Below are 57,671 nucleotides of genomic sequence, written 5' to 3' on the forward strand. Positions count from 1 at the left end.
CTTTATCGAACAGATTGGCTATTTTACCACGAACTGTCAGGTGTGAGGTGACGGGATACGATAAACCGACATCCCAGAGGCTCAGACCGCCCATTTTGACATCGCGCCCATTGTCGTAGTCATCATCGTAACGCTTGCCGAGGTACTGATACATCACGTTCCAGTCAAGATCGTAGATCTGTCCGGTCAGTTCATACTTCACTTGTTGCTTCGCGCGGCGATAGAGTACCTTGCCAGTATCATCATCACGCGGATCGACATACTGCAACGTCAGATGATGCTCCACCGGGCCAGTCGTCACGTTCCCCGTCCACTCCAGACCTTTAATCGTGGCTGACTTCACGTTGATATATTGATTGTTTTTATAGTCGATCAGGTTTTGAATCTCATAATGATATGCTGAGATTCGCCAATCCAGCGGCCCCGTTAGCCCGTCAATTCCGGCTTCCCACTGTTTAGATTCTTCCGGCTTCAGGTTTGGGTTGGAAGCAATGCCAGGCCCATAAAACGAAGCAAAACGCGTCGCGCCATATTGCTGACCCAGTGACGGCGCCAGGAATCCGGTACCGTAAGAGAGCGTAGCCCGGTAGCCATCAATAAACTCCCAGCCTGCCGCAGTCTGCCAAGTACCGTGCCATCCGAACTGCTCGTCATGATCCTCACGTCCGGATGCTTCCAGGGTCACACTGTCAATCTGCTGCTGCCCGGTCAGGTAAAGACCGGTGGTATCGCGTTTGTAGGCATCAGACAATGTTGTGCTACTGGAGGTGAGCTTTTCTTGCTTCCAGTCGACGCCGCCACTAATCGCCCCGTGCCCAACCTCAATGTTATTACCCCACTGGATATAGCGCTGTTCCATATCATCCAGGGTGGTGCCCGCGGCATAGCGGCCAGCGTCGCTGCTGTAGTTGTAATCTTTGATGCGCTGATAGTTAGCAATCAGCTGGGAGGAATAGATACCGGAGCTGTAACGCAGACCCGTGTCCCAGGACTGCGTGTAATTCTGTCGTTCATCATTGCCGCCAACATAGCCATACGAGCCCTGATCGTAGTCAGTATTGGCTGTGTAACCATAGCCCCGGAAGAAACCAGAGAAGTTATCGTCAAACTTATGTTGCACACCGCCCAGGAAAAGCTTGTTACGATAGCCATCACGATCGCTGTCGCCGCTGTACGGCGAATTCGGCTGGACGTTAAAACCTTTTGTGGTCTGATAAGCACCAGCTGCAGTCACTACGGTATCGCCAAAACGTTTATTAATGGCGCCGTCATAAGTCTGATAACCGTTACTCCCCATTCCGACGTTAACCTGTGAACGGTCTGAATCGGTCATAGTGATAATGTTCACCACCCCACCGATCGCTCCGGAGCCGTAGACTGCGGAGCGCGGGCCACGGATGTATTCCACCCGCTGGACCAGCGAGATAGGGATCTGACTGATATCTACGCCATTGGAGATCCCCGGACGCGCCATCGGCACACCGTCGATCAGCACCAGCACGTGACGAGCCTCCGTCCCCCGAACATACAGCGAAGCGCTCTGCCCCATGCCGCCGTTGCGGGCAATATCGACCCCAGGAAGACGACGCATGACATCGTTTAAATCTTTGGACTGCCAGCGGTCGATATCATCGCGCGTCACAATGTCGGTCGGCGCCAGCACGGTATTGACCGGCTGTTGAAAACGGTTTGCTGTCACCACTAACGTATCTGAATTGCTATCCTGCGCCCAGCCGGAAAATGCCGTGACGGATAAAGCCGTCATCAGCGAAGCTTTTTTAATCATTGTAAAAGCATCCGAAACAGAAAAAGGATGCCGCAGGTTTTATCAGTTGCTCGCGACGATAAAACCCAGTGCGACGTATTCCGGCAGGTCTTCGGGCTTGGAGGCTGTTTCAAGAAATAATGACTTCCCACGGCTAGCCGCAGTGTCTGCACCGAGTGCGCTCATTTCTCACCTTCCTTACCGCTGCGCGTCAGCCCCAGATTTCCACTGGGTTCCCTTTTAACTCACAGGACCGGTAGGCGAATGCTACAATTAGAATCATATAGATGTCCAGACTGCTAATTATATTTCCCGCCACATTCGAGGCTGGACATCCCCGGCGCTTTCCCTACAATCCCCGCGTACTTATTTTATTCAGGATGCATCATGACCCCCGAACACCTTCCTACCGAACAATACGAAGCGCAGCTGGCAGAAAAAGTCGTCCGTTTGCAAACCATGATGGCGCCTTTTGCCGCGCCGGTTCCGGAAGTGTTTCGTTCGCCGGTCAGCCACTACCGGATGCGCGCCGAGTTCCGTCTGTGGCACGATGGCGACGATCTGTACCATATTATTTTCGATCAGCAGACCCGGTCGCGGATTCGCGTTGACAGCTTTCCGGCCGCCAGCGCGCTTATCAATCAGCTGATGACCGCCATGCTGGAGGGCGTGCGCAACAATCCCGTGCTGCGCCATAAGCTGTTCCAGATTGACTATCTGACCACCCTCAGCAACCAGGCGGTCGTTTCGCTGCTGTATCATAAAAAACTCGATGATGCCTGGCGTGAGCAAGCGGAGGCGCTGCGTGACGCCCTGCGAGCCCAGGGACTCAATGTGCATCTGATTGGACGGGCGACCAAAACCAAAATCGAGCTCGATCAGGACTATATAGATGAACGTCTGCCAGTTGGCGGGCGAGAGATGATCTACCGTCAGGTGGAAAACAGCTTTACCCAGCCGAACGCGGCCATGAACATTCAGATGCTGGAGTGGGCGCTGGATGTCACCAAAGGGGCGACCGGCGACCTGCTGGAATTGTACTGCGGCAACGGTAACTTCTCGCTGGCGCTGGCGCGTAATTTTGATCGCGTGCTGGCCACCGAAATCGCCAAACCGTCAGTGGCTGCGGCGCAGTACAACATCGCCGCTAACCATATCGACAACGTGCAGATTATCCGCATGGCGGCGGAAGAGTTTACTCAGGCGATGAATGGCGTGCGGGAGTTCAACCGGCTGCAGGGTATCGATCTGCAGAGCTATCAGTGCGAGACCATTTTCGTCGATCCGCCGCGCAGCGGACTGGACAGCGAAACGGAAAAAATGGTGCAGGCCTATCCGCGCATTCTGTACATTTCATGCAACCCGGAAACTCTGTGCCGCAATCTGGAGACGTTAAGCCAGACGCACAACGTCACCCGGCTGGCGCTGTTCGACCAGTTCCCGTACACCCATCATATGGAATGCGGCGTTCTGCTGACCCGGAAATAGGCCCAAAAAAACCGGCAATGTCATATTGCCGGTTTTTTTACACCACTGGCGGCTTACTCGGCTGCCGTATTTTTGCGGTTACGCATCTTGTAGCCGATCCAGAAGACCATCGCGACGGACAGAACGGCCGGGAAGAAGTTAGAGCCGATATCCGGGTACTCCGCACGCACGACGGTGCTGTACAACAGCACCCCGAGAATAAAAAAGGCGGCGGCCAGGCCCGGAAGCCCAACGGGCATACTGCGATTCTGATAGCGCTGATGCAGACAGTAGACCGTCAGCAGCAGGGATAAAATCGGGAAGACGGAAAACGGAACTATCGAACTGAACAGCGCCGCAAAGGCGCCATTAATGGATAACCCGGCAATCAGCGCCAGCAGCAGCGTACCTTTATCTTGAACTGAGTGTTTCATTGCTCGTCCTTCACGTTATTCGGAATGATGTGACATTTTTTCTTGTTCACGGCGATACCAGTAATACGCGCCTTTCGAGATCATTCTGAGCTGCAGCACCAACCGTTCTTCCAGCTGCCGGCGCTGTTCAGGGCCGACATCCAGCGCTTCCGCGCCAGCGCTAAAGACGATGGTGACCATAGCTTCAGCCTGCGCTTCGGTGAAGGCGCGCGGCATATGGTTTTCGAGTTCTAAATAGTCGGCGAGTTCCGCGATAAAGTGCTGGATCTCGCGCGCGACGGCGGCGCGAAACGCCGCAGAGGTTCCCGAGCGCTCTCGCAACAGCAAGCGGAAGGCGTTCGGGTTGTTACCGATAAACTCCATAAAGGTGGAGACCGAGGTACGGATCACGCTGCCGCCTTTAGCAATTCTCTGGCGCGCCTGACGCATCAGCTGGCGCAGCATCAGTCCGCTCTCATCGACCATCGTCAGGCCTAACTCATCGACATCGCGAAAATGACGATAAAAGGACGTCGGCGCGATCCCAGCTTCCCGCGCCACTTCGCGCAAGCTCAGGCTGGCGAAACTCCGCTCAGCGCTAAGTTGGCTGAATGCTGCTTCCACCAGCGAACGGCGGGTTTTTTCTTTTTGTTGTGCTCTTACGCCCATCACGATGTATGAATCCTTCCAATAGCCCTGCTGGCACTATACCAGAGATTAAAACTAATCGGTTTGCACTGGATTGTGAATGATTGTTTACGAGCCGTTTCTGCTTTTATGCCGCAAAAAAGCACAACGATAATTGGGTTAAAGCGCAGCGAATGTTATCATCGTGTTTATTTTATGTATAAAACAGGTGAGTAATGCCATGTCACACTCTTGGGATTATGATGCAATAGTGATTGGTTCCGGTCCTGGCGGCGAAGGCGCCGCAATGGGACTGGTGAAACAGGGAGTACGCGTTGCCGTCATTGAGCGCTACCATAATGTCGGCGGCGGTTGCACCCACTGGGGCACCATCCCGTCGAAAGCCCTCCGCCATGCCGTCAGCCGTATTATCGAGTTTAACCAAAACCCCCTCTACAGCGACCACTCCCGCCTTCTTCGCTCTTCTTTCGCCGACATCCTCAACCATGCCGACAGCGTCATCAACCAGCAGACTCATATGCGCCAGGGATTCTATGAGCGCAACCACTGTGAAATTCTGCAGGGCAATGCGCACTTCGTTGATGAACATACTCTGGCGCTGGAATGCCATGACGGCACGGTCGAGACGGTGACTGCGGAGAAATTCGTTATCGCCTGCGGGTCACGCCCCTATCATCCGGCCGATGTCGATTTCCACCACCCGCGCATCTATGACAGCGATTCGATTCTCAGCCTGCAGCATGAGCCGCGCCACGTGATCATTTACGGCGCCGGGGTGATCGGTTGCGAATACGCCTCGATCTTCCGCGGCATGGAGGTGAAGGTCGATCTGATCAACACCCGCGATCGTCTGCTGGCCTTCCTCGATCAGGAGATGTCAGACTCGCTCTCTTATCACTTCTGGAACAGCGGCGTGGTCATTCGCCACAATGAGGAGTATGAGAAAATTGAGGGGGTGGATGACGGCGTGATCATGCACCTGAAGTCCGGTAAAAAACTGAAGGCCGATTGCCTGCTGTACGCCAATGGCCGCACCGGCAATACCGACACCCTGGCGCTGGAAAACATCGGTCTGCAGACTGACAGCCGCGGCCAGCTGAAGGTCAACAGCATGTACCAGACCGCCCTCCCGCACATTTATGCGGTTGGCGATGTCATCGGCTATCCAAGCCTGGCTTCTGCCGCTTACGATCAAGGGCGCATTGCCGCCCAGGCGCTGGTGAAAGGCGAAGCTTCAGCGCATCTGATTGAAGATATCCCCACCGGGATCTACACCATTCCGGAAATCAGCTCCGTCGGGAAAACCGAGCAGCAGCTGACGGCAATGAAAGTGCCGTATGAGGTGGGTCGCGCCCAGTTTAAACACCTGGCACGGGCGCAAATCGTTGGCATGAGCGTGGGAACCCTGAAGATCCTGTTCCATCGGGAGACCAAGGAGATCCTCGGCATTCACTGCTTTGGCGAACGCGCAGCCGAAATCATTCACATCGGCCAGGCGATCATGGAGCAGAAAGGTGGTGGTAACACCATTGAGTACTTCGTCAACACCACCTTTAACTACCCGACCATGGCGGAAGCGTATCGGGTTGCCGCGCTGAACGGCTTAAACCGCCTGTTTTAACGCCTTGTCGAAATGGCCATCCATCGTACCGCGGATGGCCTCCGCCAGATGTTCATAGCGGCTGCGCAGCGGGGAGCCGGGACGGTAAACCAGGCCGATGGTTCGTCTTGGCTCTGGCTTAATGCACGGCAGATAGACCACGCCATCGCGTTTTCTTTCCTGCGGTACCGCCAGCGCAGGCAGCAAGGTAATGCCGCTGCCTGCCGCCACCATATTGCGTAGCGTTTCCAGACTGGTCGCCCGGAAGTGGGTATCCTCATCCGCTCCTGCTTCAAAGCAAAAGCCCATCGCCTGATCGCGCAGACAGTGGCCATCCTCCAGCATCAGCAGCTTTTCACCAGCCAGATCCGACATCGGCACCCGGTCGCGGTTCGCCCACGGGTGATCCTCATAGATAGCCAGCATCATCGGCTCATCAAACAGCGGCACCTCGATAAAGGCCTCGCTCTCTTTGACCAGCGCCAGAATGGCGCAGTCGAGCTTACCGCTGTCGAGCTGGGCCAGCAACTGATGGGTCTGCGCTTCGTGCAGGTACATTTCCAGTTTCGGAAAAGTTTGGTGCAGCATCGGAATGATTTGCGGCAGCAGGTACGGGCCAATTGTCGGGATCAAGCCGATATGCAACGGCCCGGACATGGTTTCCCCTTGTTGGCTTGCCATCTCCTTGAGCACTTTTACTTCGCGTAACACGGTACGCGCCTGATCCACCAGCAACAGCCCCGCCTGGGTAAACAGAACCTTACGGCTGGTGCGCTCCAGCAGCATGACGCCAAGTTCATCCTCGAGCTTGCGGATCTGTCCGCTGAGCGTCGGTTGGCTCACGTGGCATGAGTCAGCCGCCCGCCGGAAGTGGCGGTGTTCGGCGAGCGCTACCAGGTATTCAAGATCGCGAATATTCATTATTCATCCTCCATCGCCACGATAGTCCATGGCGATAGATAGCATAGCAACGAACGATTATCCCTATCAAGCTTTCTGTTCAATAATACGCCCATAGAGACGGTATACCTGTGAAAATCATTGGCCCGTCACACTGTTTCTCTACCCGAACAACTAAAGCCAACGTGAACTTTTGCGGACCTTGTGTCCGCTTTTTTTTTGCATAAAAAACCCGGCGTCATCAGGCTCGGCCGGGTTCAGAGAGGCGGATGCCAGAGAATTAGCTCAGGCGCGCTTTTGCGTCGCTGATAGCCTGCGCCACCTGCTGCGGCGAAACGCCGCCTTTCGCTGCGCGTTTATCGAGGCAGGACTGCAGAGACAGAATCGGATAAACATCGTCTGCGATGACCGGACTGAATTTCTGCAGATCGGCCAGGGGCAGCGCTTCCAGCGGTTTCCCTTGCGCAATGGCTTCCACTACCGCCTCACCAACAATATGGTGCGCTTCACGGAACGGAACGCCTTTCGCCACCAGATAATCTGCCAGTTCTGTGGCGTTGGCATAGCCCTGCTGCGCCGCTTCCGCACAGCGCGGGCGTTTCACCTGGATGCCATCCAGCACCAGGGTCGCCATATGCAGACAGTCGAGCCAGGTATCCAGGGCGTCGAAAAGCCCCTCTTTATCTTCCTGCATGTCTTTGTTGTAGGCCAGCGGCAGGCCTTTCAGCGTCATCATCATGCCGGTCAACGCGCCCTGCACGCGGCCGCATTTACCACGAATTAATTCCAGCGCGTCCGGGTTTTTCTTCTGCGGCATCAGCGAGGAGCCGGAGGTCACGCGATCAGAAAGCTCGACGAAGTTCGCCTCGCCGGAGTTAAAGAAAATCAGATCTTCAGCAAAGCGCGACAGATGCACCATGCCAATAGACGCATCGGAAAGCAGCTCCAGAACATGGTCGCGATCGGAAACGCTGTCGAGGCTGTTGCGGGTGGCAGAGGCAAAGCCCAGCCAGCCGGCCAGCTGCTCGCGGTCGATTTCATACGCCGTCCCCGCCAGCGCGCCGCAGCCCAGTGGACTGACGTCAAGGCGCTTCAGCGCGTCCTGCAGGCGGCTTTCGTCACGCGCCAGCATTTCAACGTAGGCCAGACACCAGTGTGCGAACGTCACTGGCTGCGCGCGCTGCAGGTGAGTGTACCCCGGCATCACCGCGTCCTGGTTATGCTGGGCGGTCTCCACCAGCGCGCTCTGCAGCTGGCGGTTCGCCGACAGCAGTTCGACAACGGTATCTTTGCACCACAGTTTAAGATCGGTGGCGACCTGGTCGTTACGGCTGCGCCCGGTGTGCAGTTTCTTGCCCAGCTGGCCCACTTTATCGATCAGCTTGCCTTCCACCCAGCTGTGAATATCTTCGGCATCGCTGGCGAGGATTTGCTGCGGATTGGCGCGCACCTCTTCCAGCAGCACGTTCAGCGCTTCTTCCAGCTGCTGCTGTTCAGCGGCACTCAGAACGCCGACCGTTACCAGCGCTTTCGACCAGGCGACAGAGCCAACGATATCCTGCTCCGCCAGACGATAGTCGAAGCGCAACGAGTCGTTGAACTGTTTGAACCGTTGATCTGCTGCCTGTGTAAAACGCCCGCCCCAAAGTGCCATAACATGCTTCCTTTATTCGTTAGTTCTGCCGGCGGCATTGTGCCGCCCGGCCTACAGTCTGTAAGCCCGGCAGACGACGCGCCGCCGGGCATGAAATCTTAAGCCAGAATACGTGTGCCGATCGGCGTGCCGTTAAATAACGCTGGCAGCTGCTCGGCGTGACGCCAGGAGGCGATATCCACCGGACGGCCCAGGGCACGTGCGGCGTCAAGGGCCGCATTCACTTTAACAATCATGCCGTCAGTGATAATGCCCTGCTCGATCAGCTGCTCCGCTTTCTCGGCGGTCATCTCGGCAATGCGCTGTCCTTTACCGTCGAGGATACCGCTGACATCAGACAGCAGGATCAGATCCGCCCCCAGGGTGGCCGCCAGCGCTGTCGCCGCCTGGTCAGCATTGACGTTCATCAGCTGGCCTTCATCGGTCACCCCGATAGAGCTCACCACCGGCAGGTAACCGCCCGCCAGCAGGGTGTTGATCAGCGCCGGGGAGCCCGGCTGCGCCAGCCCGACATGGCCCAGCTCGGCATCCAGCTGCGTGACCTTCACGCTATCGCCATCGCCGAGGAACAGGCCTACCGAGGAAATACCATGTTTTTTCGCCCATGCCAGCAGCGTTTTGTTGGCGGTTCCCGCCAGCGCGCCGGTAATGATGTCAATCTGATCGGCAGGCGTAACCCGCAGGCCATTTTTCTTTTTCACCGGCAGATTAAGCTGCTTCATCAGCTCATCCACCACGCAGCCGCCGCCATGGACGATAATCAGCGGGCGCTGGTGCGCTTCACGGTAGTTAACCAGCGCGGTAAACAGGCGCTCCAGCGCCTCTTCGCTATCGAGTAATACGCCGCCGAGTTTGATAATTAATGGGTTCATCATCACACCTTAAATAAGAGACTGCGTCTCAGCGAAGCCGAAACGAATATTCGCGCACTGCACTGCCTGCGCTGCGGCGCCTTTCAGCAGGTTATCTTCAGCCGCGACGACGATGAGATGGTCGTCCTGCACGGCAAAACCGATATCACAGAATGGCAGACCCTCGACGCTTTTCAATGCGGGTACGCCTTTATCATATAAACGTACCAGCGGTTTATCGGCGTAAGCCTGCTGGTAAACCGCTGCGATCTGCGCGTGGCCGACGCCCGGCTTCAGGCGGCAGGTAATGGTTTCAAGGATGCCGCGCTTAAAATTACCCAGGTGCGGGGTAAAAATCACCTTTGCCCCGAGGTGGCTGGCAATCTCCGGCTGATGGCGATGGTTAAATATGCCGTATGGCTGCAGGCTCACTTCACAGAAGCTATTGCCGATCGCGGCTTTACGACCCGCGCCGCTCACCCCGCTGGTGGCGTTGATCACCGGCCACTGGTTCAGATCCAGCAGATTGGCCTCAATCAGCGGCTTCAGCGACAGCTGCGCCGCCGTCGGATAGCAGCCAGGCACCGCGATTAACTGCGCTTCTTTAAGCGCATCCGCGCTCCACTCCGCCAGACCATACACCGCCTGTTTGAGCAGGTCGGGATGTTGATGAGTGAAACCGTAATATTTTTCGTAGAACGCCCCATCGTTAACGCGGAAGGCACCGGAAAGATCGAACACCACGCAGCCGGCGGCAAGGAACTGCGGCGCCAGGTCGTGACTCACTTCGTGCGCGGTGGCGAGAAACACCACGTCCACGCCAGCGCTGAATTCGCTGATATCGGACATCGGCTGCAGCGGCATATCGACAATGCCTTTGAGCTGCGGATGCAGGTCGGAAATTAATTTTCCCGCATCATTGCTTTGCGCGGAGACCGTCAAAGCGGTTATGTTCATATGCGGATGACGATTGATATAGGTCACCAGCTCTGCGCCGGCATAACCACTGGCACCCACAATCAGCGTATTTAACATTGGAAGCGCATCTCCTTACATTCGATGGGTTTTCTTACGCTCAACGATATTGTATTTTTATTCACAATAAATGCATGAATATTGATACTATCACGACCCAAGGTGTGTCAACAATGAAAAACAATTTACCGCCCTTTATCGAGATTTACCGCGCGTTGATCGCCACACCGTCCATCAGCGCGACCGAAGAGGCTCTCGATCAAAGCAATGAGTCTTTAATCAATTTGCTGGCAGGCTGGTTCCGCGATCTCGGCTTCAATGTTGAGATACAGCCGGTGCCGGATACGCGCCATAAATTCAACCTGCTGGCCAGCACCGGACACGGCGCCGGCGGCCTGCTGCTCGCCGGGCATACCGATACCGTGCCATTCGATGATGGCCGCTGGACGCGGGATCCGTTCACCCTCACCGAACACGATAACAAGCTCTACGGCCTCGGCACGGCTGACATGAAAGGCTTCTTCGCCTTTATTCTCGACGCCCTGCGCGATGTCGACGTCACCACGCTGAAAAAACCGCTGTATATTCTGGCCACCGCCGACGAAGAGACCAGCATGGCCGGCGCGCGCTATTTTGCCGAAACCACCCAGCTGCGCCCGGACTGCGCCATCATCGGCGAGCCCACCTCCCTGCAGCCGATCCGCGCCCACAAAGGACATATGTCCAACGCGATCCGTATTCAGGGCCAGTCCGGCCACTCCAGCGATCCGGCACGCGGAGTTAACGCGATTGAGCTTATGCACGACGCCATCGGCCGCATTATGCAGCTGCGCGATCTGCTAAAAGAGCGCTACCACTTCGAGGCGTTCACGGTCCCTTACCCAACCCTCAACCTGGGCGCTATCCATGGCGGCGATGCCTCAAACCGTATCTGCGCCTGCTGCGAACTGCATATGGATATCCGCCCGCTGCCGGGGATGACCCTCAACGATCTTAATGGTCTGTTGGGCGAGGCGCTGGCGCCCGTCAGTGAGCGCTGGCCGGGCCGCCTGACGGTCTCAGAGCTGCACCCGCCGATCCCCGGCTACGAATGCCCGCCGGACCATAAGCTGGTCCAGGTGGTTGAGAAACTGCTCGGCGCGCAGACCGACGTGGTGAACTACTGCACCGAAGCGCCGTTTATCCAGACGCTGTGTCCGACGCTGGTTCTCGGCCCGGGTTCCATCAATCAGGCCCATCAGCCTGACGAGTATCTGGAGACGCGCTTTATCAAGCCGACCCGGGAGCTGATTAGCCAGGTGGTCCACCACTTCTGCTGGCACTAAAATCGCCCTCTTTTTCCGCCCCGTTCTCGCGGGGCGGAACGGTGACGATCGTCACATTTCCATAAGCGATGCTTATCCAGCGACCCCTGAATTAAATTTCGCAAATTACGGCGATTTACTCGTTTGCTGAAGCGATTTCGCAGTAATTGACGTGGGGGTATTTACGTGGCTTTATAAAAGACGGGTTGCTTATCCGTTGCTCACGTTCCAGCGCAGCGGATATAACAAAATAAAATGAGATGGGGTGTCTGGGGTAACATGAACGAACAATATTCCGCATTGCGTAGTAATGTCAGTATGCTCGGCAAGGTGCTGGGCGATACCATCAAGGATGCATTGGGAGAAAATATTCTTGATCGTGTCGAAACTATCCGTAAGTTGTCCAAATCTTCACGCGCCGGCAACGAAGCTAACCGCCAGGAGCTGCTGACCACGCTGCAGAATTTGTCTAACGACGAACTGCTGCCGGTTGCCCGTGCCTTCAGCCAGTTTCTGAATCTGGCGAACACCGCTGAGCAGTACCACAGCATTTCGCCGAATGGCGAAGCGGCCAGCAATCCGGAAGTCATTGCGCGTACCCTGAGAAAGCTCAAAGACCAACCCAATCTCAACGAAGACACCATCAAAAAAGCGGTGGAATCTCTGTCTCTGGAGCTGGTATTAACCGCCCACCCGACCGAGATCACCCGCCGGACGCTGATCCATAAAATGGTGGAAGTGAACAGCTGCCTCAAGCAACTGGACAATAAAGACATCGCCGACTACGAACACCATCAGCTGATGCGCCGTCTGCGCCAGCTGATCGCCCAGTCCTGGCATACTGACGAGATCCGTAAATACCGCCCGTCTCCGGTCGACGAAGCCAAATGGGGCTTCGCGGTGGTGGAAAACAGCCTGTGGGAAGGGGTGCCTAACTATCTGCGCGAGCTGAACGAACAGCTGGAAGCCAACCTTGGCTATCAGCTACCGGTGGACTTTGTCCCGGTGCGTTTCACCTCGTGGATGGGCGGCGACCGCGACGGCAACCCGAACGTGACCGCCGACATCACCCGCCACGTGCTGCTGCTCAGCCGCTGGAAAGCCACCGATCTGTTCCTCAAAGACGTGCAGGTGCTGATCTCCGAGCTGTCGATGGTGGAGTGTACCGACGAACTTCGCGCGCTGGCTGGCGCCGAGGGTGCTCAGGAACCGTACCGTTATCTGATGAAGAAACTGCGCACTCAGCTGATGGAGACCCAGGCCTGGCTGGAAGCGCGCCTGAAAGGTCAGAAGCTGCCGAAACCGGCGGGACTGATCACTCAGAACGAGCAGCTGTGGGAACCGCTGTACGCCTGCTATAAATCGCTGCAGGCCTGCGGCATGGGCATTATCGCCAACGGCGAACTGCTCGACACCCTGCGCCGCGTGAAGTCTTTCGGCGTACCACTGGTGCGTATTGATATCCGTCAGGAAAGCACTCGCCATACCGAAGCGCTGGGCGAAATGACCCGTTACCTCGGGATCGGCGATTACGAAAGCTGGTCAGAAGCCGACAAACAGGCTTTCCTGATCCGCGAACTGAACTCCAAACGTCCGTTGCTGCCGCGTCAGTGGGAGCCAAGCGAAGAGACGCGCGAAGTCCTCGATACCTGCAAAGTGATCGCCGAGGCGCCGCGCGGATCGATCGCCGCCTACGTGATCTCGATGGCCAAAACGCCGTCCGACGTGCTGGCGGTTCATCTGCTGCTGAAAGAGGCCGGGATTGGTTTTGCTCTGCCGGTGGCCCCGCTGTTCGAAACGCTGGACGACCTGAACAACGCCAACGATGTCATGACTCAGCTGCTGAATATCGACTGGTACCGCGGCTTTATCCAGGGCAAGCAGATGGTCATGATTGGCTATTCTGACTCCGCCAAAGATGCTGGCGTGATGGCCGCCTCCTGGGCGCAGTACCAGGCGCAGGACGCGCTGATCAAAACCTGTGAGAAAGCCGGTATCGAACTGACGCTGTTCCACGGACGCGGCGGTTCCATCGGCCGCGGCGGCGCGCCAGCCCACGCGGCGCTGCTCTCGCAGCCGCCGGGAAGCCTGAAAGGCGGCCTGCGCGTCACCGAGCAGGGCGAGATGATCCGCTTTAAGTACGGCCTGCCGGAAGTGACCATCAGCAGTCTGTCGCTATATACCAGCGCCATTCTGGAAGCCAACCTGCTGCCGCCGCCGGAACCGAAAGCCGAATGGCGCGACATCATGGCTGAGCTGTCCGACGTCTCCTGCAAGATGTATCGCGGCTACGTACGTGAAAACAAAGATTTCGTGCCTTACTTCCGCTCTGCGACTCCGGAGCAGGAGCTGGGCAAACTGCCGCTGGGTTCGCGTCCGGCAAAACGTCGCCCGACCGGCGGCGTCGAGTCGCTGCGCGCCATTCCGTGGATCTTCGCCTGGACCCAGAACCGCCTGATGCTACCGGCCTGGCTGGGCGCTGGCGCCGCGCTGCAGAAGGTGGTCGAAGGTGGAAAACAGAGTGAACTGGAAGCGATGTGTCGCGACTGGCCGTTCTTCTCCACCCGCCTTGGCATGCTGGAGATGGTTTACTCGAAGGCCGACCTGTGGCTGGCGGAGTACTACGATCAGCGCCTGGTGAAGCCGGAGCTGTGGGCGCTGGGTACCGAGCTGCGTAAGCTGCTGGCTGCCGACATCAACGTCGTGTTGGCCATCGCCAATGACTCCCATCTGATGGCCGACCTGCCGTGGATCGCCGAGTCTATCCAGCTGCGTAATATCTATACCGACCCGCTGAACGTCCTGCAGGCGGAACTGCTGCACCGTTCACGCCAGGCCGAAGAAGCAGGCAAGGACCCGGATCCGCGCGTTGAACAAGCGCTGATGGTCACCATCGCCGGCGTTGCCGCCGGTATGCGTAACACCGGCTAATCGAAGCCTCTCTCCCCCGGCCGCCCGGTCGGGGGATTTTCACCTGTTCTAGTGGTGCAGCATCTCATCAACGATCTGCTCTTTATGCAGCGCATATGGATAATAGGTCGGCCAGTTATCCATCTCTTTCAGCAACGCCTCCTGTGATTCATTGCCCATGAAAATATGGAAATGCTGCGATTTACGCGGGCCAATAATATGGTCGCTGAACTGCACAAATTTCGGCGCGTTGGCATCGCCCTGCTGGCACTCAAACAGGTAACGTACGCCCTTCTTGCCGGAGGCGTAATGCAGAATTTTGTAGCCTGAATAGCGGTATTTGCAGCTGTTGACGGTCTCGCCAACGTGGAACTCAATCACATCATTTTCAATGCCAATCTGCTCCACATCGGTGGCGTAGCCCTTCTTATAATAAGCGCGATACTCCTCGACGCTCTTGCCGCCGGGCTTTTTCGCCTTCTGCTCCAGCACCGGATCGAGGTCGCCATTGAGCAGATACGGGTTTACCGACTGCCAGACGCCCTCCCAGTCGCTCAGCGCGCGGTCCTGCACATTTTTATCGGCAAAAATGCCTTCGCTGGCCTGACGCTCGATGTCGGTTAACGCCGGGCCATGGTTATGATTGCCGTGGGCAAACGCCTGGGCGCTGGCTAACGCCATGCCGAATCCAAAGGCCAGCAGGGGGATCTTTCTGGTCATTACTCTCTCCTGAGTTTGCTATCAATGGCGACAAATTGTTACGATATAACATATCTTATCTGGGAAGCAAGCGTGACTGGCAAGCGCTTTTACCGCTGGAAAAATGTCCGGTATGATGAAAGAGGTGATGCGCTGAACGGAAGAATGATGGACAACGATATCAATCAACTTATTGATTCATTCCTAAAAAAACAGAATGGTATCGGCCGGGTCTATTTTGCCGGCGAGATGCGCTCGCCTGCTGAGCCGGTAGTGCAGGTTGATTTTCCCCGTCTGAACATCATCCTCAATGGGCAGTTGCCCGACCGGGCACTCGGCAAAAACGCCAGCCCTCTTGAGGCGAACGACGTGCTCTATATCCCTGGCGATAGCTGGAACTGCCCCCAGTGGCAGGCGCCCTGCCTGCTGTTAAGTCTCCTGTTCGATAAGCAGCGGCTGGAGTGCTCGCTGCAGCACTGGAATGGCAAGGCGATAACCGTTGTCGAAAAGCGGCAGGCGCTGCGCCGCGGGCCGCGCGTCGGTTCATTTCTGCTGCAGGCGCTCAATGAGCTCCGGATGCAGCCGCAGGAGCAGCGAACCGCCCGCAGCATTGTCGTCAGCCTGCTCAGCCACTGCCATGACCTTCTCGGCAGCCAGGCGCAAACCTCCTCGCGCAGCCAGGCGCTGTTTGAGGCGATCCGCCAGTACATGGACGTCCATTACGCGGAGCCGCTGAGCCGGGAATCGGTGGCCCAGGCGTTCTATCTCTCCCCCAACTATCTTTCTCACCTGTTCCAGAAATGCGGGCCAATGGGCTTCAATGAATATCTGAACCATATTCGTCTTGAACAGGCCCGTATGCTGCTGAAGGGCCACGATATGAAAGTGAAAGATATCGCCCACGCCTGCGGCTTCGCCGACAGCAATTATTTCTGCCGCCTGTTCCGCAAAACTACGGAGCGCTCGCCGTCTGAATATCGCCGTCAGTACCATAGCCAGTTGACGGAGATATCGTCTCCGGCCCAAAACTAGATTTTTGTGTGTTAAACCTGACTTTTGTGCGCGCCTTTATTGCTGTACAACCCACCATCGCCGATAAATGTGATCTAAATCATCCTTAATCGTGATGCGTACATTTATCCAGTTTTTGGCAAATTTGTCATCTGGCGGTCCTTCGAACGAAAGCCGTATGCTTACCTCAATGACAATATCGAATTAAGCATTGAGGAAAACACGATGGAACTCTATCTGGATACCGCCAACGTCGCCGAAGTGGAACGCCTGGCCCGCATCTACCCGCTGGCCGGGGTAACCACCAACCCGAGCATTATCGCCGCCGGTAAAACCCCGGTATGGGACGTGCTCCCACGCCTGCAGAAAGCCATCGGTCCGGAGGGCACCCTCTTCGCGCAGACCATGAGCCGCGATGCGCAGGGCATGGTGGAAGAAGCTAAACGCCTGAGCAACGCCGTGCCGGGCATCGTGGTTAAAATCCCGGTGACCGCCGAAGGCCTCGCCGCTATCAAAATGCTGAAGAAGGAAGGCATCCCGACTCTTGGCACCGCCGTCTACAGCGCTTCGCAAGGCCTGCTGGCCGCACTGGCCGGCGCAAAGTACGTCGCGCCTTACGTTAACCGCGTTGACGCCCAGGGCGGAGACGGCATCTGCATGGTGCAGGAGCTGCAATCTCTGCTGGAAATGCATGCGCCCGAGAGCAAAGTGCTGGCGGCGAGCTTCAAAACGCCCCGTCAGGCGCTGGATTGCCTGCTGGCCGGTTGCGAAGCCATCACCCTTCCATTAGATGTAGCGCAACAAATGCTCGGCACCCCTGCGGTAGAGTCAGCCATAGAGAAGTTTGAACAGGACTGGAATAACGCCTTTGGCACGCTGAACCTGTAACCGGACCTGCGAGTCGCCTGCGGGCGGCAGCACGGTCATCGAGGAGGAATCGAAATGGATCGCATTATTCAATCACCAGGCAAATACATTCAGGGCGCAGGCGCCATCAAGCGCCTCGGCGACTATCTGAAGCCGCTGGCCGAACGCTGGCTGGTAGTCGGCGATAAGTTCGTACTGGGGTTTGCGGAAGAGATGCTGCGTAAAAGCCTGGCCGACGCTGGCCTGGCGGCCGAAATTGCGCCGTTTGGCGGTGAGTGTTCGCATAATGAAATCAATCGCCTGCGCGATATCGCCGGCAGCGCGAAGTGCACCGCCGTGCTGGGGATCGGCGGTGGTAAAACGCTGGATACCGCGAAAGCGCTGGCCCATTTTATGAAGGTGCCGGTGGCGATCGCCCCCACCATCGCCTCCACCGATGCGCCGTGTAGCGCGCTGTCGGTGATTTACACCGACGAAGGGGAGTTCGACAGCTACCTGATGCTGCCGCACAACCCCAACATGGTCATTGTCGATACGCAGATTGTTGCCGGTGCGCCAGCTCGCCTGCTGGCCGCCGGGATTGGCGATGCGCTGGCCACCTGGTTCGAAGCCCGCGCCTGCTCCCGTAGCGGCGCCACCACCATGGCGGGTGGGAAATGCACTCAGGCGGCGCTGGCGCTGGCCGAGCTGTGCTACAACACCTTACTTGAAGAGGGTGAAAAAGCGATGCTGGCCGCCGAACAGCACGTGGTCACCCCGGCGCTGGAGCGAGTGGTGGAAGCCAACACCTACCTGAGCGGCGTCGGCTTTGAAAGCGGCGGCCTGGCGGCGGCGCACGCGATTCACAACGGCATGACGGCCATCCCTGACGCCCACCACTGTTATCACGGGGAAAAAGTGGCGTTCGGTACCCTGACGCAGCTGGTGCTGGAAAATGCGCCGGTGGACGAAATAGAGACCGTCGCCGCGCTGTGCCACAGCGTTGGGCTGCCGATCACCCTGGCGCAGCTGGACATCAAAGGTGATATCCCGACCAAAATGCGCCTGGTGGCGGAAGCCGCCTGCGCTGAAGGCGAAACCATTCACAATATGCCGGGCGGCGTCGACTCAGACCAGGTCTACGCCGCGCTGTTGGTGGCCGACCAATACGGTCAGCGCTTCCTGCAGGAATGGGAATAACCCAGAGCAAAACACCCGGCATCAGCCGGGTGTTTTTTTATGTCTATCTGTCGAACGCGCCGCCTACTGACCGCGGAAACGGCAAGCACTCAGGCCGGACGCACGCCCAGCGTATGGCAGATGGCGTAGCTCATCTCGGCGCGGTTCAGGGTATAGAAGTGGAAGTCTTTTACCCCTTCCCGGCTTAAAATCTTCACCATGTCCATGGCGATATTCGCCCCCACCAACTGACGGGTTTCGGCGTCGTTATCCAGCCCTTCGAACATTTTCGACATCCACACCGGGATACGGACGTTGGTCATATCCGCAAACTTTTTCGCCTGTTTAAAGTTGGAGACCGGCAGGATACCCGGAATGATTTCCACGTCGATGCCCGCCGAAACGCAGCGATCGCGAAAACGCAGGTAGCTTTCCACATCGAAGAAGAACTGGGTGATCGCGCGGTTGGCGCCCGCCTCGACTTTACGCTTCAGGTTCAGCAAATCCGCCTGTGCGCTTTTCGCTTCCGGATGCACTTCAGGATACGCGGCGACAGAGATATCGAAATCGCCCACCTCTTTCAGCAGCGTCACCAGATCGGCGGCATACATATCCGGTTTACCGCTGCCCGGCGGCAGGTCGCCGCGCAGGGCGACGATATGGCGAATACCGTTGTTCCAGTAATCCTGAGCGATGGTACGCAGCTCATCACGAGTGGCATCGATACAGGTCAGGTGCGGCGCGGCTTCCAGACCGGTTCGCTCTTTAATGCCTTTGATGATGCTGTGGGTGCGATCGCGCTCGCCAGAGTTCGCGCCATAGGTTACCGAAACAAACTTCGGTTTCAGACTGCTCAGGCGATCGATGGATTTCCACAGGGTTTGCTCCATTTCACTGGTGCGCGGCGGAAAGAACTCAAAAGACACATTAATCTGGCCCTGGACTTCCGCCAGGCTCTGATTCAGGGCTTCCCGCTGATTGGCGTGAAAAAAGCTCATACCTTACCTCATCAATCGCATGTAATGGCTGTTATATTGCGAACTTCTATACGTTTAGACGTCCAGATGTAAAAATGACGGAAAAGCGCGCGGGCGTCAATAGAAAAATCTGCGTAAAGAGTGAGGAATAGGCCTCTAAAATGAAAAAAATTCATCTTCCGGCGCTTTGCCAGCCGAAAGAGCTCGCTCTGCAGTCAATATGGGGTAGCACGATGTTCAGCCTGAGACTAGCGAGTCGTCAGGTGATCATCCAGCAGTGAGAGCCATTGCTGCACGGATTCTGCCTGGTGAGGCGCATAGACCACGCCAAGGCTTAACGGCATGCTGTCGCCTTCAGCGACAGGACAGAACACCACCCCCTGACGCTGGATCGCGGAAAAGGACGCCGGCAGCAGGATCATGCCTTCGCCACGCGCAATTCGCGCCAGCAGTACATCATGTTCGGCAGGCTCCTCCACGTAAGCGGGGGAATAGCCAGCCCGGTCGAAAATACGTCGCGTGTAGTCAAAGAAATCGGGATTACGCTCGCGTTTAAACCAGAACAGCGGTCGGTGATTAAGCGCGCGTAGCGTTAACGCTGGGCTGGCGGCTTCCGGCCAGGAGGCAGGCAATGCCGCGATGAGCGGCTCCTGATACGGCAATGGATGCAGGTGCAGCCCTTCGGTATTCAGCGGCAGTGCGACCAGCGCCGCATCGAGTTTGCCTTTGCGCACCTGCTGAGCCAGCGCCGGCGAGGCGTGGCGAGTAATATGCAACGTGCGGGTATGTTTACTCAGCGCAGATTCAACGGCGGCGAAAATGCCCTGTTCAAAGGCGGTGGTCAATCCCAGACGCAAGGGCTGCGGCGAGTGAACGGAGAGCTCACTCAATGCCGCCAGCGTGCGCGCCTGGAGCGCCAGCATCGGCCGAATAATCTCCAGCACTTCTCTTCCCGCGTCGGTAAGGATCAAGCCTTTGCTGTGGCGCTGAAACAGCGTCACCCCCAGCTGCGCTTCCAGATGGCGGATATGGCGGGTCAGCGGCGGCTGCGAGATAAATAACCGCTGCGCCGCCCGGCTGATGTTATTTTCCTCCGCCACCACGGCAAAGGCGCGCAGCAGGCGAATATCCAGGGAATGTAATCGCGAAGTTGTCATACTGAAAAGGTATCACGAAAAGGGTATTACTCAAGTCCGGCACACTTCCCTACCCTTCCTCTCAACGCTTCATCACAGAGAGGAAAAAATGATGTCCAGCGAACGTTATATCACCGGTCAGGAAATGCTGCAGCGGGTGGATGGCCACGGCGGGGAAGCCGTCGTCGACAGCCTGCAGGATATCGCCCCCGATTTCGCCCGCTATCTGATTGAGTTCCCCTTCGGCGATATTTACGCCAGGCCAGGGCTCGACTTACGCAGCCGGGAAATCGCCACTATTGCCGCGCTCACCGCGCTGGGTAACGCCGCGCCGCAGCTGAAAGTACATATTGCCGCGGGATTAAATGTCGGTCTGACGCAAGAGGAGATTACGGAAGTGATCATGCAGATGGCGGTCTACGCCGGCTTCCCGGCGGCGCTCAACGGCCTGTTTGCCGCTAAAGCGGTTTTTGCGGCGCACTAACAAAAAAGACCAGGCAGCGCCTGGTCTTTTTCTCGGAACTACAGCAGCTGCGCCAGACGGTTAATATCCGACTGGATCGCCCCGGCGGTCACATCGCGCCCGGCGCCGGGTCCGCGGATCACCAGCGGGTTATCGCGATACCAGCGGCTTTCGATGGCGAACACGTTATCGCACGGCAGCAGCGCCGCCAGCGGGTGCTCTTCACGTACCGCTTCCACGCCGACGCGTGCTTTGCCGTTAGCATCAAAGCGCGCCACGTAGCGGAGCACCAGCCCCATTTCGCGGGCCGCCTCCAGGCGCTGCAGCATTTGCTCGTTCAGCTCTTCGCCATTTTCAAAGAAGTGATCGACCGACCCCTCTTCGCAGTGTGCAGGGACCAGTGATTCCACACGGACCTGATCCGGTTCGATGTCATAACCCGCTTCCCGCGCGAGGATCACCAGCTTACGCATCACATCCTTACCGGACAGATCGACGCGCGGATCCGGCTCGGTCAGCCCCTGCTGCCAGGCCTGGTCCACCAGGTCGGTGAACGGCACGGTGCCATCAAACTGCAGGAACAGCCAGGAGAGCGTTCCCGAGAAGATACCGCTCAGGCCGAGGATGGTATCGCCGCTGTCGATCAGATCGCGCACCGTATGGTTCACCGGCAAACCCGCGCCAACGGTAGCGTTATACAGCCAGTGACGACCCGTCTTCTCAAACGCGTCGTGGATCTGGCGATATTTATCACTGCTGCTGGCGCCCGCCAGCTTGTTGGCGCTGATCACATGGAAACCATGGCTGGCGAAATCAAGGTACTGGTCGGCCAGCTGTTCGCTGGCGGTGACGTCCAGCACCACTAAATCATCGTACGGATGCGCGCGCATCCACAGGAACAGCGACTCTTCATCCTGCTCCACCGCTTCATCGTTGAAGAAGGCCAGCGCCCGGCTGGCATCCAGCCCGTCGTAGTTCAGCAGGCTGCGTTTACTGTCGACTACGCCGGCGAGAACAAACTCGAAGCCAGTGCGCGCCGACAGCGTAGTTTGTTCACGGGCAAACAGCTCCAGCCAGCGGGAGCCAATGTTCCCTTTGCCGAACAGCATCAGGCCAATACGCTTCTCTGCACGAAACAAGGTCTGATGCAGACCCTGGATCAGGCTTTCCGTTGGTCCGGCGCGCAACACGGCTACCAGACTGATCCCCTCTTCGGACTGCCAGGTGAACTCCACCGGTTGCCCTTTCAGTTGCTGCCAGAAACGATGGCAGTGCAGTGGGTTACGGGTGACACCCGCGCCCACCATCGCCACCAGCGCCAGCTTCTGACGCAGACGCAGCTCGCCCGGCAGACCCGCTTCATCGAGCAGCTTCAGCGCGCTGTCGGCGACCTCGGAGGTATAGCAGAACTGCAGCAGCTTACGGTCGGCATGGACGCCAACGGCTAACGGGCGCAGCTGGGCGCGTTTGAGCAGGGCATCCAGCTCTTTATGCGCCAGTTTGAAATCATGGCTGGCCGGCACCTGGAACTCCACCAGACAGACGTCATCATGGCTGGTGACAATCCGCGCGCCGGTACCGGAGGCCAGCACGCGCTCAATGCGCGTAGAACCCTGTTCCGGCGTATAGCTGCAACGTAACTGCAGATCGATATCGCTGGCGGACACCGGCTGCAGCGTGCGGGCGTGGAGCACTGGAGCGGCCAGACGCGCCAGCTCGCTGGCTTCATCCAGACGCAGCAGCGGCAGCAGACAGGCATCTTTGACCTTACGCGGATCCGCGCTGTACACCCCGGCGACATCACTCCAGATGGTGACGCGAGAGGCGCCCGCCAGCGCGCCGATCTGCGTGGCGGAGTAGTCAGACCCGTTACGGCCCAGCAGGACGGTTTCCCCGGCCTGGTTGCGGGAGATAAAGCCGGTCACCACCAGACGCTTATTCGGATGTTGCGCCATCAGCTGTTGCAGCAGTGGATAAGATAATCCTTCATCCACCTGCGGCTGCGCGGCGCGTTCCGCACGCAGGAAAGCGCGAGCATCCAGCCAGGCCGCTTCCATACCCAGTTGGTTAAGGACCGCCGCCATCAGGCGTGCGGACCAGACTTCACCATGGCCGACTACTTCCGCATAAACCGCTTCGGTAACCCCGCCATCAAGCAGCCCTGCCAGACGCTCAAGGTCATGGATGAAGGCGGCGATCAACGTATCCGCCGCCGCCGGCTCCACCAGACCGCCAATCAGCTCGGTCTGATAACGGCGAAGCGACTGCTGAACCTGATGCGCAGCAAGGCGATCGCTCTGGCTAAGTTTAAGCCAGCTGATCAGCTGGTTGGTGGTGCTGCCAGCGGCGGAGACAACCATCATGTCGCCCGCCTGCGAATATTCCTTCATGATCCCCGCGACGCGCAGGTAACATTTCGCATCCGCTAAACTACTCCCACCAAATTTGTGCAGCTGACGACCCTTCGCCCCTGCCTGCGCAATCACACTCATTTTTATTCCTCGTTTGCTGCCCGGAAGCCATTTTCCAGGTCGGCAATTAAATCTTCACCATCTTCAATACCGGTTGAAATACGCAGAAGCGTTTCTGAAATTCCGGCGGCGGCACGCGCTTCAGGCGCCATGCCGGCATGCGTCATCGTTGCCGCATGGGAAATCAGGCTTTCAACGCCCCCCAGCGATTCCGCCAGTGTAAACAGCGACAGCCCGCTCAGGAAACGGCGCAGCGTCTGCTCGTCACCGTCCAGCTCGAAGCTTAACATTGCGCCAAAACCTTTTTGCTGACGCGCCGCAATTTCATGCCCCTGGTTTTCCGGCAGCGACGGATGATACAGCTTTTTCACCAGCGGCTGGGTTTTCAGATACTCAACAATCGCCAGGGCATTACGCTGCGCCACTTCCATACGCGGAGACAGCGTCCGCAGACCGCGCAGCAACAAATAGCTGTCGAAGGCGCCGCCGGTGACGCCAATATTATTCGCCCACCATGCCAGTTCGGTGACAGTCGCCGGATCGTTGGCAATCACCACCCCGGCCACCACATCGGAGTGGCCATTCAGGTATTTAGTACAGGAATGCAACACCAGATCGGCACCCAGCGCCAGCGGGTTTTGCAGCGCCGGGCTCAGGAAGGTGTTGTCCACCACGCTCACCGCGCCTGCCTCACGCGCCAGACCACAGATTTTCGCAATATCCACCACCCGCAGCAATGGATTACTTGGGCTTTCGACCAGCACCAGCTTCGGTTTTTCCGCCAACGCCGCCCGCAGCGCCTGCTCATCATTTTGATCGACGAACTGGACGCGATAACAGCCGCGCTTCGCCAGGCTGTCGAACAGACGGTAGCTGCCGCCGTAGCAGTCGTGCGGCGCCACCAGCAGATCGCCCGGCTTAAGGAACACCGTCGTCACCAGCAGGATCGCCGACATACCGGTATTGGTCAGCACCGCGCCGGCGCCACCTTCCAGCTCCGCTAAGGCGCGCTGCACCACATCACGCGTCGGGTTGCCGCGGCGGGAGTAGTCGTGGGCGCGAGGTTCATTAAAGCCGGTGAAGTTATAGGTACTGGAAAGGTGGATCGGCGGGACAACGCAACCGTACTGCTCGTCGTCATTTAAACCGCTACGCACTGCGATGGTGGCCTGTTTACGCGTCATGTTGGGAAGTTCCTGGGCTGAATCGGTGAAAAGTCAGGCTCCAGAGTAAACATTGTCACAATAGACGTCAATACATCTGGACATCTAAACTTCTTTGCGTATAGATTGAGCAAAGTGCAAATAGCCGTTAAAATTATATGCATTAGCGCACGTCGGTAGCGGCTTATCTCATGTTAGAAAGCGCGCTCATACGGTAAACTACGCGCAATTATAGCCCGGGCGGAATATTCTGGCCCTTCACTAATAAACAGAGGATTAAGGTATCTCATGGCTGAATGGAGCGGCGAATATATCAGCCCATACGCTGAGCACGGTAAGAAGAGTGAGCAAGTAAAGAAAATTACGGTTTCCATTCCTCTGAAGGTGTTAAAAATCCTCACCGATGAACGCACGCGTCGTCAGGTGAACAACCTGCGTCACGCGACCAACAGCGAGCTGCTGTGCGAAGCGTTCCTGCATGCCTTTACCGGACAACCGTTGCCTAACGATGAAGACCTGCGTAAAGAGCGCAGCGATGAGATCCCGGAAGCGGCGAAAGAGATTATGCGTGAACTGGGGATCGACCCGGATACGTGGGAATACTGAGTTGATAAAAAGGGCGGAAGCAATTTTCCGCCCTTTTTTGTGTCCCGCCCAGGCTGGCGAGAGGCACAAAAAAGCCGCCCTGAGGCGGCTTCTTCTGGCAACTTACTTGCTGCCCGGGATGCTGAAGCGCTTGTTGAAGCGGTCAACACGGCCACCGGTAGCAACATCACGCTGTTTGCCGGTGAAGAACGGGTGGCATTTACCGCACACGTCGAGGTTCAGGTCGTGACCAACGGTGGAACGGATTTTCATGACATTACCGCAAGAACAGGTAGCAGTAATTTCTTCGTATTTTGGGTGAATACCTTTTTTCATGGGAGAACCTCAGTTAAGGCCGCGTCGCTCTTCCAGCCCTAACGCCAGACACCACGCGATATTAATAATTTCCCGTCGTCTTCCACGCTGCTGACAGCGCGAAGCGTACGGTAATGGTCAATCTCCAATGCGGTATAAAGTGCATTGAAGGCGGCGAATCATACAGAATTTGACCAGCATATGCAAACTGATCCGCGCCGCCTTATCGTAATGTGTATACTATCCCGCCAGATTTCAAGTCAGGAAGATGACATGCCCGTCGCCCACGTTGCCCTACCCGTTCCGCTACCGCGCACCTTTGACTATCTGCTGCCTGATGGCATGACGGTCAAAGCGGGCTGTCGGGTGCGGGTGCCGTTCGGCAAACAGGAGCGGATCGGCATTGTCGCGGCGGTGAGCGAGCGCAGCGAGCTGCCGCTGGATGAACTCAAACCGGTCGCCGAAGCGCTGGACGACGAGCCGGTCTTCTCTGGCACCGTCTGGCGACTGCTGATGTGGGCGGCTGAGTATTACCATCATCCGATTGGCGATGTGCTGTTCCATGCGCTGCCCATTCTGCTGCGCCAGGGCAAACCCGCCAGCGCGACGCCGCTGTGGTACTGGTTCGCCACCGAGCAGGGGCAGGCTGTCGACCTCAACGGTCTGAAACGCTCCCCAAAGCAGCAGCAGGCGCTGGCGGCGCTGCGCCAGGGAAAGATCTGGCGTCATCAGGTTAGCGAACTGGAATTTAATGAAGCGGCGCTGCAGGCGCTGCGTGGCAAAGGGCTGGCGGAGCTGGCCTGTGAAGCGCCCGTCCTCACCGACTGGCGCAGCACGTATTCGGTTGCCGGCGAGCGCCTGCGTCTGAATACCGAACAGGCCACCGCCGTCGGAGCGATCCACAGCGCTGCCGATCGCTTCTCCGCCTGGCTACTGGCAGGCATCACAGGCTCAGGGAAAACGGAAGTCTACTTGAGCGTGCTGGAGAATGTACTGGCGCAGGGGCGCCAGGCGCTGGTGATGGTGCCGGAGATCGGCCTGACGCCGCAAACTATCGCCCGTTTTCGCCAGCGCTTTAATGCGCCGGTGGAAGTGCTGCACTCCGGACTCAATGACAGCGAACGTCTCTCGGCCTGGCTGAAGGCGAAAAACGGCGAAGCGGCCATTGTGATAGGCACTCGCTCCTCGCTGTTTACGCCGTTTAAAGATCTCGGCGTCATCGTCATCGACGAAGAGCATGACAGCTCCTACAAACAGCAGGAAGGCTGGCGCTACCACGCCCGCGACCTGGCGGTATGGCGCGCTCACAGCGAACAGATCCCGATTATTCTCGGCTCGGCGACGCCGGCGCTGGAGACCCTGCACAACGTCCGCCAGGGCAAATATCGGCAGTTAACCTTAAGCAAACGCGCGGGCAACGCGCGTCCAGCCCAGCAGCACGTGCTCGACCTGAAAGGACAGGTGCTGCAGGCGGGTCTGTCACCCGCGCTGATCAACCGCATGCGCCAGCATCTGCAGGCGGATAACCAGGTGATCCTGTTTCTTAACCGCCGCGGCTTTGCGCCGGCGCTGCTGTGCCACGACTGCGGCTGGATCGCGGAGTGCCCGCGCTGCGACAGCTACTATACGTTGCACCAGGCGCAGCACCATCTGCGCTGCCACCACTGCGACAGTCAGCGCCCTATCCCGCGCCAGTGCCCTTCCTGCGGTTCCACACATCTGGTGCCGGTGGGTATCGGCACCGAGCAACTGGAGCAGTCCCTGACGCCGCTGTTCCCTGGCGTGCCTATCTCGCGTATCGACCGCGATACCACCAGCCGTAAAGGGGCACTTGAGGAACATCTCGCCGCAGTCCACCGCGGCGGCGCGCGCATTTTGATCGGCACCCAAATGCTGGCCAAAGGCCACCACTTTCCGGACGTGACCCTCGTCTCCCTGCTGGACGTCGACGGGGCGCTATTTTCCGCTGATTTCCGCTCCGCAGAGCGTTTCGCTCAGCTCTATACCCAGGTCTCCGGACGAGCGGGCCGGGCAGGAAAACAGGGCGAAGTGATCCTGCAAACCCACCATCCGGAGCATCCTCTGCTGCAGACCCTGCTGTATAAAGGCTACGACGCCTTTGCCGAGCAGGCGCTGGCCGAACGCCAGACGATGCAGCTACCGCCGTGGACCAGTCACGTGTTGATACGTGCTGAAGACCATAACAACCAGCAGGCGCCGCTGTTTTTACAGCAGTTACGTAATCTCTTGCAGGCCAGCCCGCTGGCCGACGATAAACTGTGGGTGCTCGGTCCGGTTCCGGCGCTGGCGCCGAAGCGCGGCGGCCGCTGGCGCTGGCAAATATTGCTGCAGCACCCTTCGCGGGTGCGCCTGCAGCACATCGTCAGCGGTACGCTGGCGTTAATCAATACGCTACCGGAGGCGAGAAAAGTGAAATGGGTGCTGGATGTCGATCCTATTGAAGGGTAAGGCTTCTCTTGCGAGCCGGATCGAAAAATTCAACAAGCATCACGTTTTTCATGAAAATTCTGTAACTCACTGCCGCGACTATCTGATAAAAATGATGCAGCAGTTAGCGCGCAAGGGAAATGTCAGCGCCATTCAGCGAGGAGAAACCAGGTGAAGCCCAAAAAACAAGTGGTTGCCGCCACCATGAAAGACGTCGCCCTCAAGGCAAACGTTTCCACGGCAACCGTGTCCCGAGCGTTGATGAACCCTGATAAGGTGTCGCAAGCCACCCGTAACCGGGTCGAGCAGGCGGCGCTGGAAGTCGGCTATTTACCCCAGTCGCTCGGGCGAAATATGAAGCGCAACGAATCGCGGACGATCCTCGTGATCGTGCCGGATATCTGCGATCCCTTTTTTAGTGAAGTCATCCGCGGAATTGAAGTCACGGCCGCCGAGCACGGCTATCTGGTGTTAATCGGCGATTGCGCCCACCAGAACCAGAAAGAAAAAACCTTTATCGACCTTATTATCACCAAGCAGATCGACGGTATGGTGCTGCTCAGCTCGCGCCTGCCGTTCGACGCCAGCGTGGAAGAGCAGCGCAATTTGCCGCCGATGGTCATGTCGAACGAATTCGCGCCGGAGCTGGAGTTACCCACCGTCCACATCGATAACCTGACGGCGGCCTTTAACGCGGTGAACTATCTCCACGAACTGGGACACCAGCGTATTGGCTGTATAGCTGGCCCGGAAGATATGCCGCTGTGCCATTATCGTCTGCAGGGTTACGTGCAGGCGCTGCGTCGCAGTGGCATCACCGTCGATCCGCACTATATCGCTCGCGGCAACTTTACTTTCGAAGCCGGCGCCAATGCGCTGGAGCAGCTGCTGTCACAGCCGGTGCCGCCCACCGCGGTCTTCTGCCATAGTGATGTGATGGCGCTGGGCGCCTTGTCGCTGGCGAAACGCCGCGGCCTGAAGGTGCCGGACGACCTGTCGATTGTCGGCTTCGATAACATCGCGTTGTCTGAATTTTGCGATCCGCCGTTGACTACCGTTTCACAGCCGCGTTTTGATATCGGCCGTGAAGGAATGCTGCTATTACTTGAGCAAATGCAGGGTCATAATGTGAACAGCGGCTCGCGTCTGCTCGATTGCGAACTGATCGTTCGCGGCAGTACGCAAAAAATCAGACGATAACCATCAGGCTTTCGGGCCTGCTCTTCTGGTCAAAGGCCCGCCGCTTAAGTAACATGGCGGGCTGACGAACAAATATAAGACAGCGAAACGATAGTGGCACAACGAGATTATGTACGCCGCAGCCAACCGGCTTCTTCGCGGCGCAAAAAGAGCACTACCCGAAGCTCAAGGAATAAGCAAAGCAGCCTTCCGGCGATTTCACCGGCGATGGTGGCGATCGCGGCGGCGGTGCTGGTGGCCTTTATCGGTGGACTTTATTTCATTACGCACCATAAGAAAGAAGAAGCGGAAGCGATGCAAAATCGCCAGGCCGCCGGTAACGGCTTGCCGCCAAAACCGGAAGAGCGCTGGCGCTATATCAAAGAGCTGGAAAGCCGCCAGCCTGGCGTCCGCGCGCCGACCGAACCGACCGCCGGTGGCGAGGTGATGAAACCGGAACAGCTGACCGACGAGCAGCGCCAGCTGCTCGCCCAGATGCAGGCCGATATGCGCCAGCAGCCGACCCAGCTGACCGAAGTGCCGTGGAACGAACAAACCCCGGCACAGCGCCAGCAGACGCTGCAGCGTCAGCGTTTAGCACAGCAGCAACAGCAGGCGCAACAGCAGCAGTGGGCGCAAACTCAGCCGCAGGCCGTGCAGCAGCAGCCGCGCGTCCAGCAGCCGAAGCCGGTGCAACAGCAACAGCCGAAGCAGACCGCGTCGAACCAGCAGCCGTACCAGGATCTGCTGCAGACGCCGGCGCATACCAATACCACGCAGCCACGTACGCAGGCCGCCGCGCCGGTAACCCGCGTGGAGGAAGCGCCGAAAGCCGCCGAGAAGAAAGACGATCGTAGCTGGATGATCCAGTGTGGCTCCTTTAAAGGCGCCGAGCAGGCCGAAACCGTCCGCGCTCAGCTGGCTTTTGAAGGGTTTGCTTCACATATCACCACCAACAACGGCTGGAACCGCGTAGTCATTGGCCCGCTGAAAGGCAAAGAAAGCGCCAACGAGATGATCACCCGTCTGAAGATGGCCGGACACGCGAACTGCATTCGTCTCGCCGCCAGGGGTTGAAACCCTCAAAATCCCCCCCATCTATAATTGCATTCGGCCCCGCGGACAGCGCGGGGCCCCTGTTCCGCTTTTGCAACCAAGGGGTCTGCTCGTGACTACAATTGTAAGTGTTCGCCGTAACGGCCATGTTGTTATTGCCGGTGATGGCCAGGCCACGCTGGGCAACACCGTGATGAAGGGCAACGTGAAGAAAGTGCGTCGTCTGTATAACGACAAAGTGATTGCCGGTTTTGCTGGCGGCACCGCTGACGCCTTCACGCTGTTCGAACTGTTTGAACGTAAACTGGAAATGCACCAGGGCCATCTGGTGAAGGCCGCCGTTGAGCTGGCCAAAGACTGGCGAACCGATCGGATGTTGCGCAAGCTGGAAGCGCTGCTGGCCGTCGCGGACGAAAACGCGTCGCTTATCATCACCGGTAACGGCGACGTGGTACAGCCAGAAAACGATTTGATTGCTATCGGCTCCGGCGGTCCTTACGCCCAGGCCGCGGCCCGCGCGCTGTTGGAAAACACCGATATGGGCGCGCGCGACATCGCCGAGAAAGCGTTGGATATTGCAGGTGATATCTGCATCTATACCAACCATTTCCACACCATCGAAGAATTACCTTCTAAAGCGTAAGGATCTCCCATGTCTGAAATGACCCCACGCGAAATTGTCAGCGAACTGGACAAACACATTATCGGCCAGGACGCCGCCAAGCGTTCTGTTGCTATCGCCCTGCGTAACCGCTGGCGCCGGATGCAGCTTAACGAAGAGCTGCGTCATGAAGTCACGCCGAAAAACATTCTGATGATCGGCCCAACCGGCGTCGGTAAAACCGAGATTGCCCGTCGTCTGGCGAAACTGGCCAACGCGCCGTTTATTAAAGTTGAAGCGACCAAGTTCACCGAAGTGGGCTATGTTGGTAAAGAAGTGGACTCGATCATCCGCGATCTGACCGATGCGGCGATCAAAATGGTTCGCATGCAGTCCATCGATAAAAACCGTTACCGCGCGGAAGAGCTGGCGGAAGAGCGCGTGCTTGACGTGCTGATCCCACCGGCGAAAAACAACTGGGGCCAGGCTGAACAGCCGCAGGAACCCTCTGCTGCGCGCCAGGCGTTCCGCAAGAAACTGCGTGAAGGCCAGCTGGACGATAAAGAGATTGAAATCGATCTCGCTGCGGCGCCGATGGGCGTTGAAATCATGTCCCCTCCGGGCATGGAAGAGATGACCAGCCAGCTGCAGTCCATGTTCCAGAACCTCGGCGGTCAGAAGCAGAAACCGCGTAAGCTGAAAATCAAAGACGCGATGAAGCTGCTGATTGAAGAAGAAGCGGCCAAGCTGGTCAACCCGGAAGAGCTGAAGCAGGAAGCCATCGACGCTGTAGAACAGCACGGTATCGTCTTTATCGACGAAATCGACAAAATCTGTAAGCGCGGCGGCAACTCCTCCGGCCCGGACGTGTCTCGCGAAGGCGTACAGCGCGACCTGCTGCCGCTGGTTGAAGGCTGCACCGTCTCCACCAAGCACGGGATGGTTAAGACCGACCACATTCTGTTTATCGCCTCCGGCGCGTTCCAGGTGGCCAGTCCGTCCGATCTGATCCCTGAGCTGCAGGGGCGTCTGCCGATCCGCGTTGAGCTGAAAGCGCTGACCACCCATGACTTCGAGCGCATCCTGACCGAGCCGAATGCCTCCATCACCGTGCAGTACAAAGCGCTGATGGCGACCGAAGGGGTGAATATCGAATTCACCGAAGACGGTATCAAGCGTATCGCCCAGGCCGCGTGGCAGGTAAACGAAACCACCGAGAACATCGGTGCGCGTCGCCTGCATACCGTGCTGGAGCGTCTGGTGGAAGATATTTCCTATGATGCCAGCGAGATGAACGGCCAGACCGTCATTATCGATGCCGAATATGTGAGTAAACACCTGGATGTTCTGGTGGCAGATGAAGATCTGAGCCGTTTTATCCTATAATCCGGTGCAATGCATTTTCATCACTGTTGATGGGGGCTATAGCCCCCATTTTTATTGGCTAAAATAACTATGACTGATATCAGCCGTTCTCGGGCATGGCTGGAAAGCCTGCGTCCTAAAACGTTACCGCTGGCGTTTGCCGCGATTATTGTTGGCACCACCCTTGCCTGGCAGCAGGGCCATTTTGATCCCTGGGTTGCTCTGCTGGCGCTGATCACCGCTGGCTTGCTGCAAATTCTTTCTAACCTGGCGAATGACTATGGCGACGCAGTCAAAGGGAGCGATAAACCCGATCGCATCGGGCCGCTGCGCGGCATGCAGAAAGGGGTGATTACCCCCCAGCAGATGAAGCGCGCTCTCATCGTCACCGTCGCGCTGATCTGTCTGTTTGGTCTGGCGCTGCTGTGCGCCGCCTGGCAGAGCGTCGGCGACTTCATCGGCTTCCTCGCCCTGGGAGGCCTGTCTATCGTGGCCGCCATCACCTACACGGTGGGCACCCGCCCCTATGGATATATTGGTCTGGGTGATATCTCAGTACTCGTTTTCTTCGGTTGGCTGAGCGTCCTCGGCAGCTGGTATCTGCAAGCCCATAATGTGGAAGCGGCCATTTTTCTGCCGGCGACAGCCTGCGGTCTGCTGGCGACCGCCGTGCTGAACATCAATAATCTGCGCGATATCGACAGCGACCGGCAGAACGGGAAGAACACCCTCGCCGTGCGCCTGGGCCCGGTCAATGCCCGCCGCTATCATGCCTGCCTGCTGCTCGGCGCCCTGCTGTGTCTGGCGCTATTTAACCTGCTGGCGCTGCATTCAGCCTGGGGCTGGCTGTTTATTCTCGCCACCCCGCTGCTGGTGAAACAGGCGCGCTACGTCCTGCGCGAATCCGATCCGCTGGCGATGCGGCCAATGCTCGAAAAGACGGTTAAAGGGGCCTTACTGACCAACCTGCTGTTTGTCATCGGAATTATTGCCAGTAAGCTGATGGCTTAACTGACAAATATCAATTAACAATTGATGATTTTGCCAACAATGGGATTCGCGGGATATACTAAAAACTCTCGCAGCAACTGAACGTTAAGCCTATGAAATACGATACTTCCGAGCTTTGTGACATCTACCAGGAAGATGTCAACGTCGTGGAACCGCTGTTCTCTAACTTTGGAGGACGGTCGTCGTTTGGTGGACAAATCATTACGGTAAAATGTTTCGAGGATAACGGGTTGCTCTATGATCTGCTCGAGCAGAACGGCCGTGGTCATATTCTCCTGATCGACGGCGGCGGCTCAGTACGACGCGCGTTAATTGACGCCGACCTGGCGCGTCTGGCCGTACAGAATGAATGGGAAGGGTTAGTGGTCTATGGCGCGGTGCGCCAGGTTGACGACCTTGAGGAGCTGGACATCGGCATCCAGGCGCTGGCGGCTATTCCGGTCGGCGCGGCTGGCGAAGGCATCGGCGAAAGCGACGTGCGCGTCAATTTCGGCGGGGTGACCTTCTTCTCCGGCGACCATCTGTATGCCGATAACACCGGGATGATCCTGTCGGAAGACCCGCTGGATATCGAATAAACCCTCCGCCATAAAAAAGGCCTTCTCCATGAGAAGGCCTTTTGTTTATCCGACGCGCAACTTAGTACAGTTTCTTCGCGCAATCCAGCCAGTCGTTCTTGAACGGACGCTTCATGTTCTCGATGGCATCGATGATGTCGTGGTGCACCAGCTTCTCGTTCTGGATGCCGACGCAACGGCCGCCATGGCCTTGCAGCAGCAGCTCAATTGCATAGGCGCCCATGCGGGAAGCCAGGATGCGGTCGTAAGGAACCGGGGAACCGCCGCGTTGAATGTGGCCGAGGACGGTGGCGCGAGTTTCACGCCCGGTTTCTTTCTCGATGTAGCTTGCCAGCTCGTCAACGTCGCACATGTGCTCGGTGATCGCCACGATAGCGTGTTTCTTACCTTTCGCGATACCGGCTTTGATTTCGGCCACCAGATCGTCACGGGTGTATTCCACTTCCGGCACCATGATGAACTCACAGCCGCCGGCAATCGCCGCCGCCAGGGTCAGGTCGCCGCAGTAACGGCCCATCACTTCCACCACGGAGATACGCTGGTGTGAAGAAGAGGTGTCGCGCAGGCGGTCAATCGCTTCCACCACGGTGCTCAGGGCGGTGAAAAAGCCGATGGTGTAGTCAGTGCCTTTGATATCGTTGTCGATGGTGCCAGGCAGGCCGATGCACGGGAAGCCCATCTCGGTCAGGCGCATTGCGCCCATATAGGACCCGTCACCACCGATAACCACCAGCGCATCCAGGCCGCGCTTCTTCATGTTTTCGATAGCCACAGCGCGAATGTGTTCTTCGCGGAATTCCGGGAAGCGAGCGGAGCCCAGGAAGGTGCCGCCGCGGTTGATCATGTCGGAAACGCTGTAACGGTCGAGCTGAACCATACGGTCTTCATACAATCCGAGGTAACCGTCATAGATTCCAAAAACTTCCAGACCTTCCGTTAATGCCGCGCGCACCACGCCACGAATTGCTGCGTTCATGCCCGGCGCATCACCGCCACTTGTCAACACACCGATTTTCTTAATCATGACTACCTCTGAACTTAGGAAGCAAAAAATAATTCTGTTGCCTGAAGCGCTCCCTCACCAGGAGTGCACGACGCTAATGACAATAGTATATCAAACGCCTCAAGCTGAATTGATTCAGGTCAGACCAAACGGCGGTAATTTATACAAAAAATGCCGATCTGCCCCACATTTTTACATCGAGTTTACAGACTATAACCTAACGCTCAAAAAAGCCCTGCTGCGCCGCTGGCACCACAGAACTGGGATCCTGATGGATAATGACATCGGAACCCGGGAAACGGCGCAGAATCGCCTGCTCCACCTGGTCTGCAATCACGTGGGCTTGCACCAGCGGGAGGTTATCTTCCATTTCCAAATGAATCTGAATAAAGCGGGTCGGCCCTGACTGCCGCGTTCGTAGATCGTGCGCCCCGCGGATGCCGGGCCATGCGGTCACGATGGTGATAATGTCCTGACGCTCCTCGTCAGGCAAGGCGCGGTCGAGTAGTGACTGAACCGCCTCATAGCCCATCCGCAGCGCGCTATATAAAATATAGATGCCAATTCCTAAGGCAAACAACGCATCGGCGCGATGCCAGCCGTACCAGGAAAGGCCCAGCGCCACCAGAATAGCGCCGTTCATCATAACATCAGACTGATAATGAAGCATATCCGCCCGCACCGCCTGGCTCTGGGTTTTTCGCACCACCCAGCGCTGGAAGGTCACCAGCGCCAGCGTGCTGAACAGGGCGATCAACGTGACGACGACCCCGACGCCAGCGGCCTGCAGCGGCTCCGGACGCACCAGGTGCTGGATGCCGGTGAGAAACAGAAACAACGCCGAGCCGGAGATAAACATGCTTTGCGCCAGCGCCGCCAGCGATTCCGCTTTGCCGTGGCCAAAGGTATGCTCTTCATCAGCAGGTTGCAGCGAATAGCGAACCACCAGCAGGTTGGTCAGCGAGGCGGCAATATCCACCAGCGAATCCACCAGCGCAGCCAGAATACTGACTGAACCGGTATACCACCACGCAAAAATTTTGATCAAAAGTAACGCGGAGGCCATGGCCGTCGCGGCGATAGCGGCGCGGCTGACCAACCGGCCATAAGATTGATTCATATAGGCTCCTTCTCCTGCAATGCGCTTAGTATAACCTGAACTTGTGACGCTCACGGGATACGCGAAGAAGTTGATTTGCCGAAAAAAGGGCAAAAAAAACCCCCACATCATGTGGGGGAAGACAGGGATGGTGTCTATGGCAAGGAAAACAGGGTTTGTTACTGGGGTTGCAGGGTGTTGCTACTACTCGAAAGCATCATTGCTGAGCCTTTCTGCATCCTTGCAACCTCACGCAACTGATCCATACGTTGCTGGTGCTTAGCATTTAAAACCGCTTGCTGCTCTGGCGTAAGCAGGTGATACATCTGGTTGCGGACCTTAGCCATCTCGACCTGGCGAGCAACCTGTTCCTGCGCCATCTTTTCTGCCTGAGCGCGCACAGCGTTTTCATCAAAATTTTCTGCGGTGACAAGGCGATGCATTGTCTCCATTTCGCTAACATTAACGGGGAGCCTGTCGTGGCGTGCCCGTTGCATAAGATCCCGTAACTGCTGACGTTGCTGCTCGGTTAAACTTATGCCGTCAAACATATGGCTCTGGCTACCGCGCTGTCCCCCTTCGTCTCCGGGGAGCCAGTTAACGCTGGTAACGACTTCAGCGGCCTGGCTATATGCACTTAGCGCCAGCGTTGAGGCCATGACGGCAGCGATAACATTGCGCATCACATACTCCCAAAACGTTTGTGTCGCGATTCAACGAGAGACAGTCTACGATTCAGGCTGCAAACATGCGTCAGGGGGTGTAAAACAACGTAAAGTCATGGATTAGCGGGCCTTGATGACGTAATTTCTGCCTCGGAGGTATTTAAAAGATGAATAAAATCCTGTTAGTTGATGATGACCGGGAGCTCACCTCCCTGTTAAAAGAGCTGCTCGATATGGAAGGTTTTAACGTGCTGGTGGCCCATGATGGGGAACAGGCGCTGGCCCTTCTGGACGACAGCGTTGATTTATTGCTGCTCGACGTAATGATGCCGAAGAAAAACGGTATTGATACGCTGAAAGAGCTGCGTCAGACACACCAGACCCCGGTTATCATGCTAACAGCGCGCGGAAGCGAGCTGGATCGCGTTCTCGGCCTTGAGCTGGGCGCGGATGACTATTTGCCTAAGCCGTTCAACGATCGTGAACTGGTGGCCCGTATACGCGCGATTCTGCGCCGTTCCCACTGGAGCGAGCAGCAGCAGACGACCGAAGCCGGATCGCCAACGCTGGAAGTGGATGCCTTAAGCCTCAATCCGGGCCGTCAGGAAGCCAATTTCGATGGCCAGACGCTGGAGCTCACCGGTACCGAATTCACCCTGCTCTATCTGTTAGCGCAACATCTCGGCCAGGTGGTGTCGCGTGAACATTTAAGCCAGGAAGTGTTAGGCAAGCGCCTGACGCCGTTCGACCGCGCCATCGATATGCATATTTCCAACCTGCGGCGTAAGCTGCCGGAGCGCAAAGATGGCCATCCGTGGTTTAAAACGCTGCGTGGCCGCGGGTATCTGATGGTTTCCGCTTCATGATTGGAAGTTTGACTGCACGCATCTTCGCCATCTTCTGGCTCACGCTGGCGCTGGTGTTGATGCTGGTGCTGATGTTGCCCAAACTGGATTCCCGGCAGATGACCGAGCTGCTGGAAAGCGAGCAGCGTCAGGGCATCATGATCGAGCAGCACGTCGAGGCCGAGCTGGCCAACGATCCGCCAAACGACCTGATGTGGTGGCGCCGTCTGTTTCGCGCCATCGATAAATGGGCGCCGCCGGGACAACGCCTGCTGCTGGTGACCAGCGAAGGCCGCGTGATCGGCGCAGAACGCAACGAGATGCAGATCATTCGTAACTTTATCGGCCAGGCCGATAATGCCGATCATCCGCAGAAAAAACGCTATGGCCGCCTGGAAATGGTGGGCCCGTTTTCCGTCAGGGACGGTGAGGATAACTATCAGCTCTATCTGATTCGTCCCGCCAGCACCTCACAATCCGACTTTATCAACCTGCTGTTTGATCGACCATTGCTGCTGCTTATCGTCACGATGCTGGTCAGCGCCCCGCTGCTGCTGTGGCTGGCGTGGAGCCTGGCGAAACCGGCGCGTAAGCTGAAAAACGCCGCCGACGAAGTCGCCCAGGGCAACCTGCGCCAGCATCCGGAGCTGGAAGCCGGGCCGCAGGAGTTCTTAGCCGCTGGCGCCAGCTTTAACCAGATGGTGACCGCGCTGGAGCGGATGATGACCAGCCAGCAGCGGCTGCTGTCGGATATCTCGCATGAGCTGCGCACACCACTTACGCGCCTGCAGTTGGGCACCGCCCTGCTGCGTCGCCGCAGCGGTGAGAGCAAGGAGCTGGAGCGCATCGAAACCGAGGCGCACCGGCTGGACAGCATGATCAACGACCTGCTGGTGATGTCGCGCAATCAGGCCAAAAATGCCCTGGTCAGCGAGACGGTGAAAGCCAATCAGCTGTGGGGCGAAGTGCTGGACAACGCGGCGTTTGAAGCCGAGCAGATGGGTAAATCTTTCACCGTTGAATATCCGCCGGGCCCCTGGCCGCTGTACGGTAACCCTAATGCGCTGGAAAGCGCGCTGGAGAATATCGTCCGCAACGCCCTGCGCTACTCGCACACGAAGATTTCCGTCAGCTTCTCGGTGGATAAAGACGGGATTACGGTTAACGTCGACGACGACGGCCCGGGCGTCAGCCCGGAGGATCGCGAACAGATTTTCCGGCCATTCTACCGGACCGACGAGGCGCGCGACCGCGAGTCCGGCGGCACCGGTCTGGGGCTGGCGATTGTCGAAACCGCTATTCAGCAACACCGCGGTTGGGTGAAGGCCGACGACAGCCCGCTGGGTGGTTTACGCTTAACCCTTTGGCTGCCGCTGTATAAGCGCACCTGACTCTGTCCCGGCTTGCGCTGCGCTAAGCCGGGAACATCCCCGAAAATACTCAATATGGGGGAATTATTTCCCCCACAATCTCCGCGAACTATCCTCGATCTTACCGCTTAAACGCCGCTTCTGCAGCGTTCGGCTCCAGCTCACCGACAGGCCCGCAGCCGACAATAAACGATGATACTGATCATCATCAAACGGCATCTGCCAGGCAATCGCCCCGGCCTCATGGACACTGACATCGCTCAGCCGGGAAACCAGTTCGAGGGGCGCATCGCTGGAGACTTGCCCCCCGGCAATCACCCGATACAACCAGCCGGTCTTCCCGCTGTTTTGCACCAGCTGCGCCATATCACCGATCGCAAAATGAAAGTTGAGCTTGAAGCACGGCGATCGCGGCTGGGTGACCTGGATCAGCGCCTCGCCCCAGCGAAAGATATCGCCGATATAAACATTTTGCTCGGTAAGCCCGGTGGTGGAGAGGTTTTCGCCGAACGCCGGCGCGCAGAAGCGCTCGGCCTGCTGGGGGAATTCACGCATCCAGTCGGCATAGTGTTCGCGCGGATAGTGGCACAGCGCGCGGTCCGGCCCGCCGTGTATTTTCTTCTCCGCCTGCTCATCCCCATCGAGGCCGAGATCGCCGAGCTGCAATTCGCCATCGACCTGGATTTTGCCGATCGCGCTGGGGCGACTGCCCGCGTAGTCCCTGATTTTGCCGACAAAGACATTCACCGGATAATGCATGGCTGCTCTCCTTGCTACAGATATAAAAAAAGCGAGTCATCAGACTCGCTTCTCTCTTAGCGCAATGCAACCTTATTTTTTAGCGGCAAAACGCGCTGCAGCTTCGTCCCAGTTCACTACGTCCCAGAAGGCTTTGATGTAGTCCGGACGACGGTTCTGGAATTTCAGGTAATAAGCGTGTTCCCACACGTCCAGACCCAGGATCGGGAAGCCGGAAGCGCCGGAAATGGCTTCGCCCATCAGCGGGGAATCCTGGTTGGCGGTGGAGACAACGGCCAGTTTGTCACCTTTCAGGACCAGCCACGCCCAGCCAGAGCCGAAACGGGTCGCAGCGGCTTTTTCGAATTCCGCTTTGAAATTGTCTACAGAGCCGAAATCGCGCTCGATAGCCGCTTTCAGGTCGCCCTGCAGGGTGGTGCCGGTTTTCAGGCCTTTCCAGAACAGGCTGTGGTTAGCGTGGCCGCCCGCGTTGTTACGCAGTACGGTCTTTTTGTCAGCCGGCAGCTGATCCAGCTTGGTGATCAGCTCTTCAGCGGACAGGTTAGCGAACTCCGGCAGGCTTTCCAGCGCGGCGTTGGCATTGTTCACGTAGGTCTGATGGTGTTTAGTGTGATGGATCTCCATCGTCTGCTTGTCGAAGTGCGGTTCCAGAGCATCGTAAGCGTACGGCAGGGATGGCAGGGTATAGCTCATAATCATCTCCATTATTGTCGAGCGGCTCAAGTGTTAACGCCGCGTAAGCAGTTTGTCCATTATAGTTAATTAAATGGTATTGAAAATGCTTATCAATGCCGTATTTTTCATATGGATATAACCAGAAGAAATACCCGTCATTTTGTGATGTAGAACAACTAATTAAGCCCATGGTTGCCAGGGTTCGCCATCCTGTGGCAACGGCTTGAAGGCGGCCAAAGCGGCTAATTTTTACACTCATCACATCGGAAGCCGCCGTCTCCGATAAAAAAAGATGAGGATAAAATCAATGAACCACGCGATTACGATGGGTATTTTTTGGCATTTGATAGGGGCCGCCAGTGCCGCCTGTTTCTATGCCCCGTTCAAAAAAGTAAAACACTGGTCGTGGGAAACCATGTGGTCGGTTGGAGGGATCGTCTCCTGGCTGATCCTGCCCTGGGCCATCAGCGCCACGCTGTTACCCGACTTCTGGGCCTACTACCGCTCCTTTAACGCCTCCACGCTGCTGCCGGTCTTCCTGTTCGGCGCTATGTGGGGCATTGGTAATATCAACTATGGCCTGACCATGCGCTATCTTGGCATGTCGATGGGGATTGGCATCGCCATTGGCATCACGCTGATTGTCGGCACGCTGATGACGCCGATTATTAACGGTCAGTTTTCGGTGCTGATGCACACCCAGGGCGGTCAAATGACGCTGCTCGGCGTGCTGGTGGCGGTACTTGGCGTCGGCATCGTCACCCGCGCGGGCCAGCTGAAAGAGCGCAAAATGGGCATCAAAGCCGAAGAGTTCAATCTGAAGAAAGGGCTTCTGCTGGCGGTGATGTGCGGCATCTTCTCGGCAGGGATGTCGTTCGCGATGAACGCCGCCAAACCGATGCATGACGCCGCCGCAGCGCTCGGCGTCGACCCGCTGTACGCGGCGCTGCCAAGCTACGTAGTCATTATGGGCGGCGGGGCGCTGGTCAACCTCGGCTTCTGCTTTATTCGTCTGGCGAAAGTGAAGAACCTGTCAGTCAAAGCCGATTTCTCGCTGGCCAAACCGCTCATCATCAGCAACCTTCTGCTCTCCGCCCTCGGCGGCCTGATGTGGTATCTCCAGTTCTTCTTCTATGCCTGGGGCCACGCCAGCATTCCGACGCAGTATGACTATATGAGCTGGATGCTGCACATGAGTTTCTACGTGCTGTGCGGCGGTCTGGTGGGTCTGGTGCTGAAGGAGTGGAACAACGCCGGTCGTCGTCCGGTGAGCGTCCTGAGCCTCGGCTGCGTGGTGATCATCATCGCCGCCAATATCGTCGGCCTGGGAATGGCCAGTTAACCACCGGGTCATCAGCCAGACAACGACGGTCTTCAGGCGGCGGCGCGACTGCGCTGCCGCCACTGCCCCGGCGACATGCCGATTTCCCGGCTAAAAACCACCGAAAAGTAGTTACTGTCCTCAAAGCCGCACTGCATGGCGATATCGCCGATTAAGCGCTCGGTATGCTGCAGCAGATACTGCGCATGGCAGATCCGCAGCTGGCGTAAATAGTGATTGATGGTCATCCCGGTTTGCTGGCGAAACTGCTGGCGAAGCGCCCGCTCGCTGCCGCCCTCCTGCTCGCAGAAACGCTCCAGAACAAAGGGGCGGCTGAGGCTGGCCGCCAGCGCGGCCAGCAGTTTGTCCAGCAGCGCTTCGCGCTGCGTCGCCGCGGGATCATCCGTCGCGTAGCGATGGCGCTGCAACGTCAGCGCCAGCTGGGCAAAAAGCAGTTCGGCCATCGCATTTCCCTGCGCGTCGCGCCGGGCGCACTCATGCTCAAGCTGGCTAATCACCTGGCGCGCCTGCGCCATACCTGTGCTGCCCATGCGCCAGTGGGGCTTCCACGGCGTGCCAAAGAGGCCAGGGATCGTCCCCGCCCAGTCAAAATTGAGCTGCAGCCGCTCCGGGCAATAGATGATGTTCTGCAGGACTAAATCATTAACCGAAGCATAGGAGTGTTTATCTTCGGCGCGAATATAGAACAGATCGCCGCGGGTAATGCGCCAGGGGCGATCGTTAAGGACGTGCAGCCCGTTGCCGCGCCACACCAGCACCAGCTCGCAGAACTCGTGGGTATGCTCGGCAAAAACATTTTGCGGGTAGCGGTCAGCCACCGCCACTGCCTGCGTGGCGGAAGGGAAAAACTCCTCTTTACGTAGAATCAGACCGGCCACGGCTCACACTCCAAACGCGGATAAGGGCGCATTATTCGCGTTTTTAGCCCGCAATACGTTGACTCTTCTCGCGTTACTGAAGAATGGCGTCGCGGCCCTGGCGGATATCGCGCGGCGACCAGTCAAATTCGCGGCGAAAAAGCGTCGAAAAGTGGTTACTGTCGCCGAAGCCGCAGCGAAAAGCGATATCAGTCACGCTTTCATCGCTGTGGCGCAGCAGATGCCGGGCCTTCATCAGGCGCACCCGATTAAGATAGCGCTGCGGCGTCAGGCCGGTCTGCTGCTTCAGCTGGCGGTGCAGGGTACGCAGCGACAGCGAAAACTGCGCCGCCACCTCCTCCCAGCAGATCTCCTGGGCAAAATGATCTTCCAGCCAGGCCAGCAGCTGATTCAGCCGCGCATCATTGTTGGTAGCCTCTTCCGCAAGACTGCTTTTACGCAACAGCACCAGCAGCTGCATAAACAGGATCTCACGACTGGCGACGGCATGAGTATCCGTTTCGCTCCCCATGGCCTCCATCTGCGCCACGATATGCCGAACCTGCTGCAGGACCGTCTGGTTCACCCGCCAGTGCGATGGGTAGTTCCCCTCCTGCTCCTGGGGCAGCAGTTGGCTGACCCCGGCGAGAAAACGAAACGCATCCGGCGCGCGATAGAGCACGTTGGTCAGACACAGGTTATCCGTATGCTCGTACAGATGCCGGTCGTGATCGCGGATAAAACAGACCGAACCGCCGCCAATGGTATAGGGCTGACCATTGAAGACGTGAATACCCGTGCCCTGCTCCACGATGACAATTTCATGGAAATCATGGTGATGTTCCGGAAAGGCCGACTGAGGGAGGCGGGGTTCAATAGCCACCGTCGAGATCCCGGCCTTAAAGAAATCCGTACTGTGCAATATGGTCATGATGCCACCCTCGTAATGAGAAAAATTATCAGTCACCGGCTGATAGTAATGAAGGGTTGGCTATCCGGCCTTCAATTTTTGACCATGAAATTCGTAAATCCTGCCGCTTTTTCAAGAATCAGCCGGAAAGATACGGAACTGCGGACGCCATCACATCCCCCTCGCCACCCCCTAAAACCGCAAATTGTGATTTCCCTCACGGTCACCTTTGCTTTCTTGCCAGCGGCCAGTTTTGACTGTCCGTAGCGAGAAGGTGTCAGTAAGCGGCCTTTTTTAGACTGCGGACAATGATTTTAAGAAGGGTCTTTCCATGAGTATTCGTCATTGTGTCGCCGTCGATTTAGGCGCCTCCAGCGGGCGGGTGATGCTCGCCAGCTATCAGTCCGGGCCACGCGCCCTGACCCTGCGGGAAATTCATCGCTTCACCAACAGCCTGCAGAAGGTGGATGGCTTCGACTGCTGGGATGTGGATAGCCTGGAAGGCGAGATCCGTCGCGGGCTGGAGAAAGTGTGTGAGCAGGGCATCCTGATCGACAGTATCGGCATCGATACCTGGGGGGTGGATTATGTCCTGCTGGATAAGCAGGGCCAGCGCGTCGGACTGCCGATCTCCTATCGCGACGACCGCACCCAGGGCCTGCTACGTCACGCTGAAGAACAGCTGGGCCGGGCGGAGATCTATCGCCGCAGTGGTATTCAGTTTCTGCCGTTTAACACCCTTTACCAGCTGCGCGCCCTGGTGGAGCAGCAGCCGGAGCTGGTCAGTCAGGCCGCGCATGCCCTGCTGATCCCCGACTATTTCAGCTTCCGCCTGACCGGCAATCTGAACTGGGAATATACCAACGCCACCACCACCCAGCTGGTTAACATCAATAGCGATAGCTGGGATGAGACGCTGCTGAACTGGACCGGCGCGCCGTTGGCGTGGTTCGGAACGCCGACCCACCCCGGCAATGTGATTGGTCACTGGATCTGCCCGCAGGGCAACCGTATTCCGGTGGTCGCTGTCGCCAGCCACGACACCGCCAGCGCGGTGATCGCCTCTCCGCTGGCCGACCGTGATGCCGCCTATCTCTCCTCCGGCACCTGGTCGCTGATGGGGTTTGAAAGCCTGACCCCATACAACTGCGACGCGGCGCTGCAGGCCAATATCACCAACGAAGGCGGAGCGGAAGGCCGCTATCGGGTGCTGAAAAATATCATGGGCCTGTGGCTGCTGCAGCGGGTGCTGAAAGAGCAAAACGTCAGCGACCTGCAGGGGCTGATCGCCCGCACCGCCGCGCTACCGGCGTGCCGCTTCATGATTGACTGCAACGATGACCGCTTTATCAACCCGGCCAGTATGAGCGCCGAGATCCAGGCCGCCTGTCGCGATGCCGGGCAGCCCGTTCCTGAAAGCGATGCCGAGCTGGCGCGCTGCATTTTCGACAGCCTGGCGCTGCTCTACGCCCGGGTGCTTAACGAGCTGGCGGCGCTGCGCGGCCAGCCCTTCAGCCAGCTGCATATCGTCGGCGGCGGCTGCCAGAACGCGCTGCTTAACCAGCTGTGCGCTGACGCCTGCGGGATCGCCGTCGTGGCCGGCCCGATAGAAGCCTCCACCCTCGGCAATATCGGCATCCAGTTAATGACCCTCGACGAGCTGGCCAATGTCGATGAGTTTCGTCAAGTGGTGCGCGACAACGCGGCGCTCACCGCTTTTACCCCCAATCCTGATAGTGAAATTGCCCGTTTCGTGGCGCAGTTTCAGCCACAACAGACCAAGGAGCTTTGCGCATGACCACTCAACTTGAACAAGCCTGGGAAATTGCTAAGCAGCGCTACGCCGCCGTCGGCGTGGATGTCGAGGAGGCCCTGCGCCAGCTGGACCGTCTGCCCGTCTCCATGCACTGCTGGCAGGGTGACGACGTCGCCGGTTTCGAAAACCCGGCGGGAAGCCTGACCGGCGGCATCCAGGCGACCGGCAACTACCCGGGCAAAGCGCGCAATGCTGAAGAGCTACGCGCCGACCTTGAGCAGGCGCTGAGCCTGATCCCGGGACCAAAGCGTCTCAACCTGCACGCTATTTACCTGGAATCCGACGCGCCGGTAGCGCGCAATGAGATTAAGCCGGAGCACTTTAAAAACTGGGTTACGTGGGCGAAAGCCAACAAACTGGGGCTGGATTTCAACCCCTCCTGCTTCTCGCATCCGCTGAGCGCCGACGGCTTTACCCTGTCGCACGCCAACGATGAGATCCGCCAGTTCTGGATCGACCACTGCAAAGCCAGCCGTCGCGTATCCGCTTATTTTGGCGAACAGCTGGGTACCCCATCGGTGATGAATATCTGGGTGCCGGACGGCATGAAAGATATTACCGTTGACCGCTTCGCGCCGCGCCAGCGGTTGCTGAATGCCCTTGATGAAGTGATCAGCGAGAAGCTCGACCCGGCGCACCATATTGACGCCGTGGAGAGCAAGCTGTTCGGCATCGGCGCCGAAAGCTACACCGTCGGCTCCAACGAGTTCTATATGGGCTACGCCACCAGCCGCCAGACGGCGCTGTGTCTCGATGCCGGCCATTTCCACCCGACGGAAGTGATCTCCGACAAAATCTCTGCCGCCATGCTCTACATCCCGCGCCTGCTGCTGCACGTCAGCCGCCCGGTACGTTGGGACAGCGACCACGTGGTGCTGCTGGATGATGAAACCCAGGCCATCGCCAGTGAAATCATTCGCCATAACCTGTTTGACCGCGTGCACATCGGCCTCGACTTCTTCGATGCCTCCATCAACCGCATCGCAGCCTGGGTGATTGGTACCCGCAATATGAAAAAAGCGCTGCTGCGCGCCCTGCTGGAACCGACCGCTCAGCTTCGTCAGCTGGAGAACGACGGCGATTACACCGCCCGCCTGGCGCTGCTCGAAGAGCAAAAATCGCTGCCATGGCAGGCCATCTGGGAGATGTACTGTCAGCGTCACGACACGCCGGCGGGCAGTCAGTGGCTGGACAACGTACGGGCTTATGAGAATGCGGTTCTGAGCCAGCGCGGGTAATGCACGGGCTTTCCCGGGTCGCGGCTGACGCCTTACCCGGGCTACGAACTGCGCGATGTTGCCAGAGCGCACCGAACAGTTCCCTCTCCCCTGTGGGGAGAGGGTTAGGGTGAGGGGCTACCCCCACCAAATCAACAGGAAAGACAAGACTATGCAGACCATTATCGACGCCTGGTTCGTCCAGGGCATGATCAAAGCCACCTCCGACGCCTGGCTGAAAGGCTGGGACGAACGCAACGGCGGCAACCTGACGCTGCGTCTGGATGAAGCGGATATCGAACCTTATGCGGCGGATTTCCACGCCAAACCGCGTTACATCGCCCTCAGCCAGCCGATGCCAATCCTGGCCAACCAGCCATTTATCGTCACCGGCTCCGGCAAATTCTTCCGTAACGTCCAGCTCGACCCGGCCGCTAACCTCGGCGTGGTAAAGGTCGACAGCGATGGCGCGGGATACCATATCCTGTGGGGCCTCACCGAGGATGCCGTACCGACCTCCGAGCTGCCGGCACACTTCCTGTCGCATAGCGAGCGCATCAAACTGACCGGCGGCAAAGACCGGGTGATCATGCACTGCCATGCCACCAACCTGATCGCCCTGACCTATGTTCTGGAGAACCACAGCGATCTGTTCACCCGCAAGCTGTGGGAAGGTAGCACCGAATGTCTGGTGGTCTTCCCGGACGGCGTCGGCATTCTGCCGTGGATGGTGCCGGGCACCGATGAAATCGGCCAGGCGACCGCCGAAACCATGCAAAAACACTCGCTGGTGCTGTGGCCATTCCACGGCGTCTTCGGCAGCGGCCCCACGCTGGATGAGACCTTCGGCCTGATCGACACCGCCGAGAAGTCCGCCGAAGTGCTGGTGAAAGTCTTGTCCATGGGCGGGATGAAGCAGACCATCACCCGCGAAGAGCTTATCGCCCTTGGCAAACGCTTCAACGTGCAGCCGCTGCAGTCCGCTTTAGATCTTTATCCATAACAACATCGCGCCCCGCTCACCGAGACGGGGCGAAACATCACCTGCAAACCCTACAAAACTAACTCATGTGGAGTAAAAGCAATGAAAACAAAGACAAGCTTGATCCTCACCGTTGCCGCCCTGGCGTTGTCCGGTTCCGCCTTAGCCGAAGTTAAAATCGCCCTTGTGGCGAAATCGCTGGGAAATGGCTTCTTCGAAGCCGCCAACGCTGGCGCCCAACAGGCAGCCAAAGAGTTAGGTGATGTCAAAGTGATCTACACCGGCCCGACCACTACCACCGCCGAAGCGCAGATCGACGTGCTGAATGGGTTGATCGCCCAGGGGGTGGATGCGATCGCCATTTCCGCCAACGATCCGGACGCGGTGGTGCCGGTGCTGAAAAAAGCGATGCAGCGCGGCATCAAGGTGGTCTCGTGGGACTCCGGCGTGGCGCCGGCAGGCCGCCAGATCCATCTTAACCCCTCGAATAACGCCTTAATTGGCGAAACCAACGTCAAGCTCGCCGCCGATGCGCTGAAGGCGCTGAACGTTGAGAAAGGCGAGGTGGCCGTGTTAAGCGCCACCCCAACCTCCACTAACCAGAACATCTGGATTGAGGAGATGAAAAAGGTGCTGCCGCAGTATCCGTCCGTACAGCTGGTCACCGTCGCCTACGGTGACGATCTGTCGGATAAAAGCTACCGCGAAGCGGTGGGCCTGCTGAAATCATATCCGGACCTGAAAGTCATTGTTTCGCCGTCATCGGTGGGCATTGTTGCCGCCGCGCAGGCGGTGAAGGATCAGGGCAAAATCGGCAAAGTCTATGTCACCGGGCTGGGGCTGCCGTCGGAAATGGCCGGCGCGATCAAGTCCGGCGCCAGCAAAAGCTTCGCCATCTGGAACCCGATTGACCTGGGCTACGCCGCCACCTATCTGGCCGACGATTTAGTCAAAGGCACGGCAACCAAAACCGAAGCCAGTATGGGCAAGCTGGGCAAAGTGAAGCTGGATGCTGAGGGGAATGGCGCGATGGCCGAGCCGTTCGTCTACGATGCGAGCAACATCGATAAGTTCTCGAAAATTTTCTAACCCTTGTTCCCTCACCCCGGCCCTCTCCCGGAGGGAGAGGGGGAAAGGCTGGTCCTCTGCACGATGTGGCCAGCGGACGCCGGACCGTACCCACGCCCCTTTGGGGAGAGGGTTAGGGTGAGGGGTGATTTTTGTGGAGAACTATCATGTCAGCATCAACGCCACTGCTGTCGCTGAAGGGGATCACCAAGATTTTTCCCGGTGTGCGCGCCCTTGAGAACGTGCAGCTTGATCTCTGGCCCGGCAAAGTGACCGCCTTAATCGGCGAAAACGGCGCGGGGAAATCCACGCTGGTCAAAGTGATGACCGGTATTTATCAGCCCGAAGAGGGCGAGATCCTCTATAAAGCGATCCCTATTCATCTGCCAACGCCGGAATCGGCGCATAAGGTAGGGATCACCGCCATTCACCAGGAAACCGTGCTGTTTGACGAACTCTCGGTCAGTGAAAATATTTTCGTCGGCCAGTATCTGTATAAGGGACTGTTAAAAACGCTCGACTGGCCGGCGATGCACCGCAGAGCCAGCGAGATCCTCACCCGGCTGGAAGTCCAGATCGACCCGCGGGCCACGCTGAAAACCCTCAGCATCGCCCAGCGGCACATGGTGGCGATTGCCCGGGCGCTGGCTTTCGACGCCCAGGTGGTGATCCTCGATGAGCCGACCGCCGCCCTCTCCCAGCATGAAATCCTGGAGTTTTATCACATCGTTGAGCGTCTGAAGCAGGACGGCAAAGCGATCCTGTTTATCTCGCATAAGTTCGATGAAATTTTCGAGCTGGCCGATTATTACACCATCCTGCGCGATGGGGTGTACGTCAGCTCCGGGGCGATAAGCGACATCACCGAAGAGCGAATGGTGTCGATGATGGTGGGCCGGGCGATCACCCAAACCTACCCGAAAATCGACTGCACGCCCGGAGAAACGGTGCTGGAGGTGACCGATCTCTGTCATCCTACCGAGTTTGCCCATATCAGCTTCCGCCTGCGCAAGGGCGAAATTCTCGGCTTTTACGGCCTGGTGGGCGCCGGACGCACCGAGCTGATGCAGGCGCTCTCCGGTGTCTCGCGTCCCTCCTCCGGCGAGATCCGCCTGAACGGCAGCCCCATGCGCTTTCGCCAGCCCGCCGACGCCATCCGCGCGGGCATCGTCTGCGTGCCGGAAGAGCGGCAGAAACAGGGGGCGATCATCGCCCTGCCCATCGCCCAGAACATCAGTCTGCCGCAGCTCAGCAAGCTCAATCCTAACGGCGTCCTGAACGACGCCCGGGAATGGCGGCTGGCGGACGAGTACGCCTCGCGCCTGCAGGTTAAAGCCTTCAGCTGGCGGCAGCCGGTGGAGACCCTCTCTGGCGGCAACCAGCAGAAAGTGGTGATCGGCAAATGGCTGGCGACCCATCCCGAGGTGATTATCCTCGATGAGCCGACCAAAGGCATCGATATCGGCTCAAAAGCCGCCGTGCATCAGTTTATGTCCGAGCTGGTCAGCCAGGGACTGGCGGTGATTATGGTCTCGTCAGAGCTGCCGGAAGTGATGGGCATGGCCGACCGGATTATCGTGATGCACGAAGGGCTGATGGTCGCCGAATACCAGGCCGGGGAAGCGACAGCGGAAACCATCGTTAGCGCGGCCAGCGGCATCGGCCAGGAGGCGGCATGATGGGACACGCATGGCTTAAACATCGCGAAGCGCTGCTGGCGTTGGTCATCATTTTGATGATCGGCGCCATCGGCAGCCGGGCGCCGTCGTTCGTTTCACCGGGCAATCTGGTGGAGATGTTTAACGATACCGCCATCCTTATCATCCTCGCCCTCGGACAGATGATGGTGTTGCTCACCAAAGGCATCGATCTGTCGATGGCCGCCAACCTGGCGCTGACCGGGATGATCGTCGCCCTGCTTAACGCCCACTATCCGGGTATTCCGGTGGTGGCGCTGCTGGCACTGGCAACCCTGCTGGGCCTGCTGATGGGGATGATTAACGGCCTGCTGGTCTGGCGCCTCGGCATTCCCGCCATCGTGGTGACCCTGGGCACCATGAGCATTTATCGCGGCATTATCTTCCTGCTGACTGACGGCGGCTGGGTTAACTCACATCAGATGAGCGCTGATTTTCTCAGTCTGCCGCGCAGCGCGCTCCTGGGGCTGCCGCTGCTGAGCTGGTGCGCCATCGCCGCGCTGCTGCTGGTGGGTTATTTCCTGCGCTACAGCCGCACCGGCCGGGCCTTGTACACCGCAGGCGGCAACGCGACGGCGGCGTACTACACCGGCATTAACGCCGGAAAAATGCAGTTCGTCAGCTTCTGTCTCTCCGGCACGCTGGCCGGCTTCTGCGGCTATCTGTGGATCTCGCGCTTCGCCGTCGCCTATGTCGACGTGGCGAACGGCTTTGAACTGCAGGTGGTCGCGGCCTGCGTGATCGGCGGTATCAGCACCATGGGCGGAAGCGGACGGGTGCTGGGCTGCCTGTGCGGCGCGCTGTTCCTCGGGGTCATCAATAACGCCCTGCCGGTGATCGGCATCTCGCCCTTCTGGCAAATGGCGATCTCCGGGGCGGTGATCGTCATGGCGGTGCTGCTCAACGAGCGCGGCAATCGCGGTCACGGGCGGTTAATCCTGCGCAACGCGGCGTTAGCCCGACAGAAACAGGCGGTAAAATCATGAGCAAGATGATGGTATCTGAAGAGATGAAAAACGCCCCGGCCGCGCCGTCGCCGCTGCGCCGCCTGCTGTGCTGGGAAGGGTTTTTACTGGCGGTCACCCTGGCGGTATTTATCGGCAACGCGGTGGCTTCCCCGTACTTCCTCAATATCTGGAACCTCTCGGACGCGACCTTTACCTTTACCGAGAAGGCGATCGTCGTCCTGCCGATGGCGATGCTGATTATCGCCCGGGAAATCGATCTGTCGGTGGCCTCGACGATGGCGCTCAGCTCAACGGTGATGGGCTTCTGCGCGGCAGCGGGGGTGGACACGCCGCTGCTGGTGATCATCGGCCTGGGCGTAGGTCTGCTGTGCGGCCTGTTCAACGGCTTGCTGGTGACTCGCTTTAACCTGTCGTCCATTGTGATCACCATCGGCACCATGAGCCTGTATCGCGGCATCACCTATATCCTGCTGGGCGATCAGGCGCTCAATCACTATCCGGAGAGCTTTGCCTGGTTCGGCCAGGGCTACGTGTGGGGGGCGCTCTCTTTTGAGTTTGCGCTGTTTATCCTCCTCGCGGCCGCCTTCACCTTCCTGCTGCATAAAACCAACTTTGGTCGCCGGACCTACGCCATCGGCAATAACCCGACCGGCGCCTGGTTTTCGGGGATCAATGTTAAGCGTCATAACCTGGTGCTGTTCGCGCTGGTCGGGCTGATGGCCGGGCTGGCGGCGGTCCTGCTGACCTCACGGCTCGGCAGTACCCGCCCCACCCTGGCGATGGGTTGGGAGCTGGCGGTTGTCACCATGGCGGTGCTCGGCGGCGTCAATATTCTCGGCGGCTCCGGCAGCATGCCCGGGGTGATCATTGCCGCCTTTCTGATGGGGCTGGTGACCTTCGGCCTGAGCCTGCTGAACGTCCCCGGCATCGTGATGTCGGTGATTATCGGCGCCATGCTGATCGTGGTGATCTCCCTGCCGATTATGACCCGGCGGATGATGCAGCGAAGACGATGTTAATTTCCCCCTCACCCTGGCCCTCTCCCCAAGGGAGAGGGGACTGCCCGGCGCACGCAGGCAGCCTGTAGTCCGGGACCGGTTTTCCCCCTCTCCCTGCGGGAGAGGGCTGGGGTGAGGGGAAACGGATTTTCCAAAATCAACATTAAGGAGAATTATCATGAGTTTTATGTTGGCACTACCTAAAATCAGCCTCCACGGCGCAGGCGCTATCGGTGATATGGTCAAGCTGGTAGCGGGCAAACAATGGGGCAAGGCGCTGATCGTCACCGACGGTCAGCTGGTGAAGCTGGGCCTGCTGGACAGCCTATTTTCCGCGCTGGATGAACAGCAGATGGCTTACCAGCTGTTTGACGAGGTGTTCCCCAACCCCACCGAAGCGCTGGTGCAGCAAGGCTACGCGGCGTACCAGGCGGCCCGCTGCGATTACCTGATCGCCTTCGGCGGCGGCAGCCCGATTGATACCGCCAAGGCGATAAAAATCCTCACCGCCAACCCTGGTCCCTCCACCGCCTACTCCGGCGTCGGCAAAGTGAAAAATGCTGGCGTGCCGCTGGTGGCCATCAACACCACCGCCGGCACGGCGGCGGAGATGACCAGCAACGCCGTGATTATCGATAGCGAGCGGCAGGTAAAAGAGGTGATTATCGACCCGAACCTGATCCCGGATATCGCCGTCGACGACGCCAGCGTGATGCTCGACATCCCGCCAGCCGTTACCGCCGCCACCGGCATGGACGCCCTGACCCACGCCATCGAGGCCTTTGTCTCCGTTGGCGCCCATCCCCTGACCGACGCCAACGCCCTCGAGGCCATTCGCCTGATCAACCTGTGGCTGCCGAAAGCGGTAGACGATGGTCACGATCTGCAGGCCCGCGAGCAGATGGCGTTTGGCCAATACCTGGCGGGCATGGCGTTCAATAGCGCCGGTCTCGGGCTGGTACACGCCCTGGCCCATCAGCCTGGCGCCACCCACAACCTGCCGCACGGGGTGTGCAACGCCATCCTGCTGCCGATCATCGAAAACTTTAACCGCCCGAACGCGGTGGCGCGCTTCGCCCGCGTGGCGCAGGCGATGGGCGTCGATACCCGCGGCATGAACGATGAGGCTGCCAGCATGGAGGCCATCAACGCCATCCGCGCGCTGAGCAAACGCGTAGGGATCCCCCAGGGTTTCAGCCAGCTTGGCGTCAGCAAAGCCGATATCGAAGGCTGGCTGGATAAAGCGCTGGCCGACCCGTGCGCGCCGTGTAACCCGCGCTCCGCCAGCCGCGATGAGGTTCGCGAGCTCTATCTGGAGGCCTTATGATCCGTAAAGCCTTCGTCATGCAGGTGAACCCCGACGCGCACGAGGAGTACCAGCGCCGCCATAACCCCATCTGGCCAGAACTGGAGGCAGTGCTGAAGGACCACGGCGCGCACCATTACGCCATTTATCTCGATAAAGAACGCCATCTGCTGTTCGCGACGGTGGAGATTGAGTCGGAAGCCCGCTGGGAGGCGGTCGCCAGCACGGAAGTGTGCCAGCGCTGGTGGAAATACATGCGCGAGGTGATGCCCAGCAACCCGGACAACAGCCCGCTGAGCGCGGAGCTCAAAGAAGTGTTTTATCTGGCGTGAAAATAACCGGCCTCCCTCCAGACGGGAGGCCGGTCGATTAAACGGTCATCGCATTATCCCGAAGCGGCTCGGTTTTCGCCTTACCCGCTAACGTAAATGCGGAGATTAAGGTAACCGTCAGGGCAATACCGCCGAGGATCATATAGGTATCCTGAAAGCCGATCCGATCGTACATATTGCCGGCGAAGGCGGAGAGGAAGATCGCCGCCACCTGCTTGGCGAACTGGAAGCCCACCAGGTAAATGGTCGCCGACAGCCGGACATCAAACACACCGGTAATGTATTTAAAGGCGCCCACCAGCAGGAACGGCACCTCCAGCGCATGGAGCATTTTCAACGCTACGACTTCCGCGGCCGTAGTGGCGAAGGAAGAGCCAATCATTCTTGCCGCCATCACCATCCCGGCGATCAGCAGGGTATTCTTCGCCCCGATGCGGTTAATAATCCACGGCGAGCTGAACATAATGATGGCGTTACATATTTCTCCCGCGGTGGTGGCGAAACCAAAGGCGCGGGTGCCCGCTTCCGGGGTCGCGAAGAACGATTTGAAGAAGGTGGCGAACTGCTGATCGAAAACGTCATACACGCAGGCCACGCCGATAACATACAGAATAAACATCCACATCTTACGCTGGCGGAACATGCGCACCGCCGTTTTTAAATCGATCGCCGGGCGATTGGCGCCGAGCGAATCCATCACCTGCGCGGACTGACTGGCCTGCGGTTTGGCGATGGCCACCAGTACCACCAGCAGCAGCGCGGCGGCTGACCCCATCCAGAACACCCATTCGGGATTAATGCTGAACAGCATTCCGGCAGTAGTCGCGCACAGCGCCCATCCCAGACAGCCAAAGGTGCGCGCCTTGCCGTATTCAAAACCGCTGTTGCGGCTTACCCGTTCGATATAGGCCTCCATCGCGCCGGCGCCTGCGGAGAATACAAAGCCGATATAGGCGCCGCCGCTCAGCGCCCCGAGCCAGATGTTGGTTTTCAGCAGCGGAGCGAAAACATAGAGGAAGAAGGGAGCAATCAGCACCAGCAGAACGGTCACGATCCACATCAGGTGTTTTTTCAGCCCCAGCTTGTCAGAGATCACCCCGAGGACCGGCTGGAAACAGATGGCAAACAGCGACAGGCTGGAGAAAACGAGGCCGGTTTCGGTTTTATTCAGGCCGATGACGTCCGACAGCCAGATCGGCAGAAACGGAAAGCAGGTGGCCATGATGAAGAAGTAGAGAAAGAAGAACAGCCCGAAAATCCAGAAGTTGGGGTTGTTTTTGTGGGTACAGACGGTCGGGTTCATTATATTTTCCTCAAGAAGGGCCGCGACGCGGCCCGATACCATCACACGCGTTGCAGGCCAATCAGAATGGCGCTTTCCGGGTCGAGGATGGGCAGCGCCAGCCCCGCCTGCTGTAGCCACTCACCGCTCACCGTCTGCGGCGTCGTCATCCATGCCGGCAGCTTCCGCATGGTGTGGCCGCCCTCGCCGGTGATCTGAATGTTCGGATGATCGAGGAGCGTCACCTGATAGCGGGCGTTCGCCTCCAGCCCCGCCAGGCGCAGCGGCGCCATCAGGGTGTAGTCCGGCATCGCCAGCTGGCTGACGAGGAAAATCGCCTGCGCTTTATCCGGGCTGACGACGCCGTGGGCAAGGGTGGTAGCGTCCGGCATATCCATCCGCCACTGCACGCCGTGATGGATCACGTCGCGCCACTGTTTATGCAAGGCCGCATATTTCCGGTATCCGGCGCGCTCTTCTTCATCGGCGCTCACCGGATCCAGCTCAAGTCCCATATGACCAAACAGCGCCGTCAGGCCGCGGAAGGCGATACTGTGCTGGCGGAAGGTGGCATGACAGTGGCGGTTGCCGATATGCGCGCCCATCACCTCCGGCGGGAAGAAGTAGCTCATGCCGCGCTGGATGGTGTTGCGCTCAAGGGCGTCATTGTTGTCAGACGCCCAGAAGCGATGGCTGCGCTTGAGGACTTCATAATCGATCCGCCCGCCCCCGGAGGAGCAGGATTCAAATTCAATGTGCGGGAAACGGGCCACCAGCGTATCCAGCAGGCGGTAGAACTGGCGCGTTTGCGCGTCCGCGGCGGCGCGTCCCTGATGCCCAGGCTGCACCAGCTCGCGGTTCATATCCCACTTCACGTAGTCCACCGCGTGCTCGCCCAGCAGCCAGCTCATCCGCTCCAGCAGATAATCAAACGCTTCCGAAATGTTGAGATTCAGGACAAACTGATGGCGGCCGGTCAGCGGGGTATAGCCCGGCAGCGCCAGCACCCAGTCCGGGTGCGCCCGGTACAGATCGGCATCCGGGTTAATCATTTCCGGCTCCACCCAAATACCGAATTCCATACCCAGCGATTTCACGTGATCGATAACCGGCGTCAGGCCGTAGGGGTATTTTTTCTCATCAAGATACCAGTCCCCAAGCGCCGCCCAGTCGTCGTTGCGCCCTTTAAACCAGCCGTCATCGATAATAAAGCGCTCGACGCCCAGCGCCGCCGCCTCGTCAGCCATACGCATGATGTAGTCCGGGTCGTGGTCGAAATAGATCCCCTCCCAGGTGTTGAGATGCACCGGACGCGGCTTGTTGCCCGGGAAGCGAATAATCCGTTCGCGCAGATAACGATGGAACTGCTGGCTCATGCCGTTCAGCCCGTTCGCCGAGTAGCTGGCATACAGGTACGGCGTCCACAAGGTTTCCCCTTCCGCCAGCGCCATTTCGCCCGGCAGATAGAGCGCCTCGGCCTGCAGATAGCGACGGCCATCGGTTTTCACCTCCGCCCGCAGGCGATGGTTACCGCTCCAGGCCAGATGTACGCCCCAGACTTCACCCTGCATCTCGCTAAAGGCGCGGCTGCCGGTGATCAGGGCCGGGAAATGTTCGTGAGAGGTGCGCCCACGGCGGTTCTCCAGCACAAAGCTGTCGTGCTCCAGCGTCAGGCGGTGAGGCTGAAACTCGCGGATCCAGCGGCCATGGAAAGCCATCACCTCGCGAGCGCGTTCGGCGACCGGCAATGTGACCGCCAGGCGATCCACCTGCCATGGGCTGGCGCGCAGATTGGTCACGCCATGGCGCACGCTCAGCACGCCGCTGACATCCAGCGCGATCTCGCTGTGCAGACGCAGGCCGGCCTGCGGATCTTCGCTGATCAGGGTCAGCGTCTGGCCCTCGTGCCGCACTTCGCTGGTGGTGAACAGCGGAGAGGCATCCAGACCCTGACGATGGCCTTCAATGCCCGGCGCACCAAACAGGCCATGGCCCAGCTCTGCCATTAAGGTCACTGGCGAATCGACATCCAGTCTGCCGTTGGCGACCGGGCGCGTCAGGCTGTCGGCATCCTGCGGTGAAAAGTGGCTTAAATGTGGCCCCCAGTAGACAATTTCGGCGAAAGGGCGAGTTTTAATGACAACATCGGCACCGGCGCTTTGCAGGTGAATCAGCGAATCAGACATCAGACATCTCCATAACAAGGAATGTCTTACTGTTGATACGAAACGTTTCGGATGCCAACCAAAACGTTTCGGATCCGTGATCGGCTTCAGAATTACGGGTTAAAAAGGGGTCAGGTCAGGCAGTTTCACCCGGGAAAAATTCCGGCTGCCATAGCACCTGCAGCGAGGCCAGATCCTCGCCAGCAATTAAGCGGCGGACCATATCGGCAATCTGCCGCCCCACGCCCTGGCGCGTGGACTGGATCACCGCGGCGACATCGGTCTCAATGATGCTGTCCTGCGGCAAGCCGTCATACACTACTAAGGCGACGCGGTTGTCACCGGTCAAACGGCCCAGATGGGCGAGCGCCATGGCGGCGCCATCGCCATGAGTATTGCAGTCGGTAATAATCGCGGTGGGCGGCTCCGGCAGGCGCAGCAACTCCAGCGTGGCCTGATAGCCGCCTCGGCGCGTCGCCGGCACGCTACGCAGCCATGCATCGGATAACCCCGCCTCGCGCAGAGCATCGAGGTAGCCGTTACGCCGTTGCAAAATAAACGCCTGATTGTTGTTCTCGCCCAACAGCGCGATACGCTGGTGACCCTGCTGAATCAAATGGCGGGTGGCGCGACAGGTACCGGCATAGTTATCGAAATCAAACCAGGCGTAGGGCTGCGCCAGGCGGCTACGGCCGAGCGCCAGAAACGGAAAGCCGGAGGCCTGCAGCTGCGCCAGTCGCGGATC

51 protein-coding genes and 1 riboswitch (2 of these 52 cut by a window edge) are annotated in these 57,671 nt (G+C 58.2%); of the genes, 28 read left to right on the top strand and 23 right to left on the bottom strand.

Going from position 1 to position 57,671, the window contains the following annotated elements:
* Positions 1–1,786, bottom strand: the 5' portion of a protein-coding gene (gene btuB / locus SP68_RS25065; RefSeq protein WP_040970718.1) for a TonB-dependent vitamin B12 receptor BtuB. Its footprint begins 71 nt before the window's first position; only the first 1,786 of its 1,857 coding nucleotides appear in the window; its start codon is at positions 1,784–1,786; its stop codon lies beyond the left edge, outside the window.
* A 65-nt stretch (positions 1,787–1,851) separates the two neighbouring features.
* Positions 1,852–2,038, bottom strand: a riboswitch (cobalamin riboswitch).
* A 114-nt stretch (positions 2,039–2,152) separates the two neighbouring features.
* Between btuB and trmA the strand changes: the two genes are divergently transcribed.
* On the top strand, positions 2,153–3,253 hold the full coding sequence (trmA, locus tag SP68_RS25070) for a tRNA (uridine(54)-C5)-methyltransferase TrmA (RefSeq protein ID WP_004203692.1): 1,101 nt from the start codon (positions 2,153–2,155) through the stop codon (positions 3,251–3,253).
* Between the two features lie 53 nt (positions 3,254–3,306).
* Here trmA and SP68_RS25075 read toward each other — a convergent pair whose 3' ends face one another.
* Positions 3,307–3,666 carry a YijD family membrane protein gene (locus SP68_RS25075; protein WP_004203691.1) on the bottom strand — a complete coding sequence of 120 codons (360 nt, stop codon included), beginning with the start codon at positions 3,664–3,666 and terminating at the stop codon, positions 3,307–3,309.
* A gap of 15 nt (positions 3,667–3,681) precedes the next feature.
* Positions 3,682–4,317, bottom strand: a complete 636-nt coding sequence (fabR, locus tag SP68_RS25080; RefSeq protein WP_004151856.1) for an HTH-type transcriptional repressor FabR — start codon at positions 4,315–4,317, stop codon at positions 3,682–3,684.
* 196 nt (positions 4,318–4,513) lie between these two features.
* Between fabR and sthA the strand changes: the two genes are divergently transcribed.
* A complete protein-coding gene (sthA, locus tag SP68_RS25085; RefSeq protein ID WP_008807852.1) occupies positions 4,514–5,914 on the top strand; it encodes a Si-specific NAD(P)(+) transhydrogenase in 1,401 nt (466 codons plus the stop codon).
* On the opposite strand, the gene oxyR is transcribed toward sthA, so the two are convergent.
* The 4 genes from oxyR to argC form a co-directional block, all read right to left on the bottom strand.
* Positions 5,897–6,814: a DNA-binding transcriptional regulator OxyR gene (oxyR, locus tag SP68_RS25090; RefSeq protein ID WP_008807853.1), complete on the bottom strand. Its 918-nt coding sequence runs from the start codon at positions 6,812–6,814 to the stop codon at positions 5,897–5,899. The genes sthA and oxyR overlap by 18 nt on opposite strands.
* A 259-nt stretch (positions 6,815–7,073) precedes the next feature.
* Positions 7,074–8,447: an argininosuccinate lyase gene (gene argH / locus SP68_RS25095; protein WP_023340882.1), complete on the bottom strand. Its 1,374-nt coding sequence runs from the start codon at positions 8,445–8,447 to the stop codon at positions 7,074–7,076.
* Between the two features lie 98 nt (positions 8,448–8,545).
* A complete protein-coding gene (gene argB / locus SP68_RS25100; RefSeq protein ID WP_086070891.1) occupies positions 8,546–9,322 on the bottom strand; it encodes an acetylglutamate kinase in 777 nt (258 codons plus the stop codon).
* A 6-nt stretch (positions 9,323–9,328) separates the two neighbouring features.
* Positions 9,329–10,333: an N-acetyl-gamma-glutamyl-phosphate reductase gene (gene argC, locus SP68_RS25105; RefSeq protein WP_022064625.1), complete on the bottom strand. Its 1,005-nt coding sequence runs from the start codon at positions 10,331–10,333 to the stop codon at positions 9,329–9,331.
* A gap of 113 nt (positions 10,334–10,446) precedes the next feature.
* Here argC and argE point away from each other — a divergent pair, with 113 nt between their 5' ends.
* Together argE and ppc are read left to right on the top strand one after the other, a co-directional pair.
* Positions 10,447–11,598: an acetylornithine deacetylase gene (argE, locus tag SP68_RS25110; RefSeq protein ID WP_012969211.1), complete on the top strand. Its 1,152-nt coding sequence runs from the start codon at positions 10,447–10,449 to the stop codon at positions 11,596–11,598.
* Between the two features lie 258 nt (positions 11,599–11,856).
* The gene (gene ppc, locus SP68_RS25115) at positions 11,857–14,508 is read left to right on the top strand and encodes a phosphoenolpyruvate carboxylase (protein WP_008807858.1); all 2,652 of its coding nucleotides are present in this window, start codon (positions 11,857–11,859) and stop codon (positions 14,506–14,508) included.
* A 48-nt stretch (positions 14,509–14,556) separates the two neighbouring features.
* Here the strand turns inward: ppc and zinT are convergent, their stop codons facing one another.
* Positions 14,557–15,207 carry a metal-binding protein ZinT gene (gene zinT, locus SP68_RS25120; RefSeq protein ID WP_008807859.1) on the bottom strand — a complete coding sequence of 217 codons (651 nt, stop codon included), beginning with the start codon at positions 15,205–15,207 and terminating at the stop codon, positions 14,557–14,559.
* A gap of 24 nt (positions 15,208–15,231) precedes the next feature.
* Between zinT and SP68_RS25125 the strand changes: the two genes are divergently transcribed.
* The 3 genes from SP68_RS25125 to gldA all read left to right on the top strand — a co-directional run bounded on the left by SP68_RS25125 (position 15,232) and on the right by gldA (position 18,243).
* Positions 15,232–16,218, top strand: coding sequence for an AraC family transcriptional regulator (locus SP68_RS25125; protein WP_022064623.1), 987 nt, complete (start codon positions 15,232–15,234; stop codon positions 16,216–16,218).
* Between the two features lie 204 nt (positions 16,219–16,422).
* Positions 16,423–17,085: a fructose-6-phosphate aldolase gene (fsa, locus tag SP68_RS25130; protein ID WP_040970709.1), complete on the top strand. Its 663-nt coding sequence runs from the start codon at positions 16,423–16,425 to the stop codon at positions 17,083–17,085.
* 54 nt (positions 17,086–17,139) lie between these two features.
* On the top strand, positions 17,140–18,243 hold the full coding sequence (gene gldA / locus SP68_RS25135) for a bifunctional L-1,2-propanediol dehydrogenase/glycerol dehydrogenase (protein WP_040970707.1): 1,104 nt from the start codon (positions 17,140–17,142) through the stop codon (positions 18,241–18,243).
* 89 nt (positions 18,244–18,332) lie between these two features.
* Here gldA and metF read toward each other — a convergent pair whose 3' ends face one another.
* Positions 18,333–19,220: a methylenetetrahydrofolate reductase gene (gene metF / locus SP68_RS25140; RefSeq protein WP_008807863.1), complete on the bottom strand. Its 888-nt coding sequence runs from the start codon at positions 19,218–19,220 to the stop codon at positions 18,333–18,335.
* A gap of 227 nt (positions 19,221–19,447) precedes the next feature.
* Positions 19,448–20,356, bottom strand: coding sequence for a LysR family transcriptional regulator (locus tag SP68_RS25145; protein WP_040970705.1), 909 nt, complete (start codon positions 20,354–20,356; stop codon positions 19,448–19,450).
* A 91-nt stretch (positions 20,357–20,447) separates the two neighbouring features.
* Between SP68_RS25145 and SP68_RS25150 the strand changes: the two genes are divergently transcribed.
* Positions 20,448–20,819: a carboxymuconolactone decarboxylase family protein gene (locus SP68_RS25150; RefSeq protein WP_008807865.1), complete on the top strand. Its 372-nt coding sequence runs from the start codon at positions 20,448–20,450 to the stop codon at positions 20,817–20,819.
* Between the two features lie 38 nt (positions 20,820–20,857).
* Here SP68_RS25150 and SP68_RS25155 read toward each other — a convergent pair whose 3' ends face one another.
* Both SP68_RS25155 and metB read right to left on the bottom strand, forming a co-directional pair.
* Positions 20,858–23,290, bottom strand: a complete 2,433-nt coding sequence (locus SP68_RS25155) for a bifunctional aspartate kinase/homoserine dehydrogenase II (RefSeq protein WP_008807866.1) — start codon at positions 23,288–23,290, stop codon at positions 20,858–20,860.
* Between the two features lie 2 nt (positions 23,291–23,292).
* Positions 23,293–24,453, bottom strand: coding sequence for a cystathionine gamma-synthase (gene metB / locus SP68_RS25160; RefSeq protein WP_008807867.1), 1,161 nt, complete (start codon positions 24,451–24,453; stop codon positions 23,293–23,295).
* A 267-nt stretch (positions 24,454–24,720) separates the two neighbouring features.
* On the opposite strand from metB, the gene metJ reads away from it, so the two are divergent.
* Positions 24,721–25,038: a met regulon transcriptional regulator MetJ gene (gene metJ / locus SP68_RS25165; RefSeq protein ID WP_004107547.1), complete on the top strand. Its 318-nt coding sequence runs from the start codon at positions 24,721–24,723 to the stop codon at positions 25,036–25,038.
* Positions 25,039–25,140: 102 nt separating this feature from the next.
* Here metJ and rpmE read toward each other — a convergent pair whose 3' ends face one another.
* Complete coding sequence (gene rpmE, locus SP68_RS25170; RefSeq protein WP_008807868.1) at positions 25,141–25,353, bottom strand: 50S ribosomal protein L31; 213 nt, start codon at positions 25,351–25,353, stop codon at positions 25,141–25,143.
* A gap of 252 nt (positions 25,354–25,605) precedes the next feature.
* Between rpmE and priA the strand changes: the two genes are divergently transcribed.
* From priA to rraA, 7 genes are all read left to right on the top strand, one after another.
* A complete protein-coding gene (gene priA, locus SP68_RS25175) occupies positions 25,606–27,801 on the top strand; it encodes a primosomal protein N' (RefSeq protein ID WP_008807869.1) in 2,196 nt (731 codons plus the stop codon).
* A gap of 150 nt (positions 27,802–27,951) precedes the next feature.
* Entirely contained in the window at positions 27,952–28,980 is a 1,029-nt protein-coding gene (gene cytR, locus SP68_RS25180) for a DNA-binding transcriptional regulator CytR (protein ID WP_004203676.1), read from the top strand.
* Between the two features lie 93 nt (positions 28,981–29,073).
* Positions 29,074–30,036, top strand: a complete 963-nt coding sequence (gene ftsN / locus SP68_RS25185; RefSeq protein WP_071599441.1) for a cell division protein FtsN — start codon at positions 29,074–29,076, stop codon at positions 30,034–30,036.
* Between the two features lie 91 nt (positions 30,037–30,127).
* Positions 30,128–30,658 (top strand): ATP-dependent protease subunit HslV, encoded by a 531-nt coding sequence (gene hslV, locus SP68_RS25190; protein ID WP_002882918.1) that lies wholly within the window; start codon positions 30,128–30,130, stop codon positions 30,656–30,658.
* Between the two features lie 9 nt (positions 30,659–30,667).
* Entirely contained in the window at positions 30,668–32,002 is a 1,335-nt protein-coding gene (hslU, locus tag SP68_RS25195; protein ID WP_008807871.1) for an HslU--HslV peptidase ATPase subunit, read from the top strand.
* Between the two features lie 69 nt (positions 32,003–32,071).
* A complete protein-coding gene (menA, locus tag SP68_RS25200) occupies positions 32,072–32,992 on the top strand; it encodes a 1,4-dihydroxy-2-naphthoate polyprenyltransferase (RefSeq protein WP_012543268.1) in 921 nt (306 codons plus the stop codon).
* Between the two features lie 92 nt (positions 32,993–33,084).
* Positions 33,085–33,570 (top strand): ribonuclease E activity regulator RraA, encoded by a 486-nt coding sequence (rraA, locus tag SP68_RS25205; protein ID WP_002882913.1) that lies wholly within the window; start codon positions 33,085–33,087, stop codon positions 33,568–33,570.
* 61 nt (positions 33,571–33,631) lie between these two features.
* Here rraA and pfkA read toward each other — a convergent pair whose 3' ends face one another.
* The 3 genes from pfkA to cpxP all read right to left on the bottom strand — a co-directional run bounded on the left by pfkA (position 33,632) and on the right by cpxP (position 36,355).
* Positions 33,632–34,594, bottom strand: coding sequence for a 6-phosphofructokinase (gene pfkA / locus SP68_RS25210; RefSeq protein WP_002882911.1), 963 nt, complete (start codon positions 34,592–34,594; stop codon positions 33,632–33,634).
* 196 nt (positions 34,595–34,790) lie between these two features.
* Positions 34,791–35,693, bottom strand: a complete 903-nt coding sequence (gene fieF / locus SP68_RS25215) for a CDF family cation-efflux transporter FieF (protein WP_008807873.1) — start codon at positions 35,691–35,693, stop codon at positions 34,791–34,793.
* Between the two features lie 158 nt (positions 35,694–35,851).
* Entirely contained in the window at positions 35,852–36,355 is a 504-nt protein-coding gene (gene cpxP / locus SP68_RS25220) for a cell-envelope stress modulator CpxP (RefSeq protein ID WP_004178004.1), read from the bottom strand.
* A gap of 149 nt (positions 36,356–36,504) precedes the next feature.
* On the opposite strand from cpxP, the gene cpxR reads away from it, so the two are divergent.
* Together cpxR and cpxA are read left to right on the top strand one after the other, a co-directional pair.
* Positions 36,505–37,203, top strand: a complete 699-nt coding sequence (cpxR, locus tag SP68_RS25225; protein ID WP_002882901.1) for an envelope stress response regulator transcription factor CpxR — start codon at positions 36,505–36,507, stop codon at positions 37,201–37,203.
* Positions 37,200–38,573, top strand: coding sequence for an envelope stress sensor histidine kinase CpxA (cpxA, locus tag SP68_RS25230; RefSeq protein ID WP_008807874.1), 1,374 nt, complete (start codon positions 37,200–37,202; stop codon positions 38,571–38,573). Before cpxR ends, cpxA begins: the two co-directional genes overlap by 4 nt.
* 63 nt (positions 38,574–38,636) lie before the next feature.
* Here the strand turns inward: cpxA and yiiM are convergent, their stop codons facing one another.
* Together yiiM and sodA are read right to left on the bottom strand one after the other, a co-directional pair.
* Positions 38,637–39,311 (bottom strand): 6-hydroxyaminopurine reductase, encoded by a 675-nt coding sequence (gene yiiM / locus SP68_RS25235; protein WP_008807875.1) that lies wholly within the window; start codon positions 39,309–39,311, stop codon positions 38,637–38,639.
* Positions 39,312–39,383: 72 nt separating this feature from the next.
* Complete coding sequence (gene sodA, locus SP68_RS25240; RefSeq protein WP_004203668.1) at positions 39,384–40,004, bottom strand: superoxide dismutase [Mn]; 621 nt, start codon at positions 40,002–40,004, stop codon at positions 39,384–39,386.
* Between the two features lie 289 nt (positions 40,005–40,293).
* Here sodA and rhaT point away from each other — a divergent pair, with 289 nt between their 5' ends.
* Positions 40,294–41,328, top strand: a complete 1,035-nt coding sequence (rhaT, locus tag SP68_RS25245) for an L-rhamnose/proton symporter RhaT (protein ID WP_040970680.1) — start codon at positions 40,294–40,296, stop codon at positions 41,326–41,328.
* A 32-nt stretch (positions 41,329–41,360) separates the two neighbouring features.
* Here the strand turns inward: rhaT and rhaR are convergent, their stop codons facing one another.
* Positions 41,361–42,206, bottom strand: a complete 846-nt coding sequence (gene rhaR / locus SP68_RS25250; protein WP_008807878.1) for an HTH-type transcriptional activator RhaR — start codon at positions 42,204–42,206, stop codon at positions 41,361–41,363.
* Between the two features lie 73 nt (positions 42,207–42,279).
* Positions 42,280–43,116, bottom strand: a complete 837-nt coding sequence (gene rhaS / locus SP68_RS25255; RefSeq protein ID WP_008807880.1) for an HTH-type transcriptional activator RhaS — start codon at positions 43,114–43,116, stop codon at positions 42,280–42,282.
* 310 nt (positions 43,117–43,426) lie between these two features.
* Here rhaS (SP68_RS25255) and rhaB point away from each other — a divergent pair, with 310 nt between their 5' ends.
* The 9 genes from rhaB to rhaM all read left to right on the top strand — a co-directional run bounded on the left by rhaB (position 43,427) and on the right by rhaM (position 53,479).
* A complete protein-coding gene (gene rhaB, locus SP68_RS25260; RefSeq protein ID WP_032756526.1) occupies positions 43,427–44,893 on the top strand; it encodes a rhamnulokinase in 1,467 nt (488 codons plus the stop codon).
* Positions 44,890–46,149 (top strand): L-rhamnose isomerase, encoded by a 1,260-nt coding sequence (gene rhaA / locus SP68_RS25265; RefSeq protein WP_012543272.1) that lies wholly within the window; start codon positions 44,890–44,892, stop codon positions 46,147–46,149. The genes rhaB and rhaA overlap by 4 nt, the downstream gene beginning before the upstream one ends.
* Positions 46,150–46,300: 151 nt before the next feature.
* A complete protein-coding gene (gene rhaD / locus SP68_RS25270) occupies positions 46,301–47,131 on the top strand; it encodes a rhamnulose-1-phosphate aldolase (RefSeq protein WP_008807883.1) in 831 nt (276 codons plus the stop codon).
* A gap of 81 nt (positions 47,132–47,212) precedes the next feature.
* On the top strand, positions 47,213–48,199 hold the full coding sequence (gene rhaS / locus SP68_RS25275) for a rhamnose ABC transporter substrate-binding protein (RefSeq protein WP_022064613.1): 987 nt from the start codon (positions 47,213–47,215) through the stop codon (positions 48,197–48,199).
* Between the two features lie 146 nt (positions 48,200–48,345).
* On the top strand, positions 48,346–49,857 hold the full coding sequence (locus SP68_RS25280) for a sugar ABC transporter ATP-binding protein (protein ID WP_016162048.1): 1,512 nt from the start codon (positions 48,346–48,348) through the stop codon (positions 49,855–49,857).
* The gene (locus SP68_RS25285) at positions 49,854–50,861 is read left to right on the top strand and encodes an ABC transporter permease (RefSeq protein WP_022064612.1); all 1,008 of its coding nucleotides are present in this window, start codon (positions 49,854–49,856) and stop codon (positions 50,859–50,861) included. The genes SP68_RS25280 and SP68_RS25285 overlap by 4 nt, the downstream gene beginning before the upstream one ends.
* The gene (locus tag SP68_RS25290) at positions 50,858–51,862 is read left to right on the top strand and encodes an ABC transporter permease (RefSeq protein ID WP_022064611.1); all 1,005 of its coding nucleotides are present in this window, start codon (positions 50,858–50,860) and stop codon (positions 51,860–51,862) included. The genes SP68_RS25285 and SP68_RS25290 overlap by 4 nt, the downstream gene beginning before the upstream one ends.
* A gap of 157 nt (positions 51,863–52,019) precedes the next feature.
* On the top strand, positions 52,020–53,168 hold the full coding sequence (gene fucO, locus SP68_RS25295; protein ID WP_022064610.1) for a lactaldehyde reductase: 1,149 nt from the start codon (positions 52,020–52,022) through the stop codon (positions 53,166–53,168).
* Positions 53,165–53,479: an L-rhamnose mutarotase gene (rhaM, locus tag SP68_RS25300; protein ID WP_002882870.1), complete on the top strand. Its 315-nt coding sequence runs from the start codon at positions 53,165–53,167 to the stop codon at positions 53,477–53,479. The genes fucO and rhaM overlap by 4 nt, the downstream gene beginning before the upstream one ends.
* 37 nt (positions 53,480–53,516) lie before the next feature.
* On the opposite strand, the gene SP68_RS25305 is transcribed toward rhaM, so the two are convergent.
* The 3 genes from SP68_RS25305 to SP68_RS25315 all read right to left on the bottom strand — a co-directional run.
* A complete protein-coding gene (locus SP68_RS25305; protein WP_008807889.1) occupies positions 53,517–54,782 on the bottom strand; it encodes an MFS transporter in 1,266 nt (421 codons plus the stop codon).
* Positions 54,783–54,823: 41 nt separating this feature from the next.
* Entirely contained in the window at positions 54,824–56,947 is a 2,124-nt protein-coding gene (locus SP68_RS25310; RefSeq protein WP_022064609.1) for an alpha-galactosidase, read from the bottom strand.
* 115 nt (positions 56,948–57,062) lie between these two features.
* Positions 57,063–57,671 carry the 3' portion of a substrate-binding domain-containing protein gene (locus tag SP68_RS25315; protein ID WP_022064608.1) on the bottom strand. It continues 387 nt past the right edge of the window, so 609 of the gene's 996 nt are visible here — the last part of the coding sequence; its start codon lies off the right edge, out of view; it ends in the stop codon at positions 57,063–57,065.

The sequence above is a fragment of the Klebsiella variicola genome (assembly GCF_000828055.2).
Lineage (GTDB): Bacteria > Pseudomonadota > Gammaproteobacteria > Enterobacterales > Enterobacteriaceae > Klebsiella > Klebsiella variicola.

What these genes read in the sequence shown, in the direction of transcription:
- trmA (WP_004203692.1), top strand. Translation starts at nt 2,153, where the DNA reads ATGACCCCCGAACACCTTCCTACCGAACAATACGAAGCGCAGCTGGCA.
- SP68_RS25075 (WP_004203691.1), bottom strand. Translation starts at nt 3,666, where the DNA reads ATGAAACACTCAGTTCAAGATAAAGGTACGCTGCTGCTGGCGCTGATT.
- sthA (WP_008807852.1), top strand. Translation starts at nt 4,514, where the DNA reads ATGTCACACTCTTGGGATTATGATGCAATAGTGATTGGTTCCGGTCCT.
- oxyR (WP_008807853.1), bottom strand. Translation starts at nt 6,814, where the DNA reads ATGAATATTCGCGATCTTGAATACCTGGTAGCGCTCGCCGAACACCGC.
- argH (WP_023340882.1), bottom strand. Translation starts at nt 8,447, where the DNA reads ATGGCACTTTGGGGCGGGCGTTTTACACAGGCAGCAGATCAACGGTTC.
- argB (WP_086070891.1), bottom strand. Translation starts at nt 9,322, where the DNA reads ATGATGAACCCATTAATTATCAAACTCGGCGGCGTATTACTCGATAGC.
- argC (WP_022064625.1), bottom strand. Translation starts at nt 10,333, where the DNA reads ATGTTAAATACGCTGATTGTGGGTGCCAGTGGTTATGCCGGCGCAGAG.
- argE (WP_012969211.1), top strand. Translation starts at nt 10,447, where the DNA reads ATGAAAAACAATTTACCGCCCTTTATCGAGATTTACCGCGCGTTGATC.
- ppc (WP_008807858.1), top strand. Translation starts at nt 11,857, where the DNA reads ATGAACGAACAATATTCCGCATTGCGTAGTAATGTCAGTATGCTCGGC.
- zinT (WP_008807859.1), bottom strand. Translation starts at nt 15,207, where the DNA reads ATGACCAGAAAGATCCCCCTGCTGGCCTTTGGATTCGGCATGGCGTTA.
- SP68_RS25125 (WP_022064623.1), top strand. Translation starts at nt 15,232, where the DNA reads ATGGCGACAAATTGTTACGATATAACATATCTTATCTGGGAAGCAAGC.
- fsa (WP_040970709.1), top strand. Translation starts at nt 16,423, where the DNA reads ATGGAACTCTATCTGGATACCGCCAACGTCGCCGAAGTGGAACGCCTG.
- gldA (WP_040970707.1), top strand. Translation starts at nt 17,140, where the DNA reads ATGGATCGCATTATTCAATCACCAGGCAAATACATTCAGGGCGCAGGC.
- metF (WP_008807863.1), bottom strand. Translation starts at nt 19,220, where the DNA reads ATGAGCTTTTTTCACGCCAATCAGCGGGAAGCCCTGAATCAGAGCCTG.
- SP68_RS25145 (WP_040970705.1), bottom strand. Translation starts at nt 20,356, where the DNA reads ATGACAACTTCGCGATTACATTCCCTGGATATTCGCCTGCTGCGCGCC.
- SP68_RS25150 (WP_008807865.1), top strand. Translation starts at nt 20,448, where the DNA reads ATGTCCAGCGAACGTTATATCACCGGTCAGGAAATGCTGCAGCGGGTG.
- SP68_RS25155 (WP_008807866.1), bottom strand. Translation starts at nt 23,290, where the DNA reads ATGAGTGTGATTGCGCAGGCAGGGGCGAAGGGTCGTCAGCTGCACAAA.
- metB (WP_008807867.1), bottom strand. Translation starts at nt 24,453, where the DNA reads ATGACGCGTAAACAGGCCACCATCGCAGTGCGTAGCGGTTTAAATGAC.
- metJ (WP_004107547.1), top strand. Translation starts at nt 24,721, where the DNA reads ATGGCTGAATGGAGCGGCGAATATATCAGCCCATACGCTGAGCACGGT.
- rpmE (WP_008807868.1), bottom strand. Translation starts at nt 25,353, where the DNA reads ATGAAAAAAGGTATTCACCCAAAATACGAAGAAATTACTGCTACCTGT.
- priA (WP_008807869.1), top strand. Translation starts at nt 25,606, where the DNA reads ATGCCCGTCGCCCACGTTGCCCTACCCGTTCCGCTACCGCGCACCTTT.
- hslU (WP_008807871.1), top strand. Translation starts at nt 30,668, where the DNA reads ATGTCTGAAATGACCCCACGCGAAATTGTCAGCGAACTGGACAAACAC.
- menA (WP_012543268.1), top strand. Translation starts at nt 32,072, where the DNA reads ATGACTGATATCAGCCGTTCTCGGGCATGGCTGGAAAGCCTGCGTCCT.
- rraA (WP_002882913.1), top strand. Translation starts at nt 33,085, where the DNA reads ATGAAATACGATACTTCCGAGCTTTGTGACATCTACCAGGAAGATGTC.
- pfkA (WP_002882911.1), bottom strand. Translation starts at nt 34,594, where the DNA reads ATGATTAAGAAAATCGGTGTGTTGACAAGTGGCGGTGATGCGCCGGGC.
- fieF (WP_008807873.1), bottom strand. Translation starts at nt 35,693, where the DNA reads ATGAATCAATCTTATGGCCGGTTGGTCAGCCGCGCCGCTATCGCCGCG.
- cpxP (WP_004178004.1), bottom strand. Translation starts at nt 36,355, where the DNA reads ATGCGCAATGTTATCGCTGCCGTCATGGCCTCAACGCTGGCGCTAAGT.
- cpxR (WP_002882901.1), top strand. Translation starts at nt 36,505, where the DNA reads ATGAATAAAATCCTGTTAGTTGATGATGACCGGGAGCTCACCTCCCTG.
- cpxA (WP_008807874.1), top strand. Translation starts at nt 37,200, where the DNA reads ATGATTGGAAGTTTGACTGCACGCATCTTCGCCATCTTCTGGCTCACG.
- yiiM (WP_008807875.1), bottom strand. Translation starts at nt 39,311, where the DNA reads ATGCATTATCCGGTGAATGTCTTTGTCGGCAAAATCAGGGACTACGCG.
- sodA (WP_004203668.1), bottom strand. Translation starts at nt 40,004, where the DNA reads ATGAGCTATACCCTGCCATCCCTGCCGTACGCTTACGATGCTCTGGAA.
- rhaT (WP_040970680.1), top strand. Translation starts at nt 40,294, where the DNA reads ATGAACCACGCGATTACGATGGGTATTTTTTGGCATTTGATAGGGGCC.
- rhaS (WP_008807880.1), bottom strand. Translation starts at nt 43,116, where the DNA reads ATGACCATATTGCACAGTACGGATTTCTTTAAGGCCGGGATCTCGACG.
- rhaB (WP_032756526.1), top strand. Translation starts at nt 43,427, where the DNA reads ATGAGTATTCGTCATTGTGTCGCCGTCGATTTAGGCGCCTCCAGCGGG.
- rhaA (WP_012543272.1), top strand. Translation starts at nt 44,890, where the DNA reads ATGACCACTCAACTTGAACAAGCCTGGGAAATTGCTAAGCAGCGCTAC.
- rhaD (WP_008807883.1), top strand. Translation starts at nt 46,301, where the DNA reads ATGCAGACCATTATCGACGCCTGGTTCGTCCAGGGCATGATCAAAGCC.
- rhaS (WP_022064613.1), top strand. Translation starts at nt 47,213, where the DNA reads ATGAAAACAAAGACAAGCTTGATCCTCACCGTTGCCGCCCTGGCGTTG.
- SP68_RS25280 (WP_016162048.1), top strand. Translation starts at nt 48,346, where the DNA reads ATGTCAGCATCAACGCCACTGCTGTCGCTGAAGGGGATCACCAAGATT.
- SP68_RS25285 (WP_022064612.1), top strand. Translation starts at nt 49,854, where the DNA reads ATGATGGGACACGCATGGCTTAAACATCGCGAAGCGCTGCTGGCGTTG.
- SP68_RS25290 (WP_022064611.1), top strand. Translation starts at nt 50,858, where the DNA reads ATGAGCAAGATGATGGTATCTGAAGAGATGAAAAACGCCCCGGCCGCG.
- fucO (WP_022064610.1), top strand. Translation starts at nt 52,020, where the DNA reads ATGAGTTTTATGTTGGCACTACCTAAAATCAGCCTCCACGGCGCAGGC.
- rhaM (WP_002882870.1), top strand. Translation starts at nt 53,165, where the DNA reads ATGATCCGTAAAGCCTTCGTCATGCAGGTGAACCCCGACGCGCACGAG.
- SP68_RS25305 (WP_008807889.1), bottom strand. Translation starts at nt 54,782, where the DNA reads ATGAACCCGACCGTCTGTACCCACAAAAACAACCCCAACTTCTGGATT.
- SP68_RS25310 (WP_022064609.1), bottom strand. Translation starts at nt 56,947, where the DNA reads ATGTCTGATTCGCTGATTCACCTGCAAAGCGCCGGTGCCGATGTTGTC.